Source organism: Oceanidesulfovibrio marinus (assembly GCF_013085545.1).
In the GTDB taxonomy this organism is placed as follows: Bacteria; Desulfobacterota; Desulfovibrionia; order Desulfovibrionales; family Desulfovibrionaceae; genus Oceanidesulfovibrio; species Oceanidesulfovibrio marinus.
In genome coordinates this window covers 2,864,579-2,922,249 of the sequence record NZ_CP039543.1, presented here as the reverse complement: position 1 = coordinate 2,922,249, position 57,671 = coordinate 2,864,579, and the positions used below count along the sequence as shown (strand labels likewise).

General features: G+C 62.9%; 47 protein-coding genes and 1 riboswitch (2 of these 48 running past the window's edge). Of the genes, 25 read left to right on the top strand and 22 right to left on the bottom strand.

Going from position 1 to position 57,671, the window contains the following annotated elements:
- The 3 genes from E8L03_RS12890 to E8L03_RS12880 form a co-directional block, all read left to right on the top strand.
- Window positions 1–57 carry the 3' portion of a glycerol dehydrogenase gene (locus E8L03_RS12890; protein WP_144306811.1) on the top strand. The gene continues 1,050 nt to the left of window position 1, outside the view, so only the last 57 of its 1,107 coding nucleotides appear in the window; its start codon lies off the left edge, out of view; its stop codon occupies window positions 55–57.
- 595 nt (window positions 58–652) lie between these two features.
- A riboswitch (cobalamin riboswitch) is annotated at window positions 653–859 on the top strand.
- 136 nt (window positions 860–995) lie between these two features.
- A complete protein-coding gene (locus tag E8L03_RS12885) occupies window positions 996–3,188 on the top strand; it encodes a ribonucleoside triphosphate reductase (protein WP_171267570.1) in 2,193 nt (730 codons plus the stop codon).
- The gene (locus tag E8L03_RS12880; RefSeq protein WP_244963526.1) at window positions 3,185–3,922 is read left to right on the top strand and encodes an anaerobic ribonucleoside-triphosphate reductase activating protein; all 738 of its coding nucleotides are present in this window, start codon (window positions 3,185–3,187) and stop codon (window positions 3,920–3,922) included. The genes E8L03_RS12885 and E8L03_RS12880 overlap by 4 nt, the downstream gene beginning before the upstream one ends.
- Window positions 3,923–4,101: 179 nt before the next feature.
- Here E8L03_RS12880 and E8L03_RS12875 read toward each other — a convergent pair whose 3' ends face one another.
- The gene (locus tag E8L03_RS12875; protein WP_144306809.1) at window positions 4,102–5,235 is read right to left on the bottom strand and encodes a DUF362 domain-containing protein; all 1,134 of its coding nucleotides are present in this window, start codon (window positions 5,233–5,235) and stop codon (window positions 4,102–4,104) included.
- Window positions 5,236–6,466: 1,231 nt separating this feature from the next.
- Here E8L03_RS12875 and E8L03_RS12870 point away from each other — a divergent pair.
- Window positions 6,467–7,438 carry a linear amide C-N hydrolase gene (locus E8L03_RS12870; protein ID WP_244963525.1) on the top strand — a complete coding sequence of 324 codons (972 nt, stop codon included), beginning with the start codon at window positions 6,467–6,469 and terminating at the stop codon, window positions 7,436–7,438.
- Between the two features lie 151 nt (window positions 7,439–7,589).
- Here E8L03_RS12870 and E8L03_RS12865 read toward each other — a convergent pair whose 3' ends face one another.
- The 4 genes from E8L03_RS12865 to E8L03_RS12850 form a co-directional block, all read right to left on the bottom strand.
- Complete coding sequence (locus E8L03_RS12865) at window positions 7,590–8,234, bottom strand: cytochrome b/b6 domain-containing protein (RefSeq protein ID WP_171267568.1); 645 nt, start codon at window positions 8,232–8,234, stop codon at window positions 7,590–7,592.
- A 1-nt stretch (window position 8,235) separates the two neighbouring features.
- Entirely contained in the window at window positions 8,236–9,888 is a 1,653-nt protein-coding gene (locus E8L03_RS12860) for a tetrathionate reductase family octaheme c-type cytochrome (RefSeq protein ID WP_483406966.1), read from the bottom strand.
- 136 nt (window positions 9,889–10,024) lie between these two features.
- Window positions 10,025–10,462, bottom strand: a complete 438-nt coding sequence (locus E8L03_RS12855) for a FeS-binding protein (RefSeq protein ID WP_171267566.1) — start codon at window positions 10,460–10,462, stop codon at window positions 10,025–10,027.
- Window positions 10,462–11,487, bottom strand: a complete 1,026-nt coding sequence (locus tag E8L03_RS12850; protein ID WP_244963524.1) for a 4Fe-4S dicluster domain-containing protein — start codon at window positions 11,485–11,487, stop codon at window positions 10,462–10,464. The genes E8L03_RS12855 and E8L03_RS12850 overlap by 1 nt, the downstream gene beginning before the upstream one ends.
- Window positions 11,488–11,696: 209 nt before the next feature.
- Here E8L03_RS12850 and E8L03_RS12845 point away from each other — a divergent pair, with 209 nt between their 5' ends.
- The gene (locus E8L03_RS12845; RefSeq protein ID WP_244963523.1) at window positions 11,697–13,124 is read left to right on the top strand and encodes a sigma-54 interaction domain-containing protein; all 1,428 of its coding nucleotides are present in this window, start codon (window positions 11,697–11,699) and stop codon (window positions 13,122–13,124) included.
- Window positions 13,125–13,225: 101 nt separating this feature from the next.
- Here the strand turns inward: E8L03_RS12845 and E8L03_RS12840 are convergent, their stop codons facing one another.
- The 5 genes from E8L03_RS12840 to tsaA all read right to left on the bottom strand — a co-directional run bounded on the left by E8L03_RS12840 (window position 13,226) and on the right by tsaA (window position 16,787).
- Window positions 13,226–13,909, bottom strand: a complete 684-nt coding sequence (locus E8L03_RS12840; protein WP_144306801.1) for a molybdate ABC transporter permease subunit — start codon at window positions 13,907–13,909, stop codon at window positions 13,226–13,228.
- A gap of 12 nt (window positions 13,910–13,921) precedes the next feature.
- Window positions 13,922–14,689 (bottom strand): molybdate ABC transporter substrate-binding protein, encoded by a 768-nt coding sequence (gene modA / locus E8L03_RS12835; RefSeq protein ID WP_171267563.1) that lies wholly within the window; start codon window positions 14,687–14,689, stop codon window positions 13,922–13,924.
- Window positions 14,686–15,429: an ATP-binding cassette domain-containing protein gene (locus E8L03_RS12830; RefSeq protein WP_171267562.1), complete on the bottom strand. Its 744-nt coding sequence runs from the start codon at window positions 15,427–15,429 to the stop codon at window positions 14,686–14,688. Before E8L03_RS12830 ends, modA begins: the two co-directional genes overlap by 4 nt.
- Before the next feature lie 156 nt (window positions 15,430–15,585).
- Window positions 15,586–16,311: an alpha/beta fold hydrolase gene (locus E8L03_RS12825; RefSeq protein WP_171267561.1), complete on the bottom strand. Its 726-nt coding sequence runs from the start codon at window positions 16,309–16,311 to the stop codon at window positions 15,586–15,588.
- 26 nt (window positions 16,312–16,337) lie between these two features.
- Window positions 16,338–16,787, bottom strand: a complete 450-nt coding sequence (gene tsaA, locus E8L03_RS12820; protein WP_144306797.1) for a tRNA (N6-threonylcarbamoyladenosine(37)-N6)-methyltransferase TrmO — start codon at window positions 16,785–16,787, stop codon at window positions 16,338–16,340.
- Window positions 16,788–17,466: 679 nt separating this feature from the next.
- Here tsaA and E8L03_RS12815 point away from each other — a divergent pair.
- The 4 genes from E8L03_RS12815 (at window position 17,467) to E8L03_RS12800 (ending at window position 22,614) form a co-directional block, all read left to right on the top strand.
- A complete protein-coding gene (locus tag E8L03_RS12815; protein ID WP_171267560.1) occupies window positions 17,467–19,629 on the top strand; it encodes a TonB-dependent receptor plug domain-containing protein in 2,163 nt (720 codons plus the stop codon).
- Window positions 19,629–20,225: a YfiR family protein gene (locus E8L03_RS12810; protein ID WP_171267559.1), complete on the top strand. Its 597-nt coding sequence runs from the start codon at window positions 19,629–19,631 to the stop codon at window positions 20,223–20,225. Before E8L03_RS12815 ends, E8L03_RS12810 begins: the two co-directional genes overlap by 1 nt.
- A gap of 12 nt (window positions 20,226–20,237) precedes the next feature.
- On the top strand, window positions 20,238–21,815 hold the full coding sequence (locus tag E8L03_RS12805; RefSeq protein ID WP_171267558.1) for a sensor histidine kinase: 1,578 nt from the start codon (window positions 20,238–20,240) through the stop codon (window positions 21,813–21,815).
- A gap of 136 nt (window positions 21,816–21,951) precedes the next feature.
- Window positions 21,952–22,614 carry a LysE family translocator gene (locus E8L03_RS12800; RefSeq protein ID WP_171267557.1) on the top strand — a complete coding sequence of 221 codons (663 nt, stop codon included), beginning with the start codon at window positions 21,952–21,954 and terminating at the stop codon, window positions 22,612–22,614.
- Window positions 22,615–22,818: 204 nt separating this feature from the next.
- Here the strand turns inward: E8L03_RS12800 and E8L03_RS12795 are convergent, their stop codons facing one another.
- From E8L03_RS12795 to E8L03_RS12760, 8 genes are all read right to left on the bottom strand, one after another.
- The gene (locus tag E8L03_RS12795) at window positions 22,819–24,273 is read right to left on the bottom strand and encodes an NAD-dependent succinate-semialdehyde dehydrogenase (protein WP_171267556.1); all 1,455 of its coding nucleotides are present in this window, start codon (window positions 24,271–24,273) and stop codon (window positions 22,819–22,821) included.
- 98 nt (window positions 24,274–24,371) lie between these two features.
- A complete protein-coding gene (locus E8L03_RS12790; protein ID WP_144306791.1) occupies window positions 24,372–25,082 on the bottom strand; it encodes an ABC transporter ATP-binding protein in 711 nt (236 codons plus the stop codon).
- Window positions 25,069–25,794, bottom strand: coding sequence for an ABC transporter ATP-binding protein (locus tag E8L03_RS12785; RefSeq protein ID WP_144306790.1), 726 nt, complete (start codon window positions 25,792–25,794; stop codon window positions 25,069–25,071). The genes E8L03_RS12790 and E8L03_RS12785 overlap by 14 nt, the downstream gene beginning before the upstream one ends.
- Window positions 25,795–26,844, bottom strand: coding sequence for a branched-chain amino acid ABC transporter permease (locus E8L03_RS12780; RefSeq protein WP_144306789.1), 1,050 nt, complete (start codon window positions 26,842–26,844; stop codon window positions 25,795–25,797).
- 18 nt (window positions 26,845–26,862) lie between these two features.
- Entirely contained in the window at window positions 26,863–27,756 is an 894-nt protein-coding gene (locus E8L03_RS12775; protein WP_144306788.1) for a branched-chain amino acid ABC transporter permease, read from the bottom strand.
- Window positions 27,757–27,936: 180 nt separating this feature from the next.
- A complete protein-coding gene (locus E8L03_RS12770) occupies window positions 27,937–29,172 on the bottom strand; it encodes an ABC transporter substrate-binding protein (protein ID WP_171267555.1) in 1,236 nt (411 codons plus the stop codon).
- A gap of 60 nt (window positions 29,173–29,232) precedes the next feature.
- Window positions 29,233–30,537: a 4-aminobutyrate--2-oxoglutarate transaminase gene (gene gabT / locus E8L03_RS12765; protein ID WP_171267554.1), complete on the bottom strand. Its 1,305-nt coding sequence runs from the start codon at window positions 30,535–30,537 to the stop codon at window positions 29,233–29,235.
- 372 nt (window positions 30,538–30,909) lie between these two features.
- Window positions 30,910–32,640, bottom strand: a complete 1,731-nt coding sequence (locus E8L03_RS12760) for a sigma 54-interacting transcriptional regulator (protein ID WP_244963522.1) — start codon at window positions 32,638–32,640, stop codon at window positions 30,910–30,912.
- 683 nt (window positions 32,641–33,323) lie between these two features.
- On the opposite strand from E8L03_RS12760, the gene E8L03_RS12755 reads away from it, so the two are divergent.
- From E8L03_RS12755 to eutC, 5 genes are all read left to right on the top strand, one after another.
- Entirely contained in the window at window positions 33,324–34,382 is a 1,059-nt protein-coding gene (locus E8L03_RS12755; RefSeq protein WP_144306785.1) for a TRAP transporter substrate-binding protein, read from the top strand.
- 294 nt (window positions 34,383–34,676) lie between these two features.
- Entirely contained in the window at window positions 34,677–35,144 is a 468-nt protein-coding gene (locus E8L03_RS12750; protein WP_144306840.1) for a TRAP transporter small permease subunit, read from the top strand.
- Complete coding sequence (locus E8L03_RS12745; RefSeq protein ID WP_144306784.1) at window positions 35,141–36,466, top strand: TRAP transporter large permease; 1,326 nt, start codon at window positions 35,141–35,143, stop codon at window positions 36,464–36,466. Before E8L03_RS12750 ends, E8L03_RS12745 begins: the two co-directional genes overlap by 4 nt.
- A gap of 119 nt (window positions 36,467–36,585) precedes the next feature.
- Window positions 36,586–37,935: an ethanolamine ammonia-lyase subunit EutB gene (locus tag E8L03_RS12740; protein ID WP_171267553.1), complete on the top strand. Its 1,350-nt coding sequence runs from the start codon at window positions 36,586–36,588 to the stop codon at window positions 37,933–37,935.
- Window positions 37,936–37,970: 35 nt separating this feature from the next.
- Complete coding sequence (gene eutC, locus E8L03_RS12735; RefSeq protein ID WP_171267552.1) at window positions 37,971–38,762, top strand: ethanolamine ammonia-lyase subunit EutC; 792 nt, start codon at window positions 37,971–37,973, stop codon at window positions 38,760–38,762.
- 182 nt (window positions 38,763–38,944) lie between these two features.
- Here eutC and E8L03_RS12730 read toward each other — a convergent pair whose 3' ends face one another.
- Window positions 38,945–39,733 carry an HD-GYP domain-containing protein gene (locus E8L03_RS12730; RefSeq protein ID WP_144306781.1) on the bottom strand — a complete coding sequence of 263 codons (789 nt, stop codon included), beginning with the start codon at window positions 39,731–39,733 and terminating at the stop codon, window positions 38,945–38,947.
- A 400-nt stretch (window positions 39,734–40,133) separates the two neighbouring features.
- Between E8L03_RS12730 and E8L03_RS12725 the strand changes: the two genes are divergently transcribed.
- Window positions 40,134–41,405, top strand: coding sequence for a DUF2325 domain-containing protein (locus E8L03_RS12725; protein WP_171267551.1), 1,272 nt, complete (start codon window positions 40,134–40,136; stop codon window positions 41,403–41,405).
- 452 nt (window positions 41,406–41,857) lie between these two features.
- Here E8L03_RS12725 and E8L03_RS12720 read toward each other — a convergent pair whose 3' ends face one another.
- The 3 genes from E8L03_RS12720 to E8L03_RS12710 form a co-directional block, all read right to left on the bottom strand.
- Entirely contained in the window at window positions 41,858–42,589 is a 732-nt protein-coding gene (locus E8L03_RS12720; RefSeq protein WP_144306779.1) for a YrhK family protein, read from the bottom strand.
- Between the two features lie 54 nt (window positions 42,590–42,643).
- Window positions 42,644–43,858, bottom strand: a complete 1,215-nt coding sequence (locus tag E8L03_RS12715) for a cation:proton antiporter (RefSeq protein WP_171267550.1) — start codon at window positions 43,856–43,858, stop codon at window positions 42,644–42,646.
- Between the two features lie 179 nt (window positions 43,859–44,037).
- Window positions 44,038–44,703: a phosphatase PAP2 family protein gene (locus E8L03_RS12710; protein ID WP_171267549.1), complete on the bottom strand. Its 666-nt coding sequence runs from the start codon at window positions 44,701–44,703 to the stop codon at window positions 44,038–44,040.
- Between the two features lie 179 nt (window positions 44,704–44,882).
- On the opposite strand from E8L03_RS12710, the gene E8L03_RS12705 reads away from it, so the two are divergent.
- From E8L03_RS12705 to E8L03_RS12660, 10 genes are all read left to right on the top strand, one after another.
- The gene (locus E8L03_RS12705) at window positions 44,883–45,620 is read left to right on the top strand and encodes an IclR family transcriptional regulator (protein WP_171267548.1); all 738 of its coding nucleotides are present in this window, start codon (window positions 44,883–44,885) and stop codon (window positions 45,618–45,620) included.
- A gap of 32 nt (window positions 45,621–45,652) precedes the next feature.
- Complete coding sequence (betC, locus tag E8L03_RS12700; protein ID WP_171267547.1) at window positions 45,653–47,179, top strand: choline-sulfatase; 1,527 nt, start codon at window positions 45,653–45,655, stop codon at window positions 47,177–47,179.
- 103 nt (window positions 47,180–47,282) lie between these two features.
- Window positions 47,283–48,395, top strand: coding sequence for an anaerobic sulfatase maturase (locus E8L03_RS12695; RefSeq protein WP_171267546.1), 1,113 nt, complete (start codon window positions 47,283–47,285; stop codon window positions 48,393–48,395).
- A 61-nt stretch (window positions 48,396–48,456) separates the two neighbouring features.
- A complete protein-coding gene (locus tag E8L03_RS12690) occupies window positions 48,457–49,377 on the top strand; it encodes a glycine betaine ABC transporter substrate-binding protein (protein ID WP_171267545.1) in 921 nt (306 codons plus the stop codon).
- 256 nt (window positions 49,378–49,633) lie between these two features.
- The gene (locus E8L03_RS12685; protein ID WP_171267544.1) at window positions 49,634–50,203 is read left to right on the top strand and encodes a DJ-1/PfpI family protein; all 570 of its coding nucleotides are present in this window, start codon (window positions 49,634–49,636) and stop codon (window positions 50,201–50,203) included.
- A gap of 86 nt (window positions 50,204–50,289) precedes the next feature.
- A complete protein-coding gene (locus E8L03_RS12680; protein WP_144306771.1) occupies window positions 50,290–50,628 on the top strand; it encodes a ribbon-helix-helix domain-containing protein in 339 nt (112 codons plus the stop codon).
- Window positions 50,629–50,982: 354 nt separating this feature from the next.
- Complete coding sequence (locus tag E8L03_RS12675; protein ID WP_171267543.1) at window positions 50,983–54,357, top strand: PAS domain-containing hybrid sensor histidine kinase/response regulator; 3,375 nt, start codon at window positions 50,983–50,985, stop codon at window positions 54,355–54,357.
- Window positions 54,335–55,756, top strand: a complete 1,422-nt coding sequence (locus tag E8L03_RS12670) for a sigma-54-dependent transcriptional regulator (protein WP_171267542.1) — start codon at window positions 54,335–54,337, stop codon at window positions 55,754–55,756. Before E8L03_RS12675 ends, E8L03_RS12670 begins: the two co-directional genes overlap by 23 nt.
- Window positions 55,757–55,994: 238 nt before the next feature.
- Window positions 55,995–56,426, top strand: a complete 432-nt coding sequence (locus E8L03_RS12665) for a hypothetical protein (RefSeq protein WP_216367902.1) — start codon at window positions 55,995–55,997, stop codon at window positions 56,424–56,426.
- Window positions 56,411–57,671, top strand: the 5' portion of a protein-coding gene (locus tag E8L03_RS12660) for a methyl-accepting chemotaxis protein (protein WP_171267540.1). Its footprint extends 854 nt past the window's final position; 1,261 of the gene's 2,115 nt are visible here — the first part of the coding sequence; its start codon is at window positions 56,411–56,413; its stop codon lies beyond the right edge, outside the window. The genes E8L03_RS12665 and E8L03_RS12660 overlap by 16 nt, the downstream gene beginning before the upstream one ends.

Here is a 57,671-nt window from a genome sequence, read left to right as displayed (position 1 = left end):
ATAACGCAGGCGAATAAATTCGTAGCGGCCTATAGAGCCGGCTCCTCGGACAGCTGAGCGGCGGTGCGGTGGAAATATGGTGACGGGCTGCGCCGCCTTCCCGGGCTAGGTCAGACAGGGCGCCCCTCTGGCCTGGGGTTTTGATATAGATACATCGGCTTGCCGCCGTCACAAGTGGAATGCGGTCGTCCGGTGTTGTCGAAGTCGAAGGTTCCCCACCCACCATATGAACGCGGGCTGAAAGCCCCTGCGTCGGTAGCTCGATTCTGTCCCTTGGCCATGACATTTAACAGGGTGACCGTGTTTCACGGCACCCTCTTTTTCATGGCGCAGCAGGGGCTTTTCCCGCGCCGCCTCGATGATCCGAGATTCTTTTGAGGGGTGGAAGCGTCCAGCACATCCATATGAGTCGAACACCTGCCAGAAGGTGCTCGCCGTGCCGTCGCGGAGCTTCCGGCAGAGCCTCCATCCGAGGCAGGAACGATTCGTTGAGATTTTTTCTAGAATTTTTTCCTGTCAGCCAAATTGGCTCGGTTAATTCCGTAATTTCAACCCATTGTCAGCTTGCAGTGCTGTCACTTTCTGGCATTTTCTATAAATAAACCAATCTCTTATGTGGCAGGCGCGATTTGACTTTGCAGTCCGCCAGCTCTAAAAAATGACCAGAGCAGGTGCCCGGACCAGTCCGGGTGAAAAGGGAATCCGGTGCGAATCCGGAGCTGCCCCGCAGCGGTGAACGGGAACGAGCCCCCACAGTGAGACACTGGCGAGCATGCCGGGAAGTCGGGGGGCGAGGAAGGCGGCGAGCATGCCGCACACGCCCGCAAGTCCGAAGACCTGCCCGCTCCCGTCAGGACCGAGCGTCCCGGCGGTTTGACGCGTGAGCCTCGTGGGAGGGCCGTGCGGCAGATCGAAAGGGAACATGTTCCATGTTCTCCGGCTGCAGGCGCTGACCCCCGCGTCATCGCTAAAACCTTCAGCAGTCGGAGATCATAATGTCCCAGAACGTCCAACGCCTCACTGAACCTCTTCCAGATCAGGCTGCTCCCGCCGCCATACTCACGCCCCTGCGACCCATTGCGCCGCCGGTCCAGGTGCGCAAGCGTAGCGGCGAGGTCATCGATTTCAATGTCGATAAGATCCGCTCGGCCATCCGCCGTGCGGGCGCGGCTACGGACGAATTCGACGACGCCGAGGCCGGCCTGCTCACCGCACAGGTGGTGAAGGTCCTGTCGCATCGCTTCTCGGGCCGTGTGCCGGATATTGAAAACATCCAGGACACGGTGGAGCAGGCCCTTATCTCAGCCAATCATTTCAGGACCATGCGCGCCTACAGCGTGTACCGCGAGCAGCGCGCCAAGCTCCGCCAGGACAGGAAGACCGTGGTGGACGTGGCGTCAAGCATGAACGAGTACCTGGACCGGCAGGATTGGCGGGTCAACGCCAACGCCAACCAGGGATACTCGCTCGGCGGGCTCATACTGAACGTCTCCGGCAAGGTGACGGCCAACTACTGGCTGAACCACGTGTACCCGCCGGAGGTGGGCCGGGCGCACCGCGAGGGCGACATGCACATCCACGACCTGGATATGCTCTCCGGCTACTGCGCGGGCTGGTCCCTGCGGACGCTTCTGACCGAGGGCCTGAACAACGTGCCCGGCAAGGTGGAGGCCAAACCTCCCAAGCACCTCTCCAGCGCCGTGGGCCAGATCGTGAACTTTCTTGGAACGTTGCAGAACGAATGGGCGGGCGCGCAGGCCTTCAGCTCTTTCGATACCTATATGGCTCCCTTCCTGCGCAAGGACAAGCTCGCCTACGAAGAGGTGCGCCAGTGCATCCAGGAGCTCATTTACAACCTGAACGTGCCATCGCGCTGGGGCACGCAGACGCCTTTCACCAACCTCACCTTCGACTGGACCTGCCCGGAGGATCTCGTCGAGCAGCATCCGGTCATCGGCGGGGAGGAGATGCCCTTCACCTACGGCGAGCTGCAGGCCGAGATGGACATGATCAACCGCGCCTACATCGAGGTCATGACCGCGGGAGACGCAAAGGGCCGGGTGTTCACCTTTCCCATCCCCACGTACAACATCACCAAGGATTTTCCCTGGGACAACCCCAACGTGGACCTGCTCTTCGAGATGACCGCCAAGTACGGCCTGCCGTACTTCCAGAACTTCGTGAACTCGGACCTGGAGCCCAACATGGTGCGCTCCATGTGCTGCCGTCTGCAGCTGGACCTGCGCGAGCTGCTGAAGCGCGGCAATGGGCTCTTCGGCAGCGCGGAGCAGACCGGGTCGCTGGGCGTGGTCACCATCAACTGCGCGCGCCTGGGCTACCTTCTCCGCGGGGATGAGCGCGCACTGTTCGCCCGCCTGGACGCCTTGCTGGAGACCGCGCGCACGAGCCTTGAGATCAAGCGCAAGGAGATCCAGTCGCGCATGGACGCCGGGCTCTTCCCCTACACCAAGCGCTACCTGGGCTCGCTCCGCAACCACTTCAACACCATCGGCGTCAACGGCATCAACGAGATGATCCGTAACTTCACGGACGACCGGGAGGACATCACCACGGACGACGGCTATGCCTTTGCCGTGCGCTTCCTGGACCACGTGCGGACGCGCATGACGGAGTTCCAGGAGGAGACCGGGCATCTGTACAACCTGGAAGCCACCCCGGCGGAGGGCACGACGTACCGCTTCGCCAAGGAGGACCGCCGCCGCTTCCCGGACATCCTGCAGGCAGGCACCAAGGAACAGCCGTACTACACCAACTCCTCCCAGCTGCCCGTGAACTTCACGGACGACCCCTTCGAGGCGCTGGCCCGGCAGGAGGAGCTGCAGCGCAAATACACCGGCGGCACGGTGCTGCACCTGTACATGGGTGAGCGCGTTTCCAGCTCGGCCGCCTGCAAGGAGCTGGTGCGCCGGTCCCTCTCGCGCTTCGCTCTGCCCTACATTACGGTGACGCCGACCTTCTCCGTGTGCCCCAGCCACGGCTACCTCGCGGGCGAGCACGAGACCTGCCCCACCTGTGCGGGCGAAGGCCGCGATCAGGCGTGCGAGGTCTGGACCCGCGTCATGGGCTACTACCGGCCGCGCTCGGCCTTCAACATAGGCAAGAAGGGCGAGTACGACGAGCGCGTGTGCTTCAGCGAGCCTGCGCACGATAACGCGGTGCCCGCGTGACGTCTTTGAACCTTGAAAGTGGGGCCGCCGACCTGGTCGTGGGCGGCCTCACCCCCCTGAGCACGGCGGATTGGCCGGAAAAGCTGGCCGCCGTGGTCTTTTGCCAGGGCTGCACCTGGCGTTGCCCCTACTGCCACAATGCGGTCCTGAGGCCATTCGGCGAAGGGGAACGCCCCTGGTCGGAGGTCCTGCGCTGGCTTGAATCCCGGCAGGGCCTGCTGGACGCCGTGGTGTTCTCGGGCGGCGAGCCACTGCTCCAACCGGGCCTGGAAGACTCCATGCGCCATGTACGCGACCTGGGCTTCGAGGTGGGGCTGCACACCAGCGGCATGACGCCCCGGGCCCTGGCGCGCGTGCTGCCCCTGTGCGGCTGGGTCGGGTTCGACCTGAAGGCTCCCCGCCCGGTCTATGCGCGCATTACAGGCGCACCGGAGAGCGCGGACAAGGCCTGGGAAAGCCTGGCCATGCTGCAGGAGGCGGGCATTCCTTTCGAGCTGCGCACCACGTGGCATCCGTCGCTGCTTTCCGAAGAGGAGCTGTGTGAGGTGGCTGGAGAAATCGCCGCCCTGCCAAGGGCGGCAGGTCAGCTTACATGGGCGCTGCAGGCCTTCCAGCCGGATGGCTGCGCCGATGAGCGCCTGGCTGCGTCCGACCGCGCGCATGTATCCGAGCAGCTTGCGGCGCTGCTGCGGCAGGCTCTGGGAGCTGGAGCGCGGCTGGTGGTCCGGGCCTAGGCCCGCGCCGGCCTGTCAGGCCCGGCAGGCTGTCTAATCCAACAGTCTTAGGATTCAGGCTATCATAACAGCAACTCTCCCCCTGCCGGAGGAGAGGGAGAGTTCGCTGCAAGTCGCAACGTCCCAGGCATGCCGGTATGTGCCCATACAGGATATGCCCAAGGACGTCGGTTTTCGTTCTATTTGACCACGATCAGCTCATACTCCCGGGTCCCCAGACCGATCTTCTCGGCGTGCTCCAGGCAGGTCTTCCATTCGGACTCGGGTCTGGTGTTGGTGAAGTGGTCGTGATGGTCCACGAAATCCGACTTCGCCATGTTGTCGGCGAGCTGGCTGCCAGGCAGCGGGGTGGCCGCCATGCAGGCGTCCACGCAGGCCTGGTCCAGGGCCAGAGGGTCGAAGGATGCGTACATGCCGATGTTCGGCAGAATCGGCACGTCGTTTTCACCGTGGCAGTCGCAGTTGGGGGAGACGTCCACAATCAGCGAGATGTGGAAGTGCGGACGGCCATCCACAACAGCCTTGGTGTACTCCGCCATGCGGCAGTTCAGCGATGCCACAGCCGCGTTGAAGCCGAAGGAGATGGCGTCGAAGTTACATGCTCCAAGGCAACGTCCGCAGCCCACGCAGTTCTCCTGGATGACGTGCGCCTTCTTGATCTCGGAGTTGAACTCCAGGGCGTTGTTGGCGCATTCCTTCAGGCAGGTGCGGCAGCCTTTGCACAGCTCTTCGTCGACGGACGCCTTGCTGTCGCTGTGCTGCTCCGTCTTGCCCGCGCGTGAGCCGCAGCCCATGCCTATGTTCTTGATGGCGCCGCCGAACCCGGTCACCTCGTGGCCCTTGAAGTGGGTCAGGCTGATGAAGACATCCGCGTCCATCACGGCTCGGCCGATCTTGGCTTCCTTCACGTACTCGCCGCCCTCCACGGGAACGGCGATATCGTCGGTTCCCTTGAGACCGTCGCCGATCAGGATCGGGCAGCCCACGGTCAGCGGGGTAAAGCCGTTTTCCCAGGCGCACTCAAGATGCTCCAGGGCATTCTTCCGCTTGCCCGGGTACATGGTGTTGCAGTCGGTCAGGAAGGGCCTGCCGCCCAGCTCCTTGACCACATCCGCCACGGCCCTGGCATAGTTGGGACGCAGGTAGCTGATGTTTCCCAGCTCACCGAAATGCAGCTTGATGGCGGCGAACCTGCCTTCCATCTCTATGTCGCCTATGCCGGCTTTTTTGATCATTTTCTTGAGCTTTGTGGGCAGTCCGTCACCAAAAGCTTTTGTGCGGAAATCAGTAAAGTATACTTTTGCTTTTTCCATGCTTCCTTACCTCAGCTTGTTGTTTGTTCCTTATTTCGATCATGATGCAATCCGGCGATGCAATGGTTCCCTCACTGCAACGCCGTAATGTGCATGCATCATGCGTTTTTCCTGCAAATAACGTTGCCATGCGTGTTTCAAACGAGATCACGTCCCAATCGTATCGGCGGATCGTGGCCGTCACGTGCCGTATTGGCATGCACCGATATCAAACGCCGCATCAGGAGGCTGGTTTCAATGGTTCCCTGACGTCCCTGAGCGACAGCTCGCTGCATGAGTTGGCGACGGCTTCCATGACCGACCTGAGAGGCCGCGTTGGCGGAGTCCGGATGTTCGTCGTGGTCATGAGCCGTCTCGTTTCCTGGATGACGAAGCAGGCCGACGGCTCGTACACTCGGTGGGATACTCATTTTTTGACAACGATTAAACCGGAAATCGTCGCTTCAGGCGGGGCGCCCTTTCGACCCATCAGGCCAGTCGTTTCGTCCAGTGATCCTTATCAGAGTGGGGGGGTCGTGAACAACTGGTCCAACCGTCTATTAGAGGATCAGGCAAAAATTTGAGAGGATAGTTTATTATTCGAGCCGGTGTAGGCGTGCTGAAATCAATAAGCGCATACGAGTTGTTTCAGCGTGTTACGCTGGCCGGACAGGGCCAGCCGGATAGGGGACCGGAGTGGTGTTTCTCGGTGCTCGGTTCCTCGGGTCATGAATCGGATGCGGGCTGTTGACGGCCATGGCCGGGACAATGGTTGCATGCCGGGATGGGGCATCACTCGGTGTGGCCGCCCCAACGCATCCGTCACAGTTGAAGGAACGGACAATATAACCAAGATGATGGAACACCAGGACAGCAGGCGTGGCGGCAAGTATGCGCTCAGATGCAGCAATACTGCGTATCTATGACGCAAAAAAAGCTCAAATGGGATGGAGTGAATTGTTGAACCAGAAGAAAGTCACGCACAAAGACCTTGTCTCGATCGAGTTTTACAATGAATGATATTGACATGCGTCCCGTGTTGCGATGAAGGAATCAGGAGTGGCCGTCGCAAAGTACTGTGAGTATGGCTTTCAACATATCAAGGGGTTATTGCATGCTATCTTTCAGCCTGAAAACATTTGCCATTTTATTTTTTCTTGTCGCCGGACTCTTTTCCGTTCCGGTTTCTTCGTCGGCCTGCACCGGCATGCGGGTTATCGCCAAGGACGGTTCCGTTGTCTGGGCGCGTTCCATGGAGTTTGGCAATTACATCGATTCCGCGCTGATGGTTTCCCCGCATGGATTGCAATGGACCTCTCCCACCCCCAACGACGGCCATGGCCTGCAGTGGACGGCCAAGTACGGCTTTGTCGGCCCCAACGGGTTCAATCTGAAAGTGCCGCTGGAAGGCATGAACGAGAAGGGGCTGTATGCGGGCGGTTTCTGGATGAAGGAGGGGGAGACGAAGTTCCCTGGCGTGAAGCCCGCGGATTATCCAAATACCGTGGCGCAGACCCATATCATTGCCTGGCTGCTGACGAACTTCGCCACCATCGATGAGGTCAAGGCCGCGCTGCCCAAGATCCATGTCGCCGGCGTGGAGGTCGAGGCGATTCATCAAGTGGTGCTGTGCCATTGGTACGTCATGGACGCCACGGGCAAGGCCGCCGTCATCGAGTCCATCAACGGCGAGGTGACCATTACAGACAACCCGGTGGGTGTGTTCACCAACGCGCCGTCCTTCGAGTGGCATCTGACCCATCTGCGGCAATTCATCAACCTGCGCCCCGACAACGTGGACTCCGCCCAGATCGGCGACTACAAGGCGCTTTCCCTGGGCGAAGGGACCGGCCTGCTTGGTCTGCCCGGCGACTTCACCCCGCCGTCCCGTTTCGTGCGGGCGGCTGTCTTCGCCAACTCCGTGCTGCAGCCGGATGACGCAGACGCTGCAGTGGCCCTGGGCATGAACCTGATCGCCGGTTTCGCCATCTCCAAAGGCATCTCCCGGGGCGTGGGCGGCGACGGGAAGCCGGAGTACGACTATACCCAGTGGACCACAGTGTATGATTTTGCGCGCAAGGCCGTGTATGTGCGGACCTACGAGAACCAGAACTACAAGGTTGTCCATTTCGACAAGCTGCCCATGGACGGCGGGAAGAATCTGATTATCCCCCTGGGCCAGGACTATGGCACCTACGAGGATGTGAGCGATCAGGCCAGATAGTCCGGTTTGTGCAAATACGATGAAGGAGCCTGCAGGAATGTGAGGCGGAGCCCCTCACCGCGCAGTCTCCTGAAATCTTCATATAACAAAGCCCCGTTCCGGATGTCCGGTGCGAGGCTTTGTCTTGGGTCGGGCGCGTGCTTGAAGTGTCTTACGCTGAAGCGCCTTCCTTGGTTTCGGAGGAGTCTTCCACATCCTCCCAGCCGGTGCACATGGCCCTGATGTGGCAGAAGACCGTGTGGCCGGTGGTGGTCATGTAGACGTGGACGATAATGAAGACCAGGAAGGCGAACGCGCCAATGGTGTGCAGCGCGGCCATGGTGCCCAGGGAGAGCCCGCCCAGGCCGATGGTCGCCCAGTCGTTGTAGTAATAGTAGAGGAACCCCGTGGCCATCTGGAAGGGAATCAGGAAGCTGACGATTCCCAGATAGGTGAGGCGCTGCAGCGGGTTGTGCTTGGCGCGCTCGGACTTGGGCACAGGATGCGGCTCGCCACGGAAGATACCGATCATGTAGTAGCGCATCACGTCGAAGAGCTTCTTCATGGTCGGCGTGTACTGGCGCCACTCGCCGGTGACCACGAGGTAGAAGACGTCGAAGATGAAGAGCACGAGCCAGGTCCACGCGCAGAAGTTGTGGACGTCAAACGCCGTCTCGAAGCCGAGCAACGTGTACGTGCCGTGGATCTCGAAACCCGTGACGAGCAGGGTGAGCACCAGGGCCGCCTGGACCCAGTGGTTGATGCGCTCGAACCGGGAGTAGAGAAAGATGCGCCGGGTGTTGTTGGTTCCGCTCATCTTAGCTGCTCCTTCTCTTTCCGGCCACGTACCGCACCAGGCCATGGCCGAGCACGGCCAGCAGGGCGAGGATGGCGGCGGCGTAGCCGAGCGTGTCGATAATGCCGAAGTGGTCGCGGCCAGGCATGTAGAACCCGGCGAGCTTCACAAGGCGGCCGTTGGAGGAATGGCAGCTTTCGCAGGCCAGGGCCTTGTCCTCGGGCGCGACCATGTGCGTGGTTGGGTAGTAGTAGGCGGTCTCCACAAAGTCGTACTGGCCGCTGTACTCAAGCCCCTTGTACGCCTGGCCGGCGGCGATGGCCTTGCCCCAGTCGTAGTTCTTCCAGTACGCGGCGTCATCCTTGCCGAAGAGGTGCGGGATGACCATGCGGTTGCGGCCGGAGTCGTAGGGCTGCTTGCCGCGGTGCATCTTGAAGGGGTAGATGCGCGAGTTGGTGTCGCTGTATCCGCCCACGGGCCAGTTGAGCTCCACCACCTGGGCGGGGTCGATCTCGTCGTCCAGGGTCACATAGAGCATGGTGCCGTTGAACCAGCGGTACTCGGGGACCACGTTCATTTCCCAGCGGAAGTCGCCCTTCTTGGTGTCGTAGATGTGCTTGCCGAGAGGACCGTCCTCGGTAAAAGGCTTGCCGTCCTTTTTCTTGCCGGCCTGGGACCAGTCCCACCACATCTTGGTGGGCTTGGCGCGTGCCATGGTGGGGATGTGGCAGGCCTGGCAGGCAACCTTGTCCGTGTGGTCGTTGGCCTTGACGCCGGGTTTGTGCGGCGTGGCCGTATGACAGGACTCGCAGGCGATGCGCGTCATCTGGTCGTCGTCGATGAGACTTCTGCGGTCCACATGCGCCGGGTTCTTGTAGCAGCGTCCGGCAATCTTGTGCGCGTCCGTGGTGTGGCAGCGCACGCAGGTGAAGTTGGCGCCGTCGGCCGCCATGTGCACGTCGAGCTCCTTGTCCGGGTTGTACAAGGAGGAATCGAGGTCGCCGTGCTTCACGCCGTCACCGCCGCCGCCCATGAAGTGGCAGTCGCCGCAGTTTTTGCGGCTGGGCCGCGCCACGGACTGCGCCACCTTGTTCCAGTCGGGCGGGAGATACTCCTTGCCGTTGCCGGGAAAGACCGTGGGCTTGGTCACGGGGTTGCCGGCGCCGGCCGGGAACTTCTTGTACGTGCCGGTCTGATCGTGGCAAACGAGGCAGTCCACCTTGGTGGGGTCGCTGAAGTCGAAGCTCGCGTCCTTGAAGCCGTAGCCCACGTGGCAGGATGTGCAGCGCGGCTCGTTGGAAGGCACGGCCACGCAGAAGTTGTTCAGCGTGAGGCCGTACTTGCCCATTTCGTGCGTTTCGTCATGCGGGCAGAGCCATGTCCAATGGATGGTCTGGTGCACCTGCTTGGCGGCCTCGTTGTGGCAGGAGAGGCACGCCTTGGTGACCTCCGGGCCGGAGGTGAAGTTGCCCTGCAGGGCCTCGTGCTTGGAGTGGTCGGTGGTGATCCATCGGGCCGGCAGCTTGGTGCGGGCCCGCGCCTCGTCCGCGCCGTAGGGTTTGGCCGGCGCGTCGTCCTGCTGCTCCGTGGCCGCCAGTACTGGCCATACGCAGAGCAGTGCGAGCGCCAGGAGAGCCGGAAGCGTCCACAGGCTCGGTGACATGATTCGTTTCATCGGTCCTGTCCCCCTGTCCTTATTGGTGTCCGCCTGTTCAAGACGGTGATGGGCAAGGTCTTCTGGCTATATGGGATATACATGAAATTACCACATATCCCAACAAAAAAGAGAGCGAATAGGAGCAGCGTCATGGCTACTCCTCCACCCGCAGGTATTCGCCGCGGCCCAGAAGCCGCGCCATGAGCGCGGTCAGCCCCAGCAGCATCACGGCGGCGAGGTGGGTCACATCCACTGCCATGGTCAGCTCCGGGCCGAGGTGCATGTCCGGCAGGTTCTTGGTCACGCGCGCCAGGCCGGTAACCGCAATGAGCGCCCACAGCCCGATGCGCAGCCAGCCGGAGAGGGTGACGCGGCCCGCCGCGGCAAAGAGCCGTACGGCGGCGTAGCCCAGCAGCGCCAGCAGGATGGCCCCGCCCGCGTAGTGCATCATGTGGGTGAAGTAGTAGTCCGCGGTCCAGGCCATGCCGGGAATGTCGGCGATGTAGTAACGCTTGAAGATGGGCATCTGGCCGAAGCCGCTGATGGCCATGGCCGCCATGAGCAGGGCGAAGAGCAGGGTGCGCGTGCGCATTACGAGTCCTCCCCGTGACCGGACTGCGTCTTGCGCAGCAGCCGGATCGCCCCGGCGGCAAGGCCCGCCACAGGAGCCGTGAACACGGCGGCGGCGAACATGTCTTCCTTCTCAAAGGGCGAGCCCACCTGCGTGAGGTTCGGCCGGCCAGAGTTCTTACCCTTACTCGCGTGCTTGCCCTTGCCTTTCTTTCCTGCGCTGGGGGCGACCTTGGCGCGGGCTTGCTCCAGCTTCTCGAAGGGCACGGGCGAAACGTAAATGGTGTTAGTGCCGCCGTTCTCCTCCAGGCCGTAGATGTAGCCGTTCATCTCTGCGGCCAGGGCCTTGGCCTTGGCGATGATCTCGCTGCGCGGGCCGATCTGCTGCACCTGCATGGGGCACGCCTCGATGCAGGCCGGCAGCTTACCCTCGGCCATGCGCGGCTGGCAGCGGTCGCACTTGAACATCACGCCGTTGCCGGCGAAGCGAGGCAGCAGGTCCAGGTACAAGCCCACGCCGGTTTGCCGCTGGGGAATGTCCCACGGGCACACGGACTTGCACTTGGAGCCGCCGAGGCAGACGTCCGGGTCGATGACCACGGCGCCGTCGTCCTTCTTGGCCGCCGCGCCCCAGGGGCAGAGGTTGGCGCAGGGCGGATTCGTGCAGTGCATGCACCGCCGCGGCATGTGGATCTCGTGCTCCGTGCCCTCGTGGTTCACGGTGATGTTGTCCACGAACAGCCAGTTGTACGGGGTCAGCCGGTCGTCCACGTAGCGGTCGTCCGACCAGTCCGCGACCTTCACGCGGGGCGGGAACATCTCGGGAAAGGGCTTCTCGGGCTTGGGGTAGCGGGACTCGTTGGCCTCGCCGCAGGCAACAACGCAGGCGCCGCAGCCAACGCACTTGGATATGTCGAGCAGGGTGGCGAGCTCTTCGCCTTTGGCGTCCTGCGCGCCGGCACGCGCCAGAGCAGGCGCGCCGACACCGGCGATGGCCGCGCCGCGCAGAAAGGAGCGCCGGGATATGGTGGATTTTTTACGGGACACGAAACAAAAGCCTCCGGATATTACTGAGAGCATAAAATGGTTCTGAAGGCAGAAAAGCAGTAACCATGCCACTTCCGGATCGGCGTAAAAAGCGGGCTATACCAGGGTTGGGCGGATGCGGTGCGGCAGAATGTGGCGAAAAAGTGTCGAAGCGATGCAGCAGGTGTCTAGACAGGTGTCGAAACGGTGCGCATACTCCGAGCATGACCATGGACGATGATTTCAACATCTCCTGCTCTTCGGAGTGCCTGCGGACCCTGTACAACACCATTGCCGAGGGGCTGGTGGTCGTGGACGTCAAAGGCCGGATTCGCATGGCCAACCCGGCCATCGAGCGGCTCACCGGGTATAGCAGCGAGGAGCTGGTGGGGCGCTCCTGCTCCATTCTGCGCTGCGACGTGTGCGAGACATCGCGCCGGGAGGGCCGCGACCACTGGTGCCGGCTCTTCGACCGCGGCCATGAATCGCGCAAGCAGTGCTCCATCATCCGCAAGGACGGCGGCTGCGTGCCCGTGCTCAAGAACGCCTCCTTGCTCAAGGACGGGGACCGCGTGATCGGCGCCGTGGAGACGCTCACCGATATCTCCGAGCTCGTGCAGCGCGATGAGACCATCCGCGAGCTCTCGCAGAAGCTCTCAGCCTCGGCCGGATTCCATGGCCTGGTCGGTCGTTCGCCCGCCATGATCAAGCTGTTCCGCGCCCTGGAGCGCACCGCCCAGAGCGACGCACCCGTGATCATCTACGGCGAGTCCGGCACGGGCAAGGAGCTGGCGGCCCGCGCCATCCACGAGCTGGGACCGCGCCGCCTCGGGCCCTATATCCAGCTCAACTGCGCCGCCATCAACGAAGCTCTGTTCGAGAGCGAACTCTTCGGCCACGTGAAGGGCGCGTTCACCGGCGCCATCCGCCATCGGCAGGGCCGTATGGAGGCCGCCCACGGCGGCGACCTCTTCCTGGACGAGATCGGCGACGTGCCCCTGGCCATCCAGGTCAAGCTGCTGCGCGTGCTGGAGACGCACCGCATAGAGCGCGTGGGCGACCACAAGCCCATCGACACGGACGTGCGTTTCATCGCAGCCACCAACCGCGACCTTGCCCGCCTCGTGGCCGAAGGGAAGTACCGCGAGGACTTCTTCTACCGCATCAATGTCCTGCCCGTGCACATCCCGCCCCTGCGCGAACGCAAGGAGGACATCCCGCTGCTCTGCGACCACTTCCTCCAGAACAGCCGGCTGCCCGTAGACTCGGGCATGGAGCCCGAAGCCATGAACGTGATTCTGGCCTATGACTGGCCGGGCAACGTGCGCGAGCTGCGTTCCGCCCTGGAGTTCGCCCGCACCCACGCCGGCGAGGGCGTCATCCGCGTGGAGCACCTGCCCCCGCACGTCACTGCGTCCAGGCGGCTCTGCTCGCCGGCACCGCCGCCATATCTCCCTGTCGATGCCGTCTCCAACGGCGCGGCGGCCGCACGCGCTGAGGCGGGCGTGGATCCGGAAAAGGCCGAGCTGCTGGATGCTCTGACCCGCACCGGGGGCAACAAGTCCGAGGCCGCGCGGCTGTTGGGCGTGCATCGCGGCACGGTGCTCAACCGTATGCGCAAGCACGGCGTGGACCTGACGAAGATGGTGACGAGCTGAGCCCGGGACAGGACTTGGACGCGGCTGTAGATTCCGTCTGGTCCGGGCGTAGGTTGGTGATTCCGGATGCGGCGGGGCTTGTGGAGGAAGAGTGGCGGGCGTTAGCTTACGGCCAGCCGCCGCGTGGAGGCCACGAGCATGAGCGAGACGATGCCCAGGACAATCACGAGGGCAAAGGCGCGGTCGTACTCGCCGGTGAACACCGCATTGTAGATCTCCAGCGAGACCGTGTTGGTCTTGCCCACGATGTTGCCGCCCAGCATGAGCGTGACGCCCACCTCGCCCAGGGAGCGCGCCAGGGCCAGGAACAGCCCCACGCACACGCTGCGGCGGATGGACGGCAGCACTACCCGAAGAAAGGTCGTGAACCGCGACTTGCCGAGCACGTAGGCCGCCTCGATGAGCCGGCCGGTCTCCCGCTGTACGGCCGCCTGCACCGGCTTCACGATGAGGGGCAGCCCGGCCACGAAGGAGGCCAGCGCCACGCCCCAGAAGCTGAACACGAACTCCACGCCCAGCCGCTCCGAGAGCATGGCTCCCAGCAATCCCCGCCGGCCCAGCAGCATGAGCAGCAGAAAGCCTGTGGCGATGGGCGGGAAGACCAGCGGCAGCGTGACCAGGAAGTCCAGCGCCGATATCCACGGTCCGCGGCCGCGGCCCAGTAGATACCCCAAACAGACGCCGACCGTGGCCAGGCACGGTGCGGCCACGGCCGCCGTCTGCAGGCTGAGGAGCATTGGTCCGGCCACTGCCTGGTCGGAAAGCACGCCGATCACGTCCAGCATGGCCGCGATATCCTAGAGCCCGTGCTTCGTGGCGATGGCGCGCGCGGTGTCCGTTTGCAGAAACTCGCCGAAACGCTTGGCAATATCCGGCGACGGACAGCCGTTCAACGTCTTGGCCACGATGGTGATGGGCTCGTACAGCGCTTCGTCCACGGGAATGATGCGCGCCGCGCGGTCCTGGATGGCGTAGCCGTCGGTGAGGTTGATGAATCCCAGGTCCACCTCGCCGTTGACCACGTACGCCGAGACCTGCGGCACCGTGCCCACCTCGATGAGCTTGGGCTCGAGCTGCTCGGCCAGGCCGGTGTTGGCGAGAAACTGCGTGGCCGCCCGGCCGTAGATGGCCTTCTTGGCGTCAGGGTGCGCGATGCGCGTGACGGCGGGATCGGTCAGCACCTTGGGCGCGCTTTCTGCGTCCAGCACCTTGAGGTCGAACACGGCCGGGAGCGACACACCCTTGGCCACGGCCAGCACGAGCTTGCCCTTGCCGATCACGTATTCCGTGCTGAATGGCAGGTCCGAGCCGTCCAGATAGCGCTTATCGCCGATGACCGTATCCACCACGCCGCTGTTCTGCGCCTGGGCGGTCACTTGTCCCATGTTGCCGTATATCTGCTGTGTCTCGATGCCGGTTTCCGCGGTGAATGCCTTGCCCAGGGCCGTGACCAGCTTCTTGTAGCCGGCGCCGGCGGCGATGGTCAGGGAGTCGTCGGCACGGGCAAGCTGCGTTGCGCCGAAAAGGACAAGGCAGGCCAGAACGAGTGTTGCGAGCTTTTTCATGAGAGGGCTCCGTAGCGGGCGTCGATGGTGTTGTAGCAGGTGGATGATGGTTCGGGCTCGGCGGTTTCCAGCGACTCCTCGCCGTGCAGCAGGCGGAGCTGCCGCTCCAGCCAGGCCGGGTCCTCGCGGCCGTTGCGCAGGGAGAGCACCGTGTCGGCCATGGCCGTGGCCTCGGCCAGATCGTGCGTGACCAGGATGACCGGAATCTTCCACGTGGTGCGGATGGCGTGCAGCCGTTTGCGCAGGATGAAGCGGTTCTCCACGTCGAGGGCGGAGAAGGGCTCGTCCAGAAGGAGCAGGCGCGGCATGCGCGCCAGCACCTGGCAGAGGGCGGCGCGTTGGCGCTCGCCGCCGGAAACCTCGTGCGGCTTGCAGTCCTGCAGGTGCTCCAGCCCCATGGATGCGAGCAGAGCCGAGGGCGGGACCATGTCCTGCGCGGCGGCAAAGCGCACGTTCTGCAGCAGGGTCATGTGCGGGAAGAGCAGGGCGTCCTGGGAGAGCAGGCCGACGCGCCGGCGCTGGGGCGTCATGTGGCGGCGGTTTCCCTGGCACCAGGTCTCCTGGCCAAAGCGTATCTCGCCGTCGTCGAGGGGCTCCAGCCCGGCCAGACAGCGCAGCACAGTGGTCTTGCCGGAGCCGGAAGGACCGACGATGGCCAGCAGCTCGCCGTCGCCGCAGTCCAGGCGCAGCTCCAGGCGGAAGTGCTGCAAATTCTTGTGCAATGTCGCGTGCAGGCTCATCGGCTTCTCCAGTTCCTGTTCATTGTGCGGGCCGCGTTCTTGAGGAACGTAGTCTTCGAGATGGCGACTCCACGCGCCAACCACGGGCGCCAACTATGGACGCGAGCCGTCCGAACGACGCGCGTTCCGGCCATGGTTGCCGGTCTCCTGGTCCGCTCAGGCCGCGTTGGCGGAGGCGGGCAGCTCCATACGCGCGATTTCGTCCAGCATGGCGGCCAGCTCCTGTGGGTGGCTGGTCATGGAGCAGTGGCCGGAGTCCAGCGTGGACAGGTGCCAGCCGTAGCGTTCCGCCTTGCCGGCCATGGCGCGGATGAACGGGCTGGGCGTCTTCTCGCAGGTGATGTACGCAGCCGGCACGGCCGTGGGGTCGAACTCGCCCGGGAAGGGCGTGGAGAACGCGGACTCGGGAAAGTCGCACAGCCGCGTGCGGAACCAGTCGGCCTTTTCATCCGGCACGCCGAAGACCTGCAGCGGCCACGGCATGATCCGGCCGCCCTTGGTCTTGTGCGCCTCCAGCATGTGGCGGAAGCCTTCCCCGGCGATGTCCACAAACGAGCGATTCGTCTCCGGCAGCAGCGCGTCCACATAGATGACGCGGTTGATGAGGTGCGGCGTGCGCGAAGCCACGGCCCCGCAGATCATGCCGGAGTAGCTGTGCGCCACCAGGGTGAAGTCGTCGAGGCCCTCGAACTGGATGTAGTTCGAGATGTCCTGGATGTAGGTATTGAGGTCGTAGCCGTTGCGGAATCCGTGGTGCAGGTAGCCGCAGCCGGACAGGGTGGGCCTGTGCACGGTGTGTCCGCGCTGGGCAAGGGCCGCGGCCGTCTCGGACCAGACCCAACCGCCCTGGAAGGCGCCGTGAACGAGAAGCATGGTCGACATATCGCAATCCTCCGCAAATGCAGTGTTCAGCAGGCGGCGTTTTCGCCGCTGCGGTATGGCGTGGAGCCGGCTCCGGTCCGGTCGGGACAGTGTGCCGGCCAGACGTCGAAGTCCGGGATGTATGGCTTGATGTCCAGCACAGGCGTTCCGTCCAGGACGTCCACGTTTTCCAGAAGCACGACGCCGTCACGTATGGCGTTGAGGCGCAGGACCGACATCCCGATGGGGTTGGGCCTGGCAGGGGAACGGGTGGCGAAGACGCCGCGCGGCTCTGTGCCCCGGGGTGCGGCTTCATGCATGTGGTAGAGCAGGATGACGTGGGAGAAGCCCACGAGGTCCTGCAGGCCGCCCTGATACTCCGGCAGAACCAGGACGTTTCCCGGCATGCCAATGGCGTCGCTGGGCTGGTCCGGCGTTCCTGCCACGTTCTTGTGGAGCGTCTTGAAGAAACCAATAGGGCTGTAGGGTATGGTCATGGCCTGGCCTCCGGATGGCGCTGTGGGTACGCCCCTGCCGATTCACAATCCCTGCCGGTTTCGTAAGAGTTTAGTATATTATGAGGTTATGGCGATACGCTGGCGGGATCGAGAATGACAATCCTTCATGTTCGCACACATTGTGGACAAAAATGGATGGCGTGTACATGCAATTGCGCAGTTGTCACTGTTATGGATATTTCCGTGTTATGCGGGGTCGGCGCGTCGCTACATGGGCGGGCTGCGTTTCCAGCCGAGAGAAGTCTAGAACATTGCAAGTCGCTGCGTGAAAGCCAGCAAAAATTATCTATCTCAAGTAGTAGTGTTGAATTATGCATGCAATGAAGCAGGTGCATATTGCGGAGCATCGCGGTGTGATTTTGTACTGCCGGCGATGTTCCATGCGTGAGGGATAAATCACAGAGCCGAGAACCACACGCTGGTTCTGTTCCGGCACACCCAATAAAAATAGGGTAGGCTCATGCCCGAAGTGCTATGTCAGGGGTTGGCGTATACAGCTTTTGCGATGAAAAGGTATGAACGTTTTTAAGGACTTGCATATTTATCACAGAGATTTTAAGCCTACCATCCTGTCCGATGGAGAACGGGTTCATGCGATGCAAGGATGGGCGATTTGAGTTGAACGGGTCGTGGGTAATGGATCAGGGGATAGGGCCGAATGGATAATTTGCTGCCCGTGATGGTGCAGCGCATCATTCTGGGTCTTGTCATGTGTTGCGTTTGCCTGCCGGTGGCGGCGCAGGCCCAGGAAGAATCGAACGCTTCCCAGGTGGACATCACCGAGCTCTCTCTTGAAACGCTCGTCAACTTACAGGTGGTCACGGCGTGTCGCGCCAAGAAGGCCCTGTTCAAGACGGCCTCGGCCGGCTACGTGATCACATCCGAAGACATCCGCCGTTCATCCGCCACCACCATCCCGGATCTTTTGCGCACCGTGCCGGGGGTCAATGTGGCGCAGATCAACGCCAACTCCTGGTCCGTGTCGGTCCGCGGCTTCGGCCAACGCTTTTCGGGCAAGCTTCTGGTGCTCAAGGACGGCATGACCATCTACACGCCCACCTTTTCCGGCGTGTACTGGGACATCCGCGACACCATGCTGGAGGATGTGGACCGCATCGAGATCATCCGCGGGCCCGGCGGCGCGGTGTGGGGCGCCAACGCGGTCAACGGCATCATCAACATCATTACCAAGAACGCGGCCGATACGCAGGGGGGGCTCGTGGTGGCGGCCGGCGGCACGGAAGAGGGCATCAGCGAGGTTCGCTACGGCGGCACAGTGGGCGACGACCTGTCCTACCGCATCTGGGGCAAGGGCGCCCTGCGCGACGCCTCTGTGCACGACGACGGCTCACGCGGCCAGGACGGGTGGAGCTCGCTGCGCGGCGGGTTGCGCGCCGACATGACGCCCACGGACAACGACCGCGTGACTGTGACGGCCGACATCTTTTCCGGCCGCGTGGGCCAGAACACCTGGATTCCCAGCCCGTACGCGCCGGGCAGCCTCTACCTGGACGAGTACGACGCTCCATACTGGGGCGGCAACATCCTCACGCGGCTGGAGCACGACTTCGGTCGCGACGTGAACCTGGCCGTGCAGGTGTTTTTCGACGCCGTGGAGCTGAAGCGGCGGTTCCAGGGCGGCGTGTACGGGCCGGATCAGACCTCCACCGAAGGCACGTACACCCTGGACTTCGATTCCCAGATTCACTTCCCCATCGGCTCGCGCCACGACGTGATAGCGGGGATCGGCTATCGCTCCATCTGGGACAAGTTCACCAGCGAGCCGTACTGGTCGGCCACCATGTCGCCGTCCCACCTGCAGCGATCCATTTACAGCGCCTTTGTGCACGACACGATCACCCTGTGGGAGGACCGGCTGGCCCTCATCCTGGGCTGCAAGCTGGAGCACAACGACTACACCGGGTTCGAGGTGCAGCCTTCGGCGCGGCTGCTGTGGACGCCCAGCGAGCGGCATACGCTCTGGGCGGCCGTTTCCCGCGCCGTGCGCACGCCGTCGCGCGCCGAGCGTGACCAGCTCTACCTGCGTGAGCCGGCCATGGCGATTACAAACGTCAATCTTTCGCCCACAGCGGCGCTGATCGGCGCGGCCGGCGGGGTCAGGACACTGCTGGCTACGGGCCTGGCCAGCGGCGCAGGCGCCGGCGGCTACTCCATACCGGTCATCCCCGTGGTCCAGGGCAGCGACGACTTTGTCTCCGAAGAGCTCGTGGCCATCGAGATGGGCTACCGCATGCAGCCCGTGGACAGGTTCAGCCTGGATATCGCGGGCTTCGTCAACTTCTACGACAAGCTGATGGTCATGGAGGCCGACAACCTGGTTCTCGGCCCGGGCTACGCGCTGTTTGGCTTGAAGGTCAGCAACGGCAGGAAGGGAACCGGCTACGGCGTGGAGCTTTCCGCACGGTGGGAGGCGACGGACTGGTGGCGGCTGGATGCGAGCTACAGCTACCAGCACGTGGATACGTGGCAGCGCTCGGCGGGCCGCAACCTGCTGCCCATGGGCGGTACGGAGGACAGCCCCGAGAGCACGGCCTCGCTGCAGTCGCACATGGACCTGCCCTCGGGTATCGAGCTCGATGTGACCGGCCGGTACACGGACGAGCTCGCATCCCTGGAGGTTGATTCCTATCTGGAGATGGATGCACGGCTCGCCTGGTCGCCGTACGAGGCCCTTGAGATCGCGCTGATTGGCAGGAACCTGCTCCATAACCACCACGAGGAGTTCAAGGACAGGATCGTCTACCTGGGCGACTCCCAAATCGAGCGCAGCGTGCTCGCAAAGGTGACCTGGCGATTCTGATGAGGCATCGGATCGGCGCCGCGCAAGACAGCGGATCGCTTTTCCCGGAGTGGCTTTGCCGGGTCGCCATCGCCATGATCATTCTGGCGTATGTGGTGCTGCGGCCCATTGCCGCCAGAACCGGCGAGGTGCGCCAGCCCACGGAGCAGGAAGTGAAGGTGGCGCTGCTCTACAAGTTCGCCAAGTTCGTGGAGTGGTCCGAGGTCAGGATGCGCGAGGCCAAGACCTTCCGCATCTGCATTCTTGGCCGCAATCCCTTTGGCGAAGCCCTCGGTCTGCTGGAAGGCAAACAGATCAAGGACATGCCCCTTGCGGTGCACTTTGCCAGGGAGCCGGCCGAGGTCGGGGCGTGCCATATCGTCTTTGTCGGCAGGGACTGGGCCGAGCGATTCGACGAGGTGCTCGCCACGCTGGGCAGTCGCGGCGTCCTCTTTGTCGGCGATATCTCCGGCTTTGCGCAGCGCGGCGGCGTGCTGGAGTTCTCCCTGGAAAACGGCCGCGTGGGATTTGCCATCAACCCCGACGCCGCCCGTCGCGAAGGGCTCGCTATCAGCTCCAAGCTCATGCGCCTCGCGCGCGTGGTGGACGGGAACTAGGATAAGAAGGGCATGTGTTTCTTTCGCGATCTTTCCATTGGCCGGAAGCTGCTGCTGGTGATCATGTTCACCAGTATGACGGCCGTGATTCTCGCCTCCACCACCTTGTTGCTCAACGACTACCTTTCCTTCCGCAAGGGCATGGAGCGCGATCTGGACGTCATCTCCCGGATTATTGCCGGGAACCTCAACGCTGCGCTCTACTTTCAGGATGCAGGGGCCGCGGAGGAGACACTCTCCGCCCTGGCCAACAACCCGCGCATCCGCGGCGGGTGGCTTTATGCGGCGAATGGCTCCCTGTTCGCAGCCTACGCCCGCGGAGACGTGGAGCAGGTCAAAGGGTTCGCCAGGCTGGGCATCCCCATGTTCGGCGAGGGCATGCGCCTGGACGGTCACAGCATGGCCCGGTACTTGCCGGTTCACGTGGAGGGCGAGCCTGTGGGCACGCTCTACGTGGAGAGCGACCTGCAGGAGCTGGACAACCGCCTGCACGCCAACCTCGGCCTAGCCTTTCTTGTGTGCGTGGCCGCGGCTATCGTGGCCTTCGCGCTCTCCACCGTGTTCAAGCGGATCATGATCACGCCGGCCGCGGCCCTGGCGGAAACGGCGCGGCGCATCTCGCGCGACAGGGACTACACCGCACGCGCCCAGCAGTACGGCGGGGACGAGCTGGGCCAGCTCGCACACACCTTCAATGAGATGCTCGATGAGGTCCAGCGCCGTGACGAAGCCCTGGCCCGCTACAGCCGCGACCTGGAGCAGGAGGTGGCCGAGCGCAGCAAGATCCAGCAGCAGCTGCAGATGGCCAAGGACAGCGCCGAGGAGTCCAACCGCATGAAGAGCGAGTTCCTGTCCATGGTCTCGCACGAGCTGCGCACGCCGCTGACCTCGGTGCGCGGCTACGCCAAGCTCAGCCACAAGCGGCTCCGGCGCTATGTCTTCCCCCTTGTGCCCAACAGCGACCCCAAGCTCGCCAAGATCAAGCGCCAGCTCGACGAGAACATGCAGATCATCGTCTCGGAGAGCGAACGGCTGACCTTCCTCATCAACGACGTGCTCGACCTGAACAAGCTGGACGCCGGCGCTGTGGACTGGAGCATGGAACCGTATGACGTGGCCGAGATCGTGGAGCATGCGCTCAACGTTTGCGGCAACCTCTTCGACGGCAAGCCAATCGAGAGCTCCATGCTTGTCACCAATGGAATTCCGCGGGTGCGGTGCGACCGCAACCGTATCCTCCAGGTGCTTATCAATCTCGTCTCGAATGCGGCCAAGTTCACTCCCGCTGGGGAGGTAACAGTGCGTGTGGAGCGGAACGCCGACACCGTGGTTGTCAGCGTCTCGGACACGGGCATCGGCATCCAGCCGGAGCATCGCGAGGCCATCTTCGAGCGCTTCCGCCAGCTCGGGGACACGCTCACCGACCGGCCGGCCGGCACCGGCCTCGGCCTGGCCATCTGCAGGGAAATTGTCGAGGTCCACGGCGGCCGCATCTGGGTGGAACCCCATAGCAGTCAGGGCAGCGTCTTCTTTTTCACGTTGCCCATCGCCGGGAGCGTGGCGGGTTCGCAGAATACCAGGATGCTCTAGCCGCGCGGATACCTGTGGGCTGGTGCCGGGCCTTGAGCGCTTGCGCCGGGGCAGGGCTCGGGCGTAGGAATCGGGCAGCGCCGGAGCAGAACGCGCAAAGACGCGGCGCGGTTAGCGGCGATGGCGAGGAAGAGCAATGGGACCGAGCGAAGCCTTGATAGCTTTTGTGCCCGCGGCAGGGCTGCTGGCCATTACTCCGGGCCTGGACACGGCGCTGGTTCTGCGCACCGCGGCCAGCGAGAACGGCTGGCGCGCCCTGTGCGCCGGAGCGGGCATCTGTCTGGGCTGCCTGCTGTGGGGCATTGTCGCGGCCTTCGGACTGGGCGCGCTGCTCGACGCCTCCCGAACGGCCTACACCGCGTTACGTTGGGCAGGGGCCGCCTACCTCATCTATCTGGGCGGCCGCATGGCGCTCAATGCGCGCAGCAGAATGGACGAGGCGGCCGGGGAGAGCGCAGCACCGGGAGCTTCGACAGCCGTCCCAGCCGGCGGTTGGCCAAGCATATGGCTATCCCGCGGCCTGCTCACGAACATCCTGAACCCCAAGGTCGGCGTGTTCTACGTGACCTTTCTGCCGCAGTTCGTGCCGGCCGGTGTGGATGTGCGCTCCTTCACGCTGCTCCTCGCCTCCATCCACGTGCTGGAGAGCTTCCTCTGGTTCGTGCTGCTCATCGCCATGACCCGGCCCCTGGCCGCGGCGCTCTGCCGTCCGGGCGTGGTGCGCACCCTGGACCGGATCACCGGCGGCATCCTCATCGCCTTTGGCCTGAAGCTCTTTTTCAGCGCCCGCCACGCCTGATCCGCATTGTACGGTCAACAGTCGGCAAGGCAACAAATCGTTACCTTCCGAATAAAAAAACGGCGGCCGGGTTCATTCCCGACCGCCGCGTACGGCGTTATCATTTATATAAGGGGATAGAAGCTATCTCAACAGCAGCCATTTTGTTTGTGGCAAGGCAGGCGAGCCTGACGCCGCCACAGGGCAAAAGAGCACTGCTGGCTTCTAGTCCTCCAGGCTCATGCAGGTGTACTTGAGCTCCACGTAGTCGTCGATGCCGTGGCTGGAGCCTTCGCGGCCCAGTCCGCTTTCCTTGACGCCGCCGAAGGGCGCCTCGCAACTGGAGAGCAGGCCCTCGTTGACGCCCACAAGGCCGTACTCCAGGGTCTCGGAGACGCGGAAGGCGCGGCCGATGCTGCGGGTGTAGAGGTAGGCGGCCAAGCCGTAGTTGGTGTCGTTGGCCTGGGCCACGGCCTCTTCTTCCTCGGTAAAGCGGAAGACCGGGGCCAGCGGGCCAAAGGTCTCGTCCTTGGCAAAGCACATCTCCCGCGTGGCGTCGGCCAGCACGGTGGGCTCGAAGAAGTTGCCGCCCAGCTCGTGGCGCTTGCCGCCGACCACGACGCGGCCGCCCTTGCTCAAGGCGTCGCCGATCTGGGACTCCACGTGGGCCACGGCCTTGCCGTCGATGAGCGGGCCCTGGGTCACGCCTTCGTCCATGCCGTTGCCCACCTTGAGCTCGGCCACGGCCTTGCTGAACTTCTCCACGAACTCGTCGTACACGCCGTCCTGCACGTAGAAGCGGTTGGTGCACACGCAGGTCTGGCCGCTGTTGCGGTACTTGCTGGCCACGGCGCCGGCCACGGCGCGGTCCAGGTTGGCGTCGTCGAAGATCAGGAAGGGCGCGTTGCCGCCCAGCTCCATGGAGACCTTCTTCACGGTGCCGGCACACTGCTCCAGCAGGACCTTGCCCACGCTGGTGGAGCCGGTGAAGCTGACCTTGCGCACGGTGGGGTTGGCGGTGAGCTCGCCGCCGATGGCCCGGGCGTCGCCGGTGACCACGTTGATGATGCCCTCGGGCACGCCGGCTTCCAGGGCCAGCTCGGCCATGGCCAGAGCGGAGAAGGGCGTCTGGCTGGCCGGCTTGATGACCGAGGGGCAGCCAACGGCCAGGGCCGGGCCGATCTTGCGGGCGATCATGGCCATGGGGAAGTTCCAGGGGGTGATGATGCCCACCACGCCAACCGGGGCCTTGGTCACGAGCAGGGTCCTGCCGGGCACGGGCGGCGGGACGATCTCGCCGTAGACCCGGCGGGCTTCCTCGGCGAACCAGCGCAGATAGCCGGCGCCGTAGGCGATCTCACCGCTTGCCTCGGGCAGGGGCTTGCCCTGCTCCAGGGTCATCAGCTCGGCCAGCTCGTCCTGGTGCTCCATGATCAGGTCGCGCCAGCGCAGGATGACGTCGGCGCGCTGGATGGCCGTGCGGGCGCGCCAGCCGGCAAAGGCAGCGGCGGCGGCCTCGATGGCGCGGGCGGTCTCGGCCTTGCCGCATTTGGGCACCGTGCCGATAATCTCCCCGGTGGCCGGGTTGTCCACCTTGATGGTATCTCCAGAATCAGCCGCGATCCATTCACTGCCCACAAGGCAGGCGTTTCGCGACAAAACGCGTTCCAAAAGCGACATTGTCGTGTCTCCTAAAGTTTGATCACAATCGTCGTCATGAACGAGAGCCCGTGCGCACGCCGGAAGCGGACCATGGTCCGCCCCAATGGCGCGGCGGCCTAGAGGCCGAGGTAGGCGGTCTTCACATGCGGATCGTTCATCAGATGCGAGGCTTCGCCTTCCATAGCGACGCGGCCGTGCTCCAGCACGTAGGCCCGGTCCGAAAGGGCCAACGAGTTCTTCACGTCCTGCTCCACCAGAAGCACCGTAGCGCCCTGGTCGGCAATAGCCCGTACATTGTTGAAGATTTCCTGCATCAGAATGGGGGCCAGGCCAAGGGATGGTTCGTCGAGCATGAGCAGCTTGGGGCAGGCCATCATGCCGCGGCCGATGGCCACCATCTGCTGCTCGCCGCCGGAAAGGGTCATGGCAAGCTGCTCGGTGCGTTCCTTGAGTCTTGGAAAGAGCTCGTACACGTTCTTGAGGGTTTCGTCCTTCACCGCATTGGCGCGCCTGTTGTACGCGCCAACGATGAGATTATCGAAAACAGTCATGAGGTGGAAGAGCTTTCGTCCCTCCGGAACCTGAACCACGCCGCGCTCCACGATTTTCTCGGGTGTCAGCGTATGCAGGGGCGCGCCCTCGAAGTTGATGGCGCCCGAGCCCACGCCGAGCAGGCCGGAGATGGTGCGCAGCAGGGTGGTCTTGCCGGCGCCGTTGCCGCCGATGATGGAGACGACCTCGCCCTCGTTCACGTGCAGGGACACGTCGTACAGAACCTGAACATCGCCGTAGGAGACATTGACGTCGTTCAACTCAAGCAGCGGCATAGTCTTCTCCCAGGTACGCCTTGATCACATTCTCGTCGCAGGCCACTGCCTGCGGTTCGCCGGAACAGATTTTCTTTCCAAAGTGGATAACCACGATTTCGTCGGACAGGGCCATGATCGCACGCATGATGTGCTCGATGACAAAGACGGTGACGCCGTTGTCGCGCATCTGCTTGATGATGGCGATCATCTCGTCCACCTCCGTGGGACGCAGGCCGGCCATAACCTCGTCCAGAAGCAGCAGCTTGGGCTTGGTGGCCAGGGCGCGGGCGATCTCCAGCCGCTTGCGGTCGGCAATGGTCAGGGAGCTGGAACGGAGGTCCTTCTTGTCCGCCATGTTCAGGAACTCCAGCACCTCCTCGGCGTCGCGGCGGGCCTGCTCCGTGCTGTCCGTGCGGGCAAAGGCCCCCACCATGACGTTGTAGAGCACGGACTTGGTGCCGAACGGTTTGACGATCTGGAAGGTGCGGGCCATGCCCTTCTTGCAGAGGTTCCAGGGCTTCTGGCCCACGATGTTCTCGCCGTCGAAGAGGATCTCGCCGCCCGTGGGCTTGTACACGCCGGCCACGCAGTTGAAGGCCGTGGACTTGCCGGCGCCGTTGGGGCCGATGAGTCCCAGGATGGCCTGCTTCTCGATGTTCAGGCTGAGATTGTCCACGGCGCGCAGGCCGCCGAAGTCCATGGTCAGGTTCTTGAGCTCAAGCATGGCCATTTACGCACCCTCCTTGGCGTTCTCGGTCACGCCGGGAGTCTCCGAGGAGCCGCCGGAGGTGAACTTGGCGGCGACCTTGTTGAAGAGTCGGCCCAGGGGTTCGGCCAGTCCGCGCGGCTGGTACAGCATGACCACGATGAGGATGACGCCGTAGATGATGAGGTGCATGCCGGGCAGGCTGTCGCTGAAGTAGATGCGGCTGAGCTCGCTGACCGGCCGGAGCAGGAACGCGCCCAGGATGGGCCCGGCTATGGAGCCGCGGCCGCCCACCAGCGCGATGAACGCGAGCTCGAAGGAGAGGTCGAGGGTCAGCACGCTCTTGGGGTAGATGAACAGGGTGAGCTGGGCCAGGAACGTGCCGGCCAGGGCCGTGAGGAACGAGCTCATGACCATGGCGACGACCTTGCTCCGCGCCACGTTCACGCCCAGGGCCTGGGCCGCTTCCGGCTCCTCGCCGCCAGCCTGCAGGCAGTAGCCCAGCTTGGAGCGGGAGATGTACCAGGTGAGCAGCGCCACGGCGATGAGCATGACCAGGATGATGTAGTAGTAGGGCTCCTTGGTGGAGAACTGGAAGGCCCAGAAGCCACCCTCGCCCGGAGAGAGCGGCGGGATGTTCAGGCCGCGCGGCCCGTTGAGCTTGAGCGGGCCCAGGTAATCGAGGTTCTCCACGATTACGCGGACGCCTTCCACAAAGGCCATGGTGGACAGTGCGAAGTACGCGCCGCGCATCTTGAGCGTGGGTTTGCCTATCAGGTAGCCCACGAAGGCGGCCACCAGACCGCCGGCGAGCATGCCGATCCAGGGGCTGACTCCCCACTGCAGCCAGAGGGCCGTGGAGATGTACGCCCCGATGCCCACGAACACGGAGTGGCCCAGCGGCAGCACGCCTGCAAAGCCGCCGACCAGGTTCCAGCTCGTGGTCATGTAGGCGAAAAGATAGAGCATTATCAGAAGGTGCAGGTACGTGGGGCTCTGCACCACCAGGGGCAGCAAGAACGCCGTGGCGATGAGCACGGCGAGAAGTGTCTGCTTGAATTGTTTCGGCGTCATGGTCATCTCGTATTGGGCTTACCAATCGTGCTTCTGGCCGAACAGGCCGGAAGGTTTGAAGAAGAGCACCATCAAGAAGAGGCCGTACACAATGGCCTCGGTCCAGGTGGCGGTCATGTACATGGGGCCCAGCGATTCGATGAGCCCGACGATGATGCCGCCCACAAGGGCTCCGGGGATGCTGCCCAGTCCGCCCAGAACCACGATGACGAACGACTTGACGTCAAAGGGTACGCCCACGCTGGGATAGACATTGTAGAAAGGCGTGAGCACCACGCCGGCGATGCCGGCGATGGCGGTACCGATGCCGAAGGCGATGTTGAATATCTTCCATTGGTTGATGCCCATCAAACTGGCGGCGTCGCGGTCCAGGCTCACGGCGCGGATGGCGCGGCCGGTGCGCGTCTTTTGCATGAACCAGTAGAGGCCGGCGCAGGTGGCGAATGTGGCGACAGCGCCGTAGAGCTTGGGCACGGAGATGAAGATCTGGCCGAGCTCCAGCATTTGGCCCTTGAGCGGGTTGGGGGTGAGGGCGCGGTAGTCCGGGCCGAAGAGCAGCAGCGCGAGGTTGTCCAGCACGTACCACATGCCCGTGGTGACGATGATCACGGTGGTGGGTTCGCGGACGTCGCGCTCCGCCTTGAAGATGGGCCGGATGAGCCAGTGCTGCGAGGCGTAGCCGAAGAAGAACATGGCGGGAACGACCAGCAGCAGCGCCACATACGGGTGCAGCCCGGTGAGCGCCACGGCCCAGTACGCCACGAACATGCCCACCATGATGAAGGAGCCGTGGGCGAAGTTGATAACCTTGAGCACGCCGAAGACGAGCGTGAGGCCGAGCGCCACCAGTCCGTAAATGGACCCCATGAGCACGCCGTTGATTACGTCTTGGAGGAGGAAGACAAAATCCATCACCGTCTCCGGGATTCGCTGTGTAATGCGTTCATGAGAAGTTCTCGGTCGCGCCGCCTACAGAGCTTGTTTGCAGGATGGCTCTGATGCGGCGCCGTGTCGATGCGTAATTCGTGTATCGCTTTGTCGAAAAAGCCACGGGCGGACGGCGTTGCCCGCCCGCGGCTCTGGTCTGTTCGTCTACTTCTGGGGCATGGGGAACACCGGGGTGTAGCCTTCACGGCGTGCGTTCTTGGGCCACACGGTGATGCGCTCCAGGCCGTTGCCGATGTCGTTGATCTGCACAACGGCAAGGGCGGCGTTCTCGTTCTGGCCGGTCTCGTCGAACTTGACGGAGTCGTAGGTCGTGATCAGGCCCTCGCCCGAGTACTCGGTGGCGGCCAGGGCGTCACGGATGGCCGTGGGCTCCAGAGAGCCGGCGCGCTCCAGCGCATCGGCCATCACGTACATGGCCACATAGGCGTCCACGGCCTCGCCGGTCATGTTGGTGCCGTAGCGCTCCTTGTACTTGGCGTTCACTTCCTTGGCGCCGGGCTTGTTCACGTCGGCTTCCCACTCCACGATGTCGAAGACATACTTGGCGTTGTCGCCGGTGGCGCTGAGGAAGGTGGGGTCGGCGTGGCCGCCGCCGGAGCCGATGATGACCTTGGGGCTGACCTTGTAGTCGGCCAGGGTGTTGGTCAGCAGGATGGCGTCTGCCGCGTTGGAGACGAGCATCAGCACGTCAGGGCGGGCGCGGCGGATCTTGTTGACCACGGGGGTGAGGTCCGTGGCGGAGGAGGGGTAGGGCTCGTTCAGAACCACCTCGTAGCCATGCTCCTTGGCCAGCTCCACCCACTGGGCGGCGAAGCCGGTGCCCCAGTCGCCGTTCTCATACACAAAGGCCACGGTCTTCAGCTCGTCGCCGAACTCCTTCTGCATGTCGTCCAGGAAGGCGAACTGGTCGCGGGTCCACCAGGAGTCCTTGGCCGCGATGCGGAAGACGTACTTGAAGCCGCGCTCCGTGATGGTGTCGCGCACGGACACGGGAACGATGTAGGGAACGCCGTAGCGCTCGGCCACCGCGGTGGAGGGGTAGGTCACGCCGGAGTTCCAGGCGCCGGTGATGACGTTGACCTTTTCCGTGTTGATGAAGCGCTCGGCCTCGGTCACGCCCACGTTGGGGTCGGACTTGGAGTCGGCGTACAGAAGCTCGATCTTGGCTCCGCCGAGGGACTTGATGCCGCCGGCCTCGTTGATCTCCTCGATGGCCATTTCACGGGCCTGCTTGCCCTGCTGGCCCACGGAAGCCGAGGGACCGGAAAGCGGGAGGATGTTGCCCACCTTGACCACGGTCTCGGCGTGCGCGGTGCCGAGCCCGAGGTGCATGGCGAGGACCATCGCACACATAGTCACGATCATTGTCAGTTTTTTCATTACCTTCTCCATTTTCGGGTTTCCTTCCACGTATTACTCATTCGACAATGCGATTCAAACCTATGCGCACACGGCGGTCAGGCCGGCGTCCAGAATGGCCATGCCCTTGTCCAGCTGCTCCTCGGTGATGACCAGCGGCATGAGTGTGCGGATGACGTTGCCGTAGTTGCCGCAGGACAGCAGGATCAGGCCGTGCTCCAGGCAGTAGGCGGTGAGCGCCTTGGTCTTGGCCGTTGCCGGCTCCTTGGTGGTCGGGTCCTCCACCATCTCCAGGGCCAGCATGGGGCCCTTGCCGCGGATGTCGCCGATGATGGGGTGCTTCTTCTGCAGCGCTTCGAAGCGGCTGCGCAGGTCCGCGCCCAGCTCCTTGGCCCGGTCCAGCAGGCCGTCGTTCTGCAGGGCGTCGATGGCGGCCAGGGAGGCGGCGCAGCTCACTGGGTTGCCGCCGTATGTGCCGCCCAGACCGCCGGGATGCGGCGCATCCATGATGTCGGCGCGGCCCACCACGCCGGAGATGGGCATGCCGCCGCCCATGCTCTTGGCCACTGTGGTCAGGTCCGCGGCCACGCCCCAGTGCTCCATGGCGAACATGGTGCCGGTGCGGCCCATGCCGGCCTGGACCTCGTCGACCACGAAAATGATGTCGTTATCCTTGCATATCTGCTGCAGCTTGGGGAAGTACTCGGGCGGCGGGGTGATGAAACCGCCCTCGCCGAGGATGGGCTCGGCGATGAGGCAGGCGATGTTCTCGGCCGCGGCGTTGCTGATGAAGAAGTCCTTGAGCTTGTCGGCGCAGGCGCACTCGCAGGCGGGGTACTCCTTGCCCAGCGGGCAGCGGTAGCAGTAGGCGGAGATCATGCGGTAGACCTCCGGCGCGTACGGGCCGAAGTTGAACTTGTAGGGCTTGACCTTGCTGGTCATGGTCATGGTCAGCAGGGTGCGGCCGTGGAAGCTGTTCTCGAAGACAATGACGCCGGGCTTGCCGCTGGCGCAGCGGGAGATCTTCACGGCGTTCTCCACGGCCTCGGCGCCGCTGTTGAAGAAGGCGGCGCGCTTTTCGAAGTCGCCGGGGGAGATCTCGACCAGCTTTTCGGCCAGGGCCACGTACCCTTCGTACATGGCAATATGGAAGCAGGAGTGCAGCAGCTTGTCGGCCTGTTCCTTGATGGCGTCGACAACCTTGGTGTTGCAGTGGCCTACGTTGACGACGCCGATGCCGCCGGCGAAATCGATGAACTCACGGCCGTCCATGTCGACGAAGGCCGCGCCTTCGGCGTGGTCTACGAAGATGGGGCCGATGTTGGAGACTCCCTTGGCAACGGCTTTTTTGCGTCGTTCAAATAGAGCTGCATTGGTTTGGGGCATGAGTGCGGTCCTTTATTGAAAATTCCAGGAAATTTGGTTGAAGCAATGCCATAGCCTGCTGCGTGGAGCGGCATAGGGTTACAGCAAAACGCATGCCTGGATAAAAAAAGATGGAATGGCAGGGTGTTGTAGAATGGTGGCAGTAAAGGCATATTTATTGCTGATACGATATTGAATCGAACAAAAAAGTTAATATACTGAAATATAAGAGAAACACCTTTGATTCTTTTATAAATCAAAACAGGCGCGGAGAGAGCGCTGGCTGGATAACCATGCCAGATACCCCGTCGAATATGGCTGTATCGCCTTGCAGGCGGTGGATATCGGGGATGAAGCGTTTATACGCTTCGATTCAGATATGAATCAAAACGGCTAAAGCGAGAGGCCGTGCTTCTTGAGTTTACGCACTACGGTGGGCTGGCTGGTGCCGAGCAATGCAGCCACCTGTCGGGTGGTGCTGCAGGCGGCCACGGCCCGTTGCAGGGCCAGGCGTTCGGCCCGGTCCAGCTCCTGCGACAGGCTCAGCTCCCGGCTGGGCGAGTCGCCTGACGGCGAGTGCAGAGCGTCCTCGAAGAACTCATCGAGCACGTCGCCGTCGTGTAAGGCCACGCCTTTCTTGATGATGTTCACCAGCTCGCGGACGTTGCCGGGGAACGGGTAAGCCTGGAAGATGTCCAGGGTGCGGGTTGTGAACCGTTTGGTCTGGCCGAACTTCTCATTATACACGGTGAGGTAGTGGCTGGTGAGCTCGAAGAGGTCTTCCATGCGCTCACGCAGCGGCGGGATGGAGAGCACGAAGGTGTTCAGCCTGTAGAAGAGGTCCTGGCGGAACCTGTTTTTCCGGACCATGAGCTCCAGGTCGCGGTTGGTGGCCGCGATGATGGAGCACTGCATCTTCTTGGGCGTGCGGCCGCCCACGGGCAGGTACTCGTTCTCGTCCAGGCACTTGAGCAGCTTGGCCTGCACGGACAGGGGCAGCTCGCCCACCTCGTCCAGAAACAGAGTGCCGTCGCCGGCCAGGCCGATGAGCCCGATCTTGCCGCGCTCCGAAGCGCCGGTGAAGGCGCCTTTTTCGTGGCCGAAGAGCTCGGCCTCGAACAGCGACTCCGGCAGGGCCGCGCAGTTGATGCTGATGAACGGCTTGTCCCGGCGGGGGCTGTTCTTGTGTATGAACTTGGCGGCCAGACTCTTGCCCGTGCCGGACTCGCCCAGCAGCAGGATGCCCGAGGCGTCGAGCTGCGCCAGCTTCATGGCCGTGGTCAGGAGCTTGCGCATGGCCTTGCTCTCGGCAACGATGCCGGCCTGGTCCAGCTCCAGCATCATGAAGCCGGTGAGCTCGTCCTGGGCCTTTTCCTTGGCCCGGGTCATGCTCTCCAGATTCGATTTGAGCCGATTGAGGTCCGTCACGTCGCGCTCGTTGACCACCACCAGGTTGATCTCGCCCTTCTCGTCAAAGGCCGGCGTGCCTGTGACCAGCAGCTCTTTTTCCGTGCGCTTGATGTGCTGCATGATGGAGACCTGCTCCTTGCAGCGCAGCACCTCCACCGTAACCGAGCGATCCACCATGCCGCTGAGCACGATGGTCTCCACGTTGCGGCCGATTACGGCCTCGGCGCGGATGCCGTTGATCTGCTCCGAGGCGCGGTTGATGCTGATGACGATGCCGTCGCCGTCGCAGACCCAGATGCCGTCGCTGGAGGCGTCGAAGATCGTCTGGAGCTGCTTGGAAAGCCGGCGGTGGGAATCCAGTTTGGTGGCCAGTTCCTCGAATCGTTCCGGCCGCTGCAGGCTGACCACGGCGCCGGCCAATACGCCGTCCGCCATGAGCGGCGTGATCTCGAAGAACAGCTCCTCGCCCCGATCCACGATGCGGCCGTCGCCGTGCCGGAACTCCTCTGTCTGCATGGCTTTCCTGGCCTGCGGCGCGGCCAGGGGCAGGATGGATTCCGCCTCGATGCCCACACGGTAGTGGTCGCGGCCGCGGCCTGTGAGAAAGATCTTGGCGCGCTCGTTGAGGTAGGTCACGCGGCAGTCGAGATCCATGGTGACAATAGCGTAGCTGACGCTGTCCAGGATGTGCAGGTACTGGTTCGGGACTGACATGGCGGCTCCGTGGCGGGCAGGGCGCCCGTCCGGAGTACGCTATGGAGTCGCGCGGCTTCCGTCAACGCCTCCTGGCGCAATGCCGGGCAGGAGCCACGCGCCGGCAGGGCCTCAAGGCCCGAACGCCATCCCCCAGCGTACCCCTCTTGCAGGTTGATTAGGCCTATCAGTCCTGAATCATAGCGCAATTTATTGCGCCTGACGCCGCCGGAACGCGCCGGCGGCGTTCGCTGTCCCGTGCCGTCCGGCGCGGTGGAACAGAGGGGTCTCCAGCGCAGCGATGCGGAGTTGACAATTCTGCGCAGACGCCAAGAATTATTATTACGCAAATGTAATTTAGTTTAAGATCTGAATAACAAATTTGTAAAAAATTTGAACAAGATTAAATCTCTGATCCTGCCAAAAATCTATAACAAAACGAATTCAATGACAAAATAAAATTGACGTTTTTTGGGAACGCTTCTTGCTCGGGCTTGTGTTCTGTTGGTGCGCGTGGGTGTTTTTGCGCATAACTAACTGTAATTGTGGTAAATCAAATGTAAATGCCGCAAGTTCGGCAAAAATGAAAGTGCCGGGGAGAATCGAGTTAAACCGCCAAAAAATAATTTCCAAGATTGGGAAAAACAGAATCAGAGTGGTTTCAATTTCGTTAACTTTTTAATGAAGAGAAGGAGTGGATTGCAATGAAACGTAGAGACTTCATCAAAAAAGCCAGTGTGGGCGCAACCGCCGCCGCTGCAACGACCACCATCGCAGCGCCTTTTGTTCACGCTGCCAAGAAAACACCCATCCGCTGGCGCCTGCAGACCTATGCTGGCCCGGCTCTTGCCGAGCACGTGATCAAGCCTCAGATCGAGGCCTTCAACAAGATCGCCAACGGCGACATGGTCATCGAGCTGTACAACGCCGACCAACTCGTCCCCACCCCCGAGCTGTTCCGCGCCATGCAGAAGGGCACCATCGACGCCGTGCAGAGCGATGACGACTCCATTGCCGCTCCTGTGGATGTCTCCGTCTTCGCCGCCTACTTCCCCTTTGCCACCCGCTACTCCCTGGACGTGCCCACCCTGTTCAATCAGTACGGGCTCAACGAGATCTGGGAAGAGGCCTACAACGAGGTGGATGGCGTGACCTGGCTCGGCTCCGGCCCCTGGGACCCCTGCAACTTCGCCACCAAGTCCCCCATCAACTCCCTGGAAGACCTCAAGGGCAAGCGCGTCTTTACCTTCCCCACCGGCGGCAAGTTCCTGCAGCGCTTCGGCGTGGTGCCGGTGACTCTGCCGTGGGAGGACGTGGAAGTGGCCCTGCAGACCGGCGAGCTGGACGGCATTGCCTGGTCCGGCATCACCGAGGACTACACCGTGGGTTGGGCCGACGTGACCGAGTACTACCTGACCAACAACATCTCCGGCGCCTGGATCGGCTCGTACTTCGCCAACTCCGAGAAGTGGGAAGCCGTGCCCGAGCATCTCAAAGCGCTCTTCAAGGTCACCATGGACAGCTCCAACTACAACCGCATGAGCTGGTACTGGTGGGGCGAGGCGCACTACCGCGTCAACGGCGGCAAGCTCAAGCTCACCACCATTCCCGAGCACGAGTGGGACAAGGTGGAGGCCGAGGCCGTCAAGTACTGGGATGAGATCGCGGCCAAGAGCCCCCGCAACGCCAAGGTGGTCGAGATCCTCAAGAAGTACACCGATACCATGAAAAAGGCTGGCAAGCCGTACCGTTACGCCGACTAACACTCTGCCGCGGGTTTGTTTCCACCGCGCTTTGACACCGTTCCTTCCCCGGTTCCGTGCGCCGCATGGGCCGGGGAAGGCTGCTCTTGCCGGCCGGCGACGTCAGCGAAGAGGGCCGCAGGAAGGTGTCCGCGGGGAAATGCAGCACGGGCTCGGGCGTGTGTCTACTACGTTAACCGGGTTCCGGGAGTGTAATCCGGCCAATACTGCCCGAAGAGGTGGATCTTGTTTAAATCAATTGTGACTTTCGTACGATACGTAGACGCGGTGAACCGCAGGATCGGTAAGCTGGTCATGTATCTGGTGTTCGTGATGATGGCGATACTTCTGTACGCCTCGTTGTCGCGGACGATTTTCAACTCGCCGGTCATCTGGGCCGTGGAAATGGCACAGTTCACCATGGCGGCCTACTACCTGCTGGGCGGTGGTTATTCACTTATCCTCAGAGGCCATGTCCGCATGGACGTGCTCTATACCAGGTGGTCCGAAAGAACCCGAGCAATCGTTGATTCGTTCACCAACATTCTGCTCATCGTCTATCTGCTCGTCCTGCTGTACGGCAGCATTTCCAGCACGGTGTACTCCATCGAGTACGGCCAGACCAACTACTCGGCCTGGGCGCCGCCGCTGGCCCCCATCAAGATCATCATGGTCATCGGCATCGTCCTGATGCTGTTGCAGACCATATCACGCTCCATCAAGGACATCTGCAGAGCAAAGGGTATTGATGTGGCTGAAACGTTTGGAGATTACCTGCCATGAGCCACGAAATGATCGCCCTTTTGATGTTCTCCAGCCTGCTGCTTCTGCTGCTGACAGGTCAGCGGGTCTTCGGAGTGGTGGGCTTTGTCGGCGCGGTCGCATCCCTCTTCCTGTGGGGCGACGGCGGCGCGGAGATGCCCTTCAACGCAAGCATCGTGCTGCTCAACTGGTTCCCCATGCTCACGCTGCCCCTGTTCATCTTCATGGGCTACATACTTTCGGAATCAGGAATCGCGGACGATCTCTATAAAATGTTGCACGTGTGGATGGGACCGCTACGCGGCGGCCTGGCCATAGGCACGGTCGTGCTCATGGTGGCCATCTCGGCCATGAACGGCCTGAGCGTAGCGGGAATGGCCATCGGCACAAGTATCGCGCTGCCGGAGATGCTCAAACGTGGCTACGACAAGAAGATGGTCACGGGCGTCATCCAGGCCGGCAGCTCGCTCGGCATCATGGTGCCGCCCAGCATCGTGCTCGTGCTCTACGGCATGATCGCCAGACAGCCCGTGAGCCAGCTCTGGCTGGCCGGCGTTTTGCCCGGCCTGCTCTTCGCCGTGCTCTTCATCGGCTACATCGTCATCCGCTGCTTCATCCAGAAGGATCTGGGCCCGGCCCTGAGCGCCGAGGAACGCGCGCAGATCACCTGGAGCGAGAAGATGCGGCTCCTGCGCGCCGGCGTGCTGCCGCTGATCATCGTCTTCACCGTGACCGGCTTGTTCATGATGGGCGTGACCAGCCTGGTGGAAAGCTCGGCTGTGGGCGCGGGAGCCGCGACCCTGGCCGCCCTCGCCAACCGGCGGCTGAGCTTCAAGGTGCTCGATTCGGCCCTGCACAAGACGCTGTCCGTGAGCTGCATGTTCATGTGGATCATTCTGGCGGCCCTGTGCTTCGGCGCGGTATTCGACGGCCTGGGCGCCGTGCACGCCATCGAGATACTCTTCCTGGACGAGTGGGGCCTCAGCCCCTGGGGCGTTCTCATCATGATGCAGGTCTCCTACATCATCATGGGCATGTTCCTGGATGATACGGCCATGCTCGTCATCGTGGCGCCACTGTACATCCCGCTGATCATCGAGCTGGGCTTCAACCCGGTCTGGTACGGCGTGCTGTACACGGTTACCTGCCAGATCGCGTACATGACCCCGCCGTTCGGCTACAATCTGTTCCTCATGAAGGCCATGGCCCCCAAGGAGGTGACGCTGGTGGACATCTACGGCTCCATCGTTCCGTTCGTTATCCTCATGGTTATCGGCCTCGGCCTCGTCATGGCGTTCCCGCAGATCGCCCTGTACCTGCCGCAGCTGTACTTCGGCGGTTAGTGGACAGCTTCGTTGGATGCTCCGCGCCCGCTGAAGTACGGTGGGTGCGGACGCCTCCGGCGTACGTCCCGGCATAGAGCGCAAACTACACGACACAAGCCCAACCGGAGAAAGGAACGATGACCCTGCGCGAACTGATGGCCAAGGCCACGCCGCTGCGATCGGGCGACGTGCTGGCCGGCATAGCCGCGTCGTCTGAGGAAGAGCGCGTTCAAGCGCAGATGAAGCTCGCGGACGTGCCACTCAAGAAATTTCTGAACGAATGCGTGATCCCGTACGAAAAGGACGAGGTCACAAGGCTGATTATCGACGGCCATGACGCCGAAGCCTTTGCCCCGGTGAGCAGCTTCACCGTGGGCGACATGCGGGACTGGCTGCTCACGGACGCGGCCGATACGGCAGCGCTGCAGGCGCTGGCCCCTGGCCTGACTCCGGAGATGGTCGCTGCTGTCTCCAAGCTGATGCGGCTTCAGGATCTCATTCTCGTGGCTTCCAAGTGCGAGGTGGTTACGCGCTTCCGCAACACCATCGGCCTGCCCGGCCATTTCTCGGTGCGGCTGCAGCCCAACCACCCCACCGACGACCTGGAAGGCATCGCCGCCTCCACCCTGGACGGTTTGTGCTACGGCTGCGGCGACGCGGTCATCGGCATCAACCCGGCCACGGACAACCTGGAGAACATCTCGCGGCTGTTGTGGATGCTCGACATGATCATCCAACGACATGAAATCCCAACGCAAAGCTGCGTACTGACACACGTGACCACCACCATGGAGGCCATCGCGCAAGGCGTGCCCGTGGACCTCTGCTTCCAGTCCATTGCCGGCACGGAGAAGGGCAACACCAGCTTCGGCATCTCCCTGGCCATGCTCCAGGAAGCGTACGAGGCCACGCTCTCGCAACATCGCGGTACTGTTGGCGAAAACGTTATGTACTTCGAGACAGGGCAGGGCAGTGCGCTCTCGGCCAACGCCCACGGCGGCGTGGACCAGCAGACCATCGAGGCCCGCACCTACGCCGTGGCCAGAAAGTTCAAGCCATTGCTGGTGAATACGGTTGTCGGCTTCATCGGACCGGAGTACCTATTCAATGGTAAACAGATCATACGCGCCGGCCTGGAGGACCATTTCTGCGGCAAGCTCCTGGGGCTGCCCATGGGTGTGGACGTCTGCTACACGAACCACGCCGAGGCCGACCAGGACGACATGGACGCGCTCTTGACCCTGCTCGGGACGGCCGGCTGCAATTATGTCATGGGCATTCCCGGTGCAGACGACATCATGCTCAACTACCAGTCCACATCGTTCCACGATGCGGCGTATCTGCGTAAGCTTCTGGGCAAGAAGCCGGCGCCGGAGTTTGCCGAGTGGCTGGAGCGAGCGGGCGTGCTGGACCCCACGGGCAACCTGCGGCCCATCGAGGGCGGCAACACGCTGCTGGCCCTGCCCGAGAACCTGCCGACTGACTGACGCGCTAAGAGACCAGAATATTTAGGATATAAAGCATGGCCAAGAAACAATCGCACGTCACGCCGGACATGTGGAGCGAGCTCAAGCGGTTCACGGATGCGCGGATCAGCCTGGGCCGTTGTGGCTGCAGCCTGCCGCTTTCGGAAAGTCTTTCCTTCAAGCTGGCCCACGCCCAGGCACGGGATGCGGTGTGGAGCCCTTTCAATATTGACGAGCTGGCCGGAGAGATCGAGGCTCTGGGGGGGAGCTGTCTGCGGCTTGCAAGCAGCGTGGAGGACCGCAGCGAGTACCTCACCCGGCCGGACAAGGGGCGGAAGCTCAGTGACGATTCACGTAGGCGTCTGGAATCGCAAAGCAAGGGGTATGATCTCTGTATCGTGGTCAGCGACGGCCTCTCCTCCCGCGCCATCCACGAGAATGCGGCCTCGTTTCTGGAGTCCTTCCTGATTCTCAGCCGCAACGTGGGGCTGCGCGTGACCCCGGTCTGCCTGGTGGAGAACGGCCGTGTGGCCATTGCCGACGAGATCGCGGCCATTCTGAAGGCCAGGCTTTCGGTCATCCTCATCGGTGAACGGCCGGGCCTGAGCTCGCCCAACTCCATGGGCATTTACATGACCTACGCGCCAAAGCCGGGCGCAACGGACGAGTCGCGCAACTGCATCTCCAACGTGCGCACCGGCGGCATGACTGTCGACGCCGCCGTGCAGAAGCTGGCCTATCTGGTGGAAACGGCGTTCCACATGCAGACATCGGGCGTGGCGCTCAAGGACAAGATGGCGCAGGACTACCTGCCGTACAGCGGTATCCAGCCGGCGCTGAAGGGCTGACGCCGCAACCGGTCGCGCGGCGGCGTCGCGAACCCTGGGGGCCTGAGGCACGGATTCTTGTCTATTTTTCTGGACACAATTGAACACGGGGCACAGACTTTCATGTCTGTGCCGTTGACTTTTGTGTCTAGTATTCTGGACGGAGTTCTCAGGAATGGGGCGCGTAGCCACGATGCCGGGCATCACAAGTGCGGCACGTAGATCGAGTCCGGTGCATCGGGCGGGGCCCCGTGCAGGCGCGAAAGCAGGGCGATGGCTTCGGCGGCGTTTCTGGGCATTGCCGGACGGAAGGCCCGGTCGGCCATGTCGAGAAACGCCGCCACCATGCTGGGGTCGAGCTGGGTGCCTGATGCATGCCAGAGCTCCTCAAGGGCGTCGGCCATGGACATGCCGGGCCGGTAGGGCCTGTCCTGCACCATGGCCGAAAGCGAGTCGGCAACGGCGAGCACGCGTGCGCCGGCTGGAATGTCCCGGCCGTCCAGACCATCCGGGTAGCCCCGGCCGTCCCAGCGTTCGTGGTGGTGCAGAATCATGCCGGCGATGCCGGACGCGCCGTTGAGCGCCGCCACCGGGGCGACGATCTGCGCGCCGATGACCGGATGCCGCCGCACCTCGGCCCACTCGTGCTCGTCCAGCTTGCCGGGCTTGCTCAAGATACTATCCGGCAGACCGATCTTGCCGATGTCGTGCAGGTGGCCGGCAATGTGGATGGCCCCGGCCCGTTTGGGCGAGAAGCCGAGCTCCAGAGCCAAGCCGTAGGCCACGACCGCGACCTGCTCAGAGTGGTCTTTGGTGCAGTGGTCCTTGGCGTCCATGGCGTTGCCCAGGGACTCCGCAAATTGGTGGATGGACCGGCAGAGCGGGCTGCACGGCGGCGTAATCACGCGTTGCGACACGGTCCGGCCGGTCTTCAGGGCTGGCGCCTGGGCGCCTGCGGGTTCTTGTTGATTCAGTGTCAAGATATAGCCCATCACGAGCCTGCCTGAACATGTGTCACTGTTTTCTCTCCGGAGTTCATGGTGCCGCGAAGCGCGTTGTAACGGCCCTCACGGCCATGTCTAGTTGAAAATGATTATCACAGTCAAGAAGGAGTGATATGAAAAATTACCCAGGGCAGGGGACCCCGATCTTAAAAAAGAGAAGAAAAATACGAAAAGAGATTGACAATGATTCTCAATCCCATTTATATCTCTTCCACACAGCGCGGCACTCATCCGCCGACGCCTACGCCGCTCGGGGCGGCTGTCTCACATAACAAATCCCGTCACACCCCGTCATTCGGGCCATGGATTGTTCGAGACCTCATCCGGTAGCGCAAAAAACCGTCCACGCCGCCCCGCGAACCCAATACGTACCAGGAGAGTTTCCACCATGCTGATGGACACGCAAAAAAATCTCACCGAGACAGCACCCAAGCGCAAACGCGTCTGGGAGCTTGTCGATCTGCAGTGCCCGATCATCGGTACATGTCTGACCATCGGCGAGCTCCGTAAGATTGCCCGCCAGGCCAACGTGGATTTTCCGGAGGGCGTCTCGGAGTTCGATATCCACAGCTACTTCGTCTCAAGCTGCAAGGAGCCCACGCGGGCCGCACGGCTTGTGTCCAAAAAGTTGGACAAGAAGTTCGCGGCCAAGCTGCGCCGTTACAACGCATGCAAGGAGGACGATTCCCTGCGCGCGCTCTGGCGGGAGGATCGCGAACACGGCGACATCCCCGGACCGTTCTGGGCCGTGCTCTCCCATGCGCATGCCACCATAGAGCTGCGGACCGAGGTTTTCAGCGAGGTGCACATGCTCTCCCACCTGGTTGGCGCGGCCAACCGGGCGGACATCCGCCGTCTGTCCATGCTTGAGGCCGAGCAGGAGCGGTTGCAGTTCACCATATCCAAGATGAAGCATGTGTTCGCCAAGCGCGTGGCGACGTTGCGTGAAGAGCGCGACGCCCTGGCCGACGAGGCGATTGCGCTCCGGCGCGAGCTCCGCTGGCGCGGGGACAAGGCGTCCGCGCCGTCGCAGGAGAACGCATCCGGCAATATCTTTGACGAGTACGAGCTGGAGACGCTTCGCCGGGAGCTGGAGGAGGCGAAGCGCGAGCGTAACGAGGCCGTGAAGCTGCTGGAGGCCGAGTCGCGCCGCCTGGAGTATCTGGAGTCGGAGCGCCGGGAGCTGGCCGCGGAAAACGCCGTGCTCGAAGGGGAGATCGCCCGGATGCTCGAAAAGCCGGGAGGCTGTCCGGACGGCTGCCCCGAGTCCTGCAGCGGCTGTCCCTGTCCGGACCTCTGCGGCATGTGCGTCCTCTATGTGGGCGGCCGCACCGGCCTTGTGCCGCAATACCGCGCGCTGGTGGAATCCCGCGGCGGCACGCTGATCCACCACGACGGCGGCATGGAGGAGGCCTCCAAGCGGCTGGAAAGCTTCCTGGCCCAGGCCGACGCCGTGGTCTGCCCGGTGGACTGCGTCAGCCACGAGGCATGCACCATCGTCAAGTCGTTCTGCAAACGCTCGCTCAAGCCGTGCTTCATGATGCGCACGGCCGGAATATCTTCATTGGCCAAGACCGTCTCATGCCTGCCGGAGCAAAGCTGCGATCGCGGCGCGTACGTGATGCCGGTTCTTGGTGCTAATCCTGAATCATCCTGTTGAAAATCATATCCAAGGAGTTTCAAATGGTTATGCACTCTTCTATTTCGTCGGCCGGCTGCCTGCGAGCGTTCTTTAAAAAATCGCTGATGGGTTCGGATGCGAACAAACAATGCGCCAAGGCAAGCGCCCCGCGGGCGGGAGAAGAGACCGCAGCGCAGGAGCGCGGGCGCGAGTCGCCTGCTTCCAGCAGGTAGTATTTTTCATCGAGATGAGTCTTCCTCCGGAGAGGGCCGGAGGGGATGGACGGCGCGGCGCGATGGTTGCCGGCAGGGAGCGTTCCTGCCGGGGCCAGGGGGTCGCCGGGTCGTCGATAAAACGGCCGTCCCAGGCAGGACCGTTTCAGGAACATATTGGGGTGGTCGTATAGCGGAGGCCGCGGTACGGATTCTGGGCAAGGGGATCCGGACCGCGGCTTTCCTTATTTTGGGAGAGGCCCTGTCCCGCGGGCAGGCTTACTTCGCGGCCCTCTGTGCGGCCTCCTGCCGCAGGATGCGTTTGCGCATATATACATAGATGCGCCAGTAGTTGAAGACGCCCCCGGTGAAGAAGAGCACGCTGCCGATGAGGTACTGCCACGCCAGGAAGGCGTAGAGCGTGGTTTTGTCCGCCGGGTTGTGCAGGTGCCACAGGTACGGCACCGAGGCCACGGTGAAGAGCAGCGAGCCGGCCACGAACGTGACGGCCGTGTAGTTCATGAGCTGCAGGGTGAGCATGCCCTCGGCTTTGACGATCCGCGTGATGTTTATGGACGCGCCGAGCACGAAGAGCAGGCTGCCGATGACAAAGCACCACGCCCCTGCGGTGCTCCAACCCACCCAGGAGAGAAAGAAGATGCTGCCCACGGTGAAGAGGATGGTGCCGAAGAGGTAGCTGGCGGCGGAGGTGACCTCCTGCCGTCTATCCCGTTTGTGGCTTCTCTTCTTTTTCCAGTGGAGGCGGACCTCTGCCATGTCGTGGCCGGTGACGACCAGATAAAGCAGTGAGCCCACGAAGAAGGTCCAGGCGCCGATGTCCTGATACTTCTCAAGCGCCGGGAAGAAGAGGATGCTGCCGATAATGAAGACCAGCCCGCCCGCCTTGTAGACAAAGGCGTTGATGGTTTCCCAGACGAACTGGGTGTGGAGTTCCTTGCTTTCCCTGGCCAGGTTGTAGAGCCGCGGCCGGCTGATGAACAGATGGGGCATGAGTCCGGCTTCTCCAGGTCGAGGGTTTAGGCGCGTTGCAGGCGCAGCATGTCGTCAGGACTCTTTGACGGGAGCGGCTCTCCTGCGGGCGCCGAAGATGGCGGCCAGCGGCTCGGCGGTAAAGCCGTGGGCGAAGACACTGAGGATGATGGTGCAGACCGTGGTCATGAGGATGGTCCTGCCGCCGGGCAGCTTCTCCTCCAGAACGATGATGGCGAAGACGATGCTGGCCAGACCGCGTGGCCCGAACCAGCCGATGAAGAGCCTGGAGCCGCGGTTCAGGTCCATGTGTCTGAGGCTCAGCCACACCGGCAGCATTCGGAACAGCGTCAGGCTCAGCACCGCGTAGATGAGATACCGCCACTCGAAGCCTTCCACAGCGATGCTCACCACGGCATAGCCGAAGGCCACCCAGGTCACGACGCCGAAAATGTCGCCGGCGTCCACGGCGGCGGAGAGCATCAGCTTCTTGTGGGGCTGGGCCAGATAGCCGAAGAGCAGGCCGCCAGTGAACGAGGCGATGAACCCGCTGCCGCCCAGCCACTGCGCCGTGGCGAAGCAGGAGAGGGCAAGAGCCATGCCCGTGAGCTGGGACCACTCGTCGGAGATCCAGCCCTGTTTCTTGCTGATGTTCACCGCCAGAACGCCCAGCAGTGTGACCGAGGCGCCTGTCACGGCGCCGATGCCGATCTCCTCCAGCACCAGCCTGAGCGCGAGCCCCAGCGGCGCGATGTGCCCGGTGGTGTCCACGGACAGGACCAGAAAGATGAAAAGAAAGGGCACGCAGATGCCGTCGTTGAGGCCGCTTTCCACATTGAGGCCGTCGCGGATGTCCGCCGGCACCGCTGCGTTTTCCACCACCGGCTGTCCCAGGGCGGCGTCCGTGGGCGCGAGCATGGTGGCCAGCACGGCTGCCTCCAGCAGGGTCAGGCCGGGAAAGATGACCGCAGCGCCAAGGAATCCCAGCAGAATGGTCAGGGGCAGGCCGATGAGCAGGAGCCGTCGGGGCAGCTTGGAGCTGGATCGGAGCACGTTCAGGTCGGCATTGGCCGCGTCCGTAAACAGCACCAGGGCGAGGGTCAGCTCCGCAAGGCCGCGCAGCACATGGGCCGATACCGTGCGGGGCGGCAGCCCCAGGAAGGGCGCGCTGAGCAGCAGGCCGAACAGGACGTAGACGATGGGTCCCGAGATGGGCGTGCGCTCCAGCCGGCCGGCCACGAGGCTGTAGAAGAATATGAACAGGGCCACCAGGGCCAGGTGCTCGTACATGTGCAGTTTCCTTTGTCCGCGGCGCGTCATCGCGTCGCCATGGGTCCCGGACCTTATTCATGCCTGAAAGATCGGGTAAAAGCCAACCCGGTTCATGGAACGCGACCCATCGTGCGCGGAAAACTCAGGAAACCGGGTGCCCCATCTGGAAACGGCGAGACACGGCCGGCGAAAAGGGCTCAGGCCGGCGGAAAATGGATCGGACGTTGTTGCAGCTCATCGAAAAGTGCGCGCCACAGGAGATGAGTCCAGCAGGCGACCAGTACGCCGAGCACCGCGCCGGCCAGCACGTCCGAGGGGTAGTGCATCAGCGCAAAAACACGGCTGACCCCCACCAGCACGGCCAGCAGGTAGGCCGGAACGGCCACGCCGCGCCACAGCAGCGCGATTCCCGTGGCCAGTGCGAAAATCCGTGTGGTGTGACCGGAGGGGAAGGAGTTGCGCACAAAGGCCTGGGTGAACCAAGTGAAGCCGAACTGATGGTCCTTGAACAGGAGCTCGGGCCGGCAGCGGCCGAAAACGAACTTCACGCTCTCCACCATGGCGATGGCGAAAAGCGCTGTGAGGCAGAGGAAGAGCAGATGGCGCGCCCAGGGCCGGGGGGAACGGCCTGCGAGGTTGGCGCAGCAGACGCAGAACCCGATGGCGGTGAACGCGAAGAATACGGTGTGGTCGGCCAGGTAGCTGATTCCCCGGGCCCAGGCGTGCACAGGCGTGTGCTGCATCCCATGCGCGAACCACGCCGCCGGTCTGTCCAGAAACGTATACATGACCAGGACCAGGGCAGCCGTCGTGAGCACAACCAGGGCGGTGCGTAGTGCGAGTCGGGAACGTTCGGAGGTCATTGGTTATTTGCATAGCCCGGCGCAGGGATGAGGGCAAGAGGGTGGCCATCATGCAAGGGTCTGCGCCCCAGTCTGTTCTTGCTCCTTAGTTCTTGTTCCGGGGGCGGATTTGACAAGAAGACCGTCCCTGGCCTAATACTACACAAAGAGAAAGCTAACTATATATATGAGTAGTAACCATGAGTGACTCGATTCTGACGCGGGCGTTGCTGGTGGTGGACGCCATCAGCCGCAGCTCCCAGGGATTGCGCTTTTCCGAGGTCCAGACCCTGCTCGGTTCGCCCAGCCCCTCCACGGTGAGTAAGATTCTGCGGGAGCTGTCCCAGGCGGACGTCATCGCCAAGGGGCCAGAGGGCCGCTACCTCCTGGGCATGAAGGCCTACTTCTGGGGCAAATCCGCAGCCTCCAGCCGTGGCCCTTTCCGGTTCATCCGCGAGGAAATGGCCACGCTGCACGATGCGTTCGAGGCGTCGGTCAACCTCTTCACCTGCTCGGACGAGCACATGTTCTGCCTGGAGAGCATCATGTCGCCGGAGTCACCGTCCCTGTGGCCGGCGGGCAAAGGGCTCAAGCTCCAGCTTCCGGTTATCGGCTCCATCTTTTTCTTTAGCCGGGAGCAGCTGGATGACGAGGTGTTTCTGCAGGCCGAGTGCGAGCGCCACCGCCCGCGGCTCCAGGTGGCCGACGTGCGCCGGATGATCGAAGACGCCAGGGAGACCGGAATCCAGCGGGATGCCGGGCTCTTCTATCCGGGCATCATCCGCATGGCTGTGCCGCTGGTGGACCAGGGCCGGGTCACCATGGTGCTGGGGCTCGGCGTGCTGGAGGCCAGGCAGGAGCAGGCCGATGGCGTGGAGCATATCGCCGTCGCGTTGCAGGACGCCAAGGCGCGCATCGAAGACGCCATGAATCCCTAGCAGAACGCAAGCAACAAAGGAGCAGCATCTATATGGCCCAGGACAGGCCGAACATTCTGATCATCCAATGCGACCAGCTCGCCGCCTCGGCCCTGCCGTGCTACGGCAACGAGGTGACCAAAACCCCGCACATGGACAGCATCGCCGAGGGTGGGGTTGTCTTCACCAGTGCGTACTGCAACAGCCCGCTGTGCGCGCCGTCGCGGTTCTCCATGATGGCCGGGCAGTACCCCTCGCGCATCGGCGCCTGGGACAACGGCGCCGAGTTCCCGGCGGACATCCCCACATTCGCCCACTACCTGCGTGTGAACGGCTACCGCACGGCACTGTGCGGCAAGATGCACTTTGTGGGCGCCGACCAGCTGCACGGCTTCGAGGAGCGGCTGACCACCGACGTCTACCCGGCCGACCACGGCTGGACCCCGGACTGGACCAGGCCGGAGCACCGCTTCGACTGGTGGTACCACAACATGGACAGCGTGACCCAGGCCGGCCACAACGAGCGCGCCAACCAGATCGATTTTGACGACGAGGTGGGCTTCCGCGCCGAGCGCCACATCCTGGACATGGCCCGCAGCAAGGACTGCCGGCCGTTCTGTATGGCCGTTTCCTTCACCGACCCGCACGACCCGTACGTCTGCCCCAGGGAGTATTGGGACCGTTACGACCACGACGCCATCGACATGCCGAGCGTGGGCCATATTCCGTATAAGCAGTGCGACCCGCACAGCAGGCGGCTGCGCCAGGCCTACGGCATGGGCGAGGGCGAGATGGACGAGGCCGACATCCGCAACGCACGCCACGCCTACTACGGGCAGATAAGCTTTCTGGACGACAAGATCGGCCGCATCCTCAAGGCCTTGGACGACACAGGTTTGCGGGAAAACACCGTGATCATCCTCACCGCCGACCACGGCGACATGCTGGGCGAGCGCGGCCTGTGGTACAAGATGTCGCTGCTGGAAGGCTCGGCCCGCGTTCCTTTTATAATGAACGGCACGGGCTTCATGTCCGGCACGGTGGATACGCCGGTCTCCCTGGTGGATCTCTTGCCCACGCTTCTGGACTTGGCCGGCGCGCCGGAGCTGGACGATCCCGCGGACACCATGGACGGCCGCAGCCTGCTGCCCCTGGCGCGGGGGGAAGAGGAGCCGGACCGCCCGGCCGTGATCAGCGAGTACATGGGCGAGGGCTCCATCGCGCCCATGGTGATGATCCGCAGCGCTCGCTACAAGTACATCCATTGCCCAGTGGATCCGCCGCAGCTCTTTGATTTGCAGAATAATCCGCACGAGCTGACAAACCTGGCCCAAGATCCTGAACATGCGGAGCTGGCCGCCGATTTCGAGAGGCGCGTACGCGAGCACGCCGACGTCGAAGCCGTGGAGCGCCGGGTGCTGGCCAGCCAGAAGCGCCGCCGCACGGTGTTCCGGGCGCACATGGAGGGAGCGCGCACCCCTTGGGACTACCACCCGCCGTGCCGTGCCGCGAACCAGTACATGCGCAACCACCTGGACCTGAACGACGTGGAGGCCGGGGCGCGCCTCGTCTGCAAGTAAGCGAATCCGCACCGACGTGGATCTGCTGTAGCTGAAAACGACCGAACCAACGCCGGCCGGGCGCTTCCATTGCATGAGGCGTCCGGGCCGGCCGAACGATCGTATGCACCAGCCCTTTTCCCTGCTCATCAAGCCGGCGTCCGCAGACTGCAACCTGCGCTGCGACTACTGCTTCTACCTGGACAAGGCGGCGCTGTACCCCGAGTCCGGGAAGCACCGCATGAGCGAGGAGACCCTGCGCGCCATGCTGGCCCGGTACTTCGAGACGGAGCAGCCCGTGTACTCCATGGTCTGGCAGGGGGGCGAGCCAACGCTGATGGGCGCACCGTTCTACAAGCGGGTCACGGCGCTGCAGCAGGAGCTGGCCCCGCGTGGCGCGCACATCGCCAACAGCATCCAGACCAACGCCACCATGGTGGGCGAGGCGCTGGCCGCGCATCTGGGCCGGTACCGCTTCCTGGCCGGTTGTAGCATCGACGGCCCAGCTGATCTGCACGACGTGAGCCGCAGGACCGCAGGGGGCAAGCCCTCCCACTCCCGGGTACTGCGCGGCGTGCGCATGCTGCAGAAGTACCGCGTGCCGGTGAATGCAGTGACCCTGGTCTCTGCCGCCAATGTGCGCGAGCCGCTGCGGGTGCATCGCCATTTGCTGGAGCAGGGCTTCCGCCACATCCAGTACATCCCCTGCGTGGAGCTGGACGAGCAGGGCGAGCCTTTGCCCTGGTCCATCACCGGGGCGGAGTGGGGCCGCTTTCTGGAGGCCGTGTTCGAGGAGTGGTACGCGGCCGCGGACTGGGGTGTGTCGGTGCGGAACTTCGAGTCCGTACTGGCCCGTCTTGCCGGGATGGGCAGTGGGGAATGCCGGCTGTGCGAGCGCTGCGACCAGTACCTGGTGGTGGAGCACAACGGAGATATCTACCCGTGCGACTTTTTCGTGGATAAGGCACACTGGCTGGGAAACGTGCACGACACGTCCCTGCGCGATGTGCGCGAATCGCCGGCATATGCGGCGTTTTTCCAGGCCAAGTCCCGAATTCCCGAGCCCTGCTCGGCGTGCGAGTTCTTGCGCGTCTGCATGGGCGATTGCCCCAAGTTCCGCACGGGCGAGCAATTCAATAAACGCAGCCGGTTGTGTGATGGCTGGCAGTATTTTTTCATGGCCACCAGGGAGCGGTTCCAGAGCATGGCCCGTTCCATAGCGCTGCGGGCAGCCTAGAGGCGTTCGTCTCGCTGCATCCGTCCACAGCTGGTGGCTTCATTGTAACCAAGGAGGATTCATGAAGTATTTGACCACGTGTTTGGCGTGTATCATGGCCGTGTTCATTGTAGGCGCCTCTGCCCATGCGGCGGAGAAGACCCGATTTGCCACGCCGCCCTGGCCCGGTGTGGAAGTGAAAACCGAGATCACCTCGCAGATTCTCGAAACCCTGGACTACCCCACGGAGCAGCTTCAGATCGGTCTGTCTATCGCCTACAGTGGGTTCTCGTCCGGCGAGGTGGACGCCTTCCTGGGCGCCTGGATGCCGCAGCAGACGGCCATGCTGGAGCCGCTGGTGGAGAAGGGCGTGGTGGAGAAGGCCGCCGTCAATCTCGACACCGCCGTGATCAGCCTGTGCGTGCCGAAGTTCGTGGGCGACGAAGGCGTGAAGAGCTTTGCCGACCTCGACAAGTACGCGGATAAATTTGGCCATCATATGTACAACATCGAAGCCGGCTCGGCCATGCACACGAACATGGAAGAGATCATCAAGAACGACGTGGCCGGCCTGGGCGATTGGACGCAGACCGGCGTGACCACCCCGGCGATGCTCAAGGAGGTCACGGGCAAGGCGGACAGGGGCGAGTGGGTCGTGTTCGGCTGCTGGAAACCCCACTGGATGAACCTGATGATGGATATGACCTACCTGACGCCCGTGCCCGGCACCGAGAAGTTCGCCAGCAATTCCAAGGTGTATACGGTGGTGCGCGGCGACATGAAGGACACCGATCCGGACATCTACCGCTTCCTCAAGCAGATCAAGGTGACGTCTCAGGCACAGAGCGAGTGGATTCGCGATTACGGGCAGAAGGAGATCCCGGTCGACAAGGTAGCCAAGGACTGGATCTCCGCCAACAAGGACACCGTGGCCCAATGGCTGGACGGCGTGAAGGCTGCAGACGGAACGCCCGCCATGGAGAAGATCAACGAAGCCTACTAATATGACCAGAACCAGATCGATGCGCTGCGGGCGCGTTGGACAGGCGGGGTTGCGGGCAGAGTTCGCAGCTCCGCTTTTTTTATGTGCGCCAGCAGGAATCGGGCGGTAATTCCCGGCCCATGCATGGATGCCGCGTTTTCATGGCTTCTCCCAAAAGCCACCATGTGTAGTATTCGGGTAATACCAAGCGCCGTGATGCTCGTGTATAGTGGCGGCAGTTTTCCGCACAATCCGGAAAGAACAAGGAGGTCACGTCATGAGCAAGAGAATTCTCATTATCTGCGGAGACTTTGTGGAAGATTACGAGGTCATGGTGCCGTTCCAGACCTTGCAGACGTTCGGTTTCCAGGTAGATGCCGTCTGCCCGGACAAGAAGCCCGGCGACACGGTGGCCACAGCGATTCACGACTTCGAAGGTCACCAGACGTACTCGGAAAAGCCCGGCCACAACTTCGCCATCAACGCGGACTTCGCCAAGGCCAAGGCCGAGGACTATGACGCGCTGCTCATTCCGGGCGGCCGTGCGCCGGAGTATCTGCGCCTGAACGAGGCCGTGCTCAAGCTCGTGCGCGACTTCGACGCAGCCGGCAAACCCATCGCCGCCGTATGCCACGGCCCGCAGATCCTCGCCGCGGCCGGCGTGCTGGAAGGCCACAAGGTCTCCTGCTACCCGGCATGCTCGCCCGAGGTGAAGCTGGCCAAAGGCGAGTACGCGGACATTCCCATCGACGGGGCCGTGACCGACGGCAACCTCGTCACCGCGCCTGCGTGGCCGGCCCATCCGGCGTGGCTCAAGCAGTTCGTGGACCTGCTCGAATCCCGCTAGCAAGCGGCTGCTGTCCGGCCAGGGTGGCGGCTAAGGCCGAAATCCTTTAGGCTCCTTTCCCAAACCAAGCGGAAAGGAGCCTTGTCATGTGTCGGATCTACTCCTCGACCCCTCCCGAAGAATACGCCAGCAGGACCAAGTCCGTACGTCTCAACGGCGCGGTGACCAGCATCCGGCTGGAACAGCGCTTCTGGTCCATCCTGGAGCAGCTTGTACAGGACGAGGGCACCACGCTGGGCAAGTTCCTGTCCAGCCTGTACGACGAGGCCATGAACGCGCAGGGGCACATCGACAACTTCACGTCGCTTTTGCGCGTGGCCTGCACCACGTATCTGGTGAACAGACCGGTCCCGGCCGGAGCCATCGTCCGCGCCGCGCACGGCGATCCGGCCATGGACGCCTCCCCTCAAACCAAACGGCATTGAGCATACGGGCATCGATTCTCCCGGGAGCGCTCGCCGCTGTAATGGACCCGCCGTCGCATCCCGGCGGCCGTTGACCGAGCCTGCACGACCAAGACATGAGGCCTGTGATGAAGGCGTCCGTACATGGTGGGAGTAAGTCGGACAACTCTATCGGGTTGCAATTAGCGCCTATGCCGAAAAACGATATGGCGCGGCAGGCAGCATAAAGAGAATGCGAAAAGGGACGATCAGAGCTACGACAACGTTGCCGACGCGCACCGCGGTTTCGCTCCCGGGTTTATCGCGCCCCCACGGAGTTCGGAAAAGACCGATGTTGTGCGGCGCGTTTCAGAATATCCCCTCGGCAGGTCCATGATGCTTGTAGAATTGAAGTCCCAGTTGTTTGACACCCTCTCGGCCTTGCACAAGCCGGAGTGCAGCGGCGATTTGATCCGTTGCTTTCTGGACGGCCTGAACCGCATTGCGGCTCCACTCCATTTTTCCGCCGAACTGACCAAAGCGGCCGCCGTCTATATGGATCTCTTCATCGACGGCGAGACCATCCCCGTGGGCGTGTCCGGACCGCTGGACTCCATCTCCGCTCAGGATCGCGAGGTCCTGGACGATGTCTTTAACATGGCCGGGCGGATCATCACCGGAATCCGCAAGGCCACGCCGGATGGCGACGGGAGCAACGACTCCCACCTCGTGCATACGCAGCGCGACCGGATCATCAAGGCGCTGCTGCATATCAACGAACGAAACGTGCTCATCGGCAAGCTCGTGGAGATCGGTTTCTGGGATTACAACCTGGAAAACGGCGCCATGACCTGGTCGGAGTCGCTGTTCAAGCTGCTCGGCCGCTCTCCGGAATCGAGCGCCCCCAGCCTGCGCAACGCCCTGCGCGCCCTGCACCCCGAAGACCGCCCCAAGATAGAGGCCAAGATGCGCGAGCAGGTCCGCGCCGGAGGACGGTTGGAGTTCGACTCGCGGGTGCTGCTGCCGGACGGCTCCTACCGCTGGGTGCTGGTCGCCGGCGCCATGTTTTCCGCCGCCTGGAAGCAGGGGCCGCCGCAGATGATGGGCGTGGTCATGGACATCACCGGGCGCAAGCAGGCCGAGCAGGACCTGGTGCGCGAAGAGCAGAAGTACCGGCAGCTGGTGAACAACGCCAACGAGTGGATTCTTGTCTCTCAGAACGGCATGATCCGCTTCTCCAACCCCATGTCCCGGCAGATCCTCGGCTACATGCCCGAGGAGATGGTCGGGACCCCGTTCGGGAAGTACATCCATCCGGACGACCTGCAGCTCGTCACCAAGAACCACATCAAGCGCCAGGCTGGGAACTTCGTACCGCGCTACATGTTCCGGGTCATCGACAAGAATGGGGTGATGCACTGGCTGGAGACGAGCGGGGTGCCCTGCGAGTGGGAAGGCTCGGCCGCCGCACTGGTATTCCTCTCCGATGTCACGGAGCGACGCGTTACCGAGCAGGCCCTGATGCGCAGCGAGGAACGGGTGAACCTTGTGCTGGAAGCGACGCAGGACTGCATCTTCGACTGGAACCTCGCGCAGGACAGGTTCTACATCAGCCCGCGGCTGCCGCGCATGTTGGGCTACAACCCCGAGGAGTTCCCCTCCACGCGCAACTTCCTGATGAGCCTGGTCCATCAGGAGGACCGTCCCTTGCTGGAAACCACTCTGGAGCACCATCTGGATGGGCGGCTGGCCGCCGTGCATATGGAGTGCCGTATCCAGCGCAAGGACGGCGGCTGGTCATGGACATTGATGCGCTGCAAGGCCGTGCGGCACGGGCCGAACGGACAACCGGAGCGCATCGTGGGCGCAATCACCGACATCTCGGAGCGATGGTACGCCCAGAAAGGGCTGCGCGACTTCGGCCAGATGTTCTCCGCCTCCCCAGTGCTCATGGCGCTGCTGGACAAGAACTACTGCTACAAATACGCTAACCCTTCGTACCAGCAGGCGTTTGGCCTGGAGTCCGAAGGCCTCATCGGCCGTCACGCCAAAGACGTCATAGGGGGCGAGCTTTTCGAGGCGCTCTCCAGGGAAGGCGTGGCCAAGTGCCTGAACGGCGAGACCATCCAGTTCAACCAGTGGATCAAGTACCCCGGCCTTCCGGATGAACGCTTTTCCAGCGTCATGTACTATCCGCATCGCAACAGGGTCGGCGAGATCGAAGGCGTGGTCGTCTACCGCAGCGACATGACCAAGCTCAAACAGGCCGAGGATTCCCTGAGGACGAGCGAGTGGATGCTGACCAACCTGGTCCGCGACCTCGGCATCATCCTCTACAGCGCGGATGCGGACGGGATCATCGACTACGCCGCCGGCAGGGGGCTGGAGGAGATCGGCCTTACGACCGAGACCATGGTCGGCATGTCGATCCACGACTTCCCGCCCGAGCTGAGCGCGGCAGCCCGCCGCGGCCTGGCCGGTGAGGCGTTCTGCGTCGAGACGGAGCAGGGCGACAAGATCTACAACTCCTGCTTCAACCCCATCCACGACGACTCCGGCAACGTGGTCGGCCTCCTGGGCGTGGCCCTGAACATCACGGATCAGCGCAAGGCGGAGCAGGCCCTGCGACGGGCCGAGCGGATGGAGTCCGTGGGCACGCTGGCCGGCGGCATCGCCCATGACTTCAACAACATCCTGGCGGCTATCCAGAATCTCGCATTCCTCTTGCGGATGCAGGCGCCGGAGCAGGGATCGGCGCGCAACGACCTGGACCAGATCATCGCCTCCACAGACAGGGGCAAGAAGCTGGTGCAGCAGATACTCACCTTCAGCCGCAAGTCCGACAGCCGCGAGCGCAAGCCGATCTATCCCGACAGCCTGGTGAACGAGACGCTCAAGCTGCTGCGTGCATCGCTGCCCGCAAACATCAGCATGACGTACGAGAACGAGGCGCAGGACGCGGTTATCATGGCCAACCCCACCAACATCCACCAGGTCATGCTCAACCTCTGCACCAATGCGGCGGACGCCACGCGCGAAACCGGCGGCGAGATACGCATCCGCCTGCGACAGGAGGAGCGCACGCAGGACGATCCGGAGCTGCCGCCGGGCCGGTATGTGGCACTCAGCGTTGCCGACTCCGGGTATGGGGTGGACCCCTCCCTTGGCGACAAGATCTTCGACCCGTTCTACACCTCAAAGCCCTTGGGCCGGGGCACCGGGCTGGGGTTGTCCGTGGTCCACGGCATCATGCGCCGGCACGGCGGCGTGGTGCGCTACACCAGCGAGCCGGGCAAGGGCTCCGAGTTCACCGCGTACTTTCCCCAGGTGGACATGGCTGCCGCGCGCGAGGAAGGCGCCGCCGCCACGCCCAGGCCGGGGGCCGGGCGCATCCTGTTCGTGGATGACGAAGTCGCCCTGCGCGATTCGAGCCAGCGCATCCTGGAGGGGCTCGGCTACTCCGTGCATACGGCGGCCGACGGTCAGGAAGCGCTGGAGCTCGTACAGACCAACGAGTTCGACCTCGTGATCACGGACATGGCCATGCCGCGGATGACCGGCAGCCAGCTGGCGCAGGCCTTGAAGCGGCTGCGGCCCAAGCTGCCCGTGCTCCTTTGCACCGGCTACAGCGACACTTTCGGGCCGGATGACGCTGCCACGGCGGGCATGGCCGGGTATCTGCAAAAGCCCATGGACTGGCAAACGGTGAGCCAGCTCATTACCGAAACCATTGGCCGGAGCGAGGCACATGGCACGCATTCTGGTGATTGATGACGACCCGGGCTTCGGCTACAGCTTGTGCCGCATCGCCGAGCAGGACGGGCACGAGGGTGTGGTGGTCCAGACCCTGGAGAAGGGCCGCAACGCCGTACGCGAGCAGGACTTCGATCTCGTCTTTCTGGACGTGAATCTGCCGGACGGCAGCGGCCTGGACGCCCTGGACGACATCCGCTCGGCCCCGTCCAACCCGCAGGTCATCATCGTTACCGGCTTCGGCGATCCCAACGGCGCCGAGCTCGCCATCACCCACGGGGCATTCAACTACATAGACAAGGGCAGCTCGTTCCAGCAGATCGTCCTCAACCTGCAGCGGGCCCTGTCCTATCAGGAACGCGAGAAAGGGCTGGCCAGGCACGCCATGAAGCTGGCCGGCATCGTGGGCGAGAGCCCGGCCATGCAGCGGGTTCTGGAGCAGGTGGCCCAGGCCGCCGCCAGCAAGGTTCCGGTGCTCGTGTCCGGCGAGACGGGAACCGGCAAGGAGCTCATGGCCAGGGCCATCCACACCAACAGCGCCCGCGGCGACAAACCGTTTGTGGTGGTGGATTGCGCGGCTCTCCCGGAAAATCTGGTGGAGAGCATCCTCTTCGGCCACGTCAAGGGCGCCTTCACCGGCGCGGACGCCAAACGCGAAGGGCTCGTCGCGCTGGCCGACGGCGGCACGCTTTTCCTTGACGAGATAGGCGAGCTGCCCCTGACCGTACAGAAGATGTTCCTGAGGGTGCTGCAGGAGCGCATGTTCCGGCCCGTGGGCTCCCGTGTCGAGCTGTCCAGCGATTTCCGACTCATCTCCGCCACCAACAGGGACCTGGACGCCATGTGCGCGGGCGGGGAGTTCCGCGAGGATCTGCTTTTCCGCATCCGCGCGATGCAGATCGAGCTGCCGCCGCTGCGCGACCGCCAGGGCGATATCTCCCGGCTGGTGCGCTTCCACCTGGAGCGCATCGGCAACGACTCCGGCCAGCCGGCCAAGTCCTCCTCCTCCGAGTTTCTGCAAGCCCTGACCGCGCATCATTGGCCAGGCAACGTGCGCGAGCTTGTGAATGCGCTGGAGCAGGCGAACGTGGCTGCCGGTTCCGCCCCCATGCTCTATCCGGAGCACCTGAACGTCGCCTTGCGGGTGGGCGCGGCCAAGGATGCACTGCAGACGCCGGCCGAAGAACCAGCCGCCGGGGCGACGCTTGCGCCAGACGGTCCTGTCGCCTCCGGACCGCTCCCCACATTCAAGGAGTACCGCAACAACGTGGTGGACAAAGCCGAGGCCGAGTACATGCGCGCCGTGCTCCGTCAGTGCGGCGGCAACGTGCCTGAGGCATGTGTCATCTCCGGCCTTTCCCGCACCCGTCTCTACGGCCTGCTCAAGAAACATGGGCTGACGCCGTCCGCCTCCTGATTCACCGACCTCCGGGTCCCTCCCTTTCCTTGTCCGCGGCGCATCCGCCGTCTTGAAACGTGCGAACTGAACTGGACTGTTCACTTTTTTGGGACTGTTCCAGAAAACGGGACATTCCCGACCGGCCCGGTGGCCCGTCATGTTCTGTTTTTTGGGACAGGCCGCCCGCTTCACTGGAATAATATATTGAAATAAAAAAATTTTTGAGAGCAGGCACGGTTCGTGATCTGTACGTGCCATGGATCATTTCATTCACCATAAGCAGCAGCAACTGGACGTATTGCTATGTCTGCGGAACTCCACGGAGATTCTGCTTATTCGTCAAGCGTTGCAGGATGTTGTGCGATGCGCCTCCATCACGGAGACGCACAGCATGCTCGCCGAGCATCTGGGACGGGATTACCAGCTGCTCATCATAGACTGGGAATGTCTCCAGAATGCCGGAGGCTCGCAGATCAACTACAACTTCATGAACTGGCTGAAGAATGAAGTGCCGATGGCGGTGTTTCTGCTGGAGGACGTCACCTACTCTTACTCCAGCTATTTCATGGAGCTGGGCAATCACGCCTGTGTTGTGAAACCGTACACACTGACGCTTTTTCAAAATGCATTGGCCAGCGTGTTACGCGCGGCCGGAAAGAGCGAGGGGGAATTATGTTCAAAAACATGAAGATCAGCATGAAGCTGGGATTGGGTTTCGGATTAGTGCTGCTGTTGACCGCAGCCATGGCCTATACAGGCTGGAGTAGCCTGAACAATCTCATCGACAGGTACGACAAGACCAGCACCATCAACTCCATCATGGACGAGACGTACAACGCTAGGCTGCAGGCGGCGTACTACATGCTTTATCAGGATTCGGAATCGGTGAAGGCGTTCCAGGAAAAGACCGATAAGATCGGCAAGGTCGCCAATGGCGCAAAAAACATGTTCAGTGACGCCGAGAACCTGAATCGCATGGATTCCATATCCAAGTATGTGGGCGAGTATGTGTCGAGCTTCAACGGGTACACCGATCAGGACAAGAAGCGGCTCGAGATCGTCAACCTGGTAGTCGCCGCGGCCACGGCGCTGGGTGAAAACGCCGACAAGCTCGTGACCCAGGAGCACCAGCGTCTGAGCGGTCTGCTCGAAAGGGACGCCTATGCCGGCGATATCCGCCAGGCAGTGGAAAACATCGAGGGCAGCGGACAGATCGTGGACGACTTTCTGCATGCTCGCATCGAGACGTTGTACTTTCTGTGGCGCAAGGAGCCCGAGCGTCTGACCAATGCCCAGGGATACCTGGACAAGGTGATCCAGTCCGGCGAGGCCATGCGCGCGCACGTCAGCGGCCAGTCCGCAGCCTACGTTAACGAGATCGTCGACAAGGCCAAGATATACAAGGAGCACACCAGCGATCTGAAGGCTCTCGACGCCGTGCAGAAGGATATCTTCACCAAGCTCGGCGCGGTCGGCGCGAGCGTATTCGATACCGCCACCGAGGCTGCGGATGCCCAGCGCGTCGCCATGCAGCACCAGGCCAGCTCCTCCATCACGACCCTGGCCGCCGTGGCCGGCGTGAGCATCATCCTTGGCCTGGCGTTCGCCATCCTGATCACCCGGGTCATCAAGCGCGGTCTGCACAAGGCCCTCGAAGTCACGGAGGCCGTCTCCGAAGGCGACCTGGACGTGGAAATCGACAGCGACTCCAAGGATGAGATCGGCCAACTGCTGCAGGCCATGACCAGGTTGGTGCAGGCCGAGAAGAACGTGGCCGACGTGGCCGGCAAGCTCGCCGACGGCGACCTGCGGGTGGAAGTGACTCCGCGTTCCGACAAGGACGTGCTCATCAAGTCGCTGAAGAGCATGATCGAGAGGCTGACCGAAGTGGTGATGGATGTGCAGACGGCCGCCGAGAACGTGGCTGCCGGCA

Bases quoted from the DNA above. Each gene is read 5' to 3' on its own strand.
- E8L03_RS12885 (WP_171267570.1), top strand. From the start codon at position 996: ATGTCCCAGAACGTCCAACGCCTCACTGAACCTCTTCCAGATCAGGCT.
- E8L03_RS12875 (WP_144306809.1), bottom strand. From the start codon at position 5,235: ATGGAAAAAGCAAAAGTATACTTTACTGATTTCCGCACAAAAGCTTTT.
- E8L03_RS12870 (WP_244963525.1), top strand. From the start codon at position 6,467: ATGGAGTTTGGCAATTACATCGATTCCGCGCTGATGGTTTCCCCGCAT.
- E8L03_RS12865 (WP_171267568.1), bottom strand. From the start codon at position 8,234: ATGAGCGGAACCAACAACACCCGGCGCATCTTTCTCTACTCCCGGTTC.
- E8L03_RS12860 (WP_483406966.1), bottom strand. From the start codon at position 9,888: ATGAAACGAATCATGTCACCGAGCCTGTGGACGCTTCCGGCTCTCCTG.
- E8L03_RS12855 (WP_171267566.1), bottom strand. From the start codon at position 10,462: ATGCGCACGCGCACCCTGCTCTTCGCCCTGCTCATGGCGGCCATGGCC.
- E8L03_RS12845 (WP_244963523.1), top strand. From the start codon at position 11,697: ATGGACGATGATTTCAACATCTCCTGCTCTTCGGAGTGCCTGCGGACC.
- E8L03_RS12840 (WP_144306801.1), bottom strand. From the start codon at position 13,909: ATGCTGGACGTGATCGGCGTGCTTTCCGACCAGGCAGTGGCCGGACCA.
- modA (WP_171267563.1), bottom strand. From the start codon at position 14,689: ATGAAAAAGCTCGCAACACTCGTTCTGGCCTGCCTTGTCCTTTTCGGC.
- E8L03_RS12830 (WP_171267562.1), bottom strand. From the start codon at position 15,429: ATGAGCCTGCACGCGACATTGCACAAGAATTTGCAGCACTTCCGCCTG.
- E8L03_RS12825 (WP_171267561.1), bottom strand. From the start codon at position 16,311: ATGTCGACCATGCTTCTCGTTCACGGCGCCTTCCAGGGCGGTTGGGTC.
- tsaA (WP_144306797.1), bottom strand. From the start codon at position 16,787: ATGACCATACCCTACAGCCCTATTGGTTTCTTCAAGACGCTCCACAAG.
- E8L03_RS12815 (WP_171267560.1), top strand. From the start codon at position 17,467: ATGGATAATTTGCTGCCCGTGATGGTGCAGCGCATCATTCTGGGTCTT.
- E8L03_RS12810 (WP_171267559.1), top strand. From the start codon at position 19,629: ATGAGGCATCGGATCGGCGCCGCGCAAGACAGCGGATCGCTTTTCCCG.
- E8L03_RS12805 (WP_171267558.1), top strand. From the start codon at position 20,238: ATGTGTTTCTTTCGCGATCTTTCCATTGGCCGGAAGCTGCTGCTGGTG.
- E8L03_RS12800 (WP_171267557.1), top strand. From the start codon at position 21,952: ATGGGACCGAGCGAAGCCTTGATAGCTTTTGTGCCCGCGGCAGGGCTG.
- E8L03_RS12795 (WP_171267556.1), bottom strand. From the start codon at position 24,273: ATGTCGCTTTTGGAACGCGTTTTGTCGCGAAACGCCTGCCTTGTGGGC.
- E8L03_RS12790 (WP_144306791.1), bottom strand. From the start codon at position 25,082: ATGCCGCTGCTTGAGTTGAACGACGTCAATGTCTCCTACGGCGATGTT.
- E8L03_RS12785 (WP_144306790.1), bottom strand. From the start codon at position 25,794: ATGGCCATGCTTGAGCTCAAGAACCTGACCATGGACTTCGGCGGCCTG.
- E8L03_RS12780 (WP_144306789.1), bottom strand. From the start codon at position 26,844: ATGACGCCGAAACAATTCAAGCAGACACTTCTCGCCGTGCTCATCGCC.
- E8L03_RS12775 (WP_144306788.1), bottom strand. From the start codon at position 27,756: ATGGATTTTGTCTTCCTCCTCCAAGACGTAATCAACGGCGTGCTCATG.
- E8L03_RS12770 (WP_171267555.1), bottom strand. From the start codon at position 29,172: ATGAAAAAACTGACAATGATCGTGACTATGTGTGCGATGGTCCTCGCC.
- gabT (WP_171267554.1), bottom strand. From the start codon at position 30,537: ATGCCCCAAACCAATGCAGCTCTATTTGAACGACGCAAAAAAGCCGTT.
- E8L03_RS12760 (WP_244963522.1), bottom strand. From the start codon at position 32,640: ATGTCAGTCCCGAACCAGTACCTGCACATCCTGGACAGCGTCAGCTAC.
- E8L03_RS12755 (WP_144306785.1), top strand. From the start codon at position 33,324: ATGAAACGTAGAGACTTCATCAAAAAAGCCAGTGTGGGCGCAACCGCC.
- E8L03_RS12750 (WP_144306840.1), top strand. From the start codon at position 34,677: ATGTATCTGGTGTTCGTGATGATGGCGATACTTCTGTACGCCTCGTTG.
- E8L03_RS12745 (WP_144306784.1), top strand. From the start codon at position 35,141: ATGAGCCACGAAATGATCGCCCTTTTGATGTTCTCCAGCCTGCTGCTT.
- E8L03_RS12740 (WP_171267553.1), top strand. From the start codon at position 36,586: ATGACCCTGCGCGAACTGATGGCCAAGGCCACGCCGCTGCGATCGGGC.
- eutC (WP_171267552.1), top strand. From the start codon at position 37,971: ATGGCCAAGAAACAATCGCACGTCACGCCGGACATGTGGAGCGAGCTC.
- E8L03_RS12730 (WP_144306781.1), bottom strand. From the start codon at position 39,733: ATGGGCTATATCTTGACACTGAATCAACAAGAACCCGCAGGCGCCCAG.
- E8L03_RS12725 (WP_171267551.1), top strand. From the start codon at position 40,134: ATGCTGATGGACACGCAAAAAAATCTCACCGAGACAGCACCCAAGCGC.
- E8L03_RS12720 (WP_144306779.1), bottom strand. From the start codon at position 42,589: ATGCCCCATCTGTTCATCAGCCGGCCGCGGCTCTACAACCTGGCCAGG.
- E8L03_RS12715 (WP_171267550.1), bottom strand. From the start codon at position 43,858: ATGTACGAGCACCTGGCCCTGGTGGCCCTGTTCATATTCTTCTACAGC.
- E8L03_RS12710 (WP_171267549.1), bottom strand. From the start codon at position 44,703: ATGACCTCCGAACGTTCCCGACTCGCACTACGCACCGCCCTGGTTGTG.
- E8L03_RS12705 (WP_171267548.1), top strand. From the start codon at position 44,883: ATGAGTGACTCGATTCTGACGCGGGCGTTGCTGGTGGTGGACGCCATC.
- betC (WP_171267547.1), top strand. From the start codon at position 45,653: ATGGCCCAGGACAGGCCGAACATTCTGATCATCCAATGCGACCAGCTC.
- E8L03_RS12695 (WP_171267546.1), top strand. From the start codon at position 47,283: ATGCACCAGCCCTTTTCCCTGCTCATCAAGCCGGCGTCCGCAGACTGC.
- E8L03_RS12690 (WP_171267545.1), top strand. From the start codon at position 48,457: ATGAAGTATTTGACCACGTGTTTGGCGTGTATCATGGCCGTGTTCATT.
- E8L03_RS12685 (WP_171267544.1), top strand. From the start codon at position 49,634: ATGAGCAAGAGAATTCTCATTATCTGCGGAGACTTTGTGGAAGATTAC.
- E8L03_RS12680 (WP_144306771.1), top strand. From the start codon at position 50,290: ATGTGTCGGATCTACTCCTCGACCCCTCCCGAAGAATACGCCAGCAGG.
- E8L03_RS12675 (WP_171267543.1), top strand. From the start codon at position 50,983: ATGCTTGTAGAATTGAAGTCCCAGTTGTTTGACACCCTCTCGGCCTTG.
- E8L03_RS12670 (WP_171267542.1), top strand. From the start codon at position 54,335: ATGGCACGCATTCTGGTGATTGATGACGACCCGGGCTTCGGCTACAGC.
- E8L03_RS12665 (WP_216367902.1), top strand. From the start codon at position 55,995: ATGGATCATTTCATTCACCATAAGCAGCAGCAACTGGACGTATTGCTA.